Source organism: Flavobacterium sp. (assembly GCF_046153165.1).
GTDB lineage: Bacteria > Bacteroidota > Bacteroidia > Flavobacteriales > Flavobacteriaceae > Flavobacterium.
Genome location: NZ_JBJXEN010000101.1, coordinates 1 through 47,653, shown reverse-complemented (window position 1 = coordinate 47,653; position 47,653 = coordinate 1). Strand labels below are relative to the sequence as shown.

44 protein-coding genes and 1 pseudogene are annotated in these 47,653 nt (G+C 32.7%); 25 read left to right on the top strand and 20 right to left on the bottom strand.

Annotated features, from left to right (window positions below):
* From ACKVOV_RS12310 to ACKVOV_RS12295, 4 genes and pseudogenes are all read left to right on the top strand, one after another.
* Positions 1 to 126, top strand: a pseudogene (locus tag ACKVOV_RS12310) (exodeoxyribonuclease III); the annotation flags it as partial.
* Positions 127 to 132: 6 nt separating this feature from the next.
* The gene (locus tag ACKVOV_RS12305; protein WP_409207053.1) at positions 133 to 1,398 is read left to right on the top strand and encodes a hypothetical protein; all 1,266 of its coding nucleotides are present in this window, start codon (positions 133 to 135) and stop codon (positions 1,396 to 1,398) included.
* Positions 1,398 to 2,381, top strand: a complete 984-nt coding sequence (locus ACKVOV_RS12300) for an OmpA family protein (protein WP_409207052.1) — start codon at positions 1,398 to 1,400, stop codon at positions 2,379 to 2,381. Before ACKVOV_RS12305 ends, ACKVOV_RS12300 begins: the two co-directional genes overlap by 1 nt.
* A 145-nt stretch (positions 2,382 to 2,526) precedes the next feature.
* Positions 2,527 to 3,567: an aldo/keto reductase gene (locus tag ACKVOV_RS12295; protein ID WP_409207051.1), complete on the top strand. Its 1,041-nt coding sequence runs from the start codon at positions 2,527 to 2,529 to the stop codon at positions 3,565 to 3,567.
* A gap of 79 nt (positions 3,568 to 3,646) precedes the next feature.
* On the opposite strand, the gene ACKVOV_RS12290 is transcribed toward ACKVOV_RS12295, so the two are convergent.
* Entirely contained in the window at positions 3,647 to 4,006 is a 360-nt protein-coding gene (locus tag ACKVOV_RS12290; protein ID WP_409207057.1) for a YraN family protein, read from the bottom strand.
* Positions 4,007 to 4,105: 99 nt separating this feature from the next.
* On the bottom strand, positions 4,106 to 4,999 hold the full coding sequence (locus ACKVOV_RS12285; RefSeq protein WP_409207056.1) for an LD-carboxypeptidase: 894 nt from the start codon (positions 4,997 to 4,999) through the stop codon (positions 4,106 to 4,108).
* 280 nt (positions 5,000 to 5,279) lie between these two features.
* Between ACKVOV_RS12285 and metG the strand changes: the two genes are divergently transcribed.
* The 7 genes from metG (at position 5,280) to ACKVOV_RS12250 (ending at position 11,789) form a co-directional block, all read left to right on the top strand.
* The gene (gene metG / locus ACKVOV_RS12280) at positions 5,280 to 7,340 is read left to right on the top strand and encodes a methionine--tRNA ligase (RefSeq protein ID WP_409207055.1); all 2,061 of its coding nucleotides are present in this window, start codon (positions 5,280 to 5,282) and stop codon (positions 7,338 to 7,340) included.
* A gap of 52 nt (positions 7,341 to 7,392) precedes the next feature.
* The gene (locus ACKVOV_RS12275) at positions 7,393 to 8,082 is read left to right on the top strand and encodes an HAD family hydrolase (RefSeq protein ID WP_409207050.1); all 690 of its coding nucleotides are present in this window, start codon (positions 7,393 to 7,395) and stop codon (positions 8,080 to 8,082) included.
* Between the two features lie 10 nt (positions 8,083 to 8,092).
* Positions 8,093 to 8,716, top strand: a complete 624-nt coding sequence (locus tag ACKVOV_RS12270; RefSeq protein ID WP_409207049.1) for a CatA-like O-acetyltransferase — start codon at positions 8,093 to 8,095, stop codon at positions 8,714 to 8,716.
* A 97-nt stretch (positions 8,717 to 8,813) separates the two neighbouring features.
* On the top strand, positions 8,814 to 9,224 hold the full coding sequence (locus ACKVOV_RS12265) for a BrxA/BrxB family bacilliredoxin (RefSeq protein WP_409207048.1): 411 nt from the start codon (positions 8,814 to 8,816) through the stop codon (positions 9,222 to 9,224).
* Positions 9,225 to 9,306: 82 nt separating this feature from the next.
* Complete coding sequence (locus ACKVOV_RS12260; RefSeq protein ID WP_409207047.1) at positions 9,307 to 10,041, top strand: lysophospholipid acyltransferase family protein; 735 nt, start codon at positions 9,307 to 9,309, stop codon at positions 10,039 to 10,041.
* Between the two features lie 57 nt (positions 10,042 to 10,098).
* Entirely contained in the window at positions 10,099 to 11,088 is a 990-nt protein-coding gene (locus ACKVOV_RS12255; protein ID WP_409207046.1) for an acyl-ACP desaturase, read from the top strand.
* A gap of 56 nt (positions 11,089 to 11,144) precedes the next feature.
* The gene (locus ACKVOV_RS12250; protein WP_409207045.1) at positions 11,145 to 11,789 is read left to right on the top strand and encodes an HD domain-containing protein; all 645 of its coding nucleotides are present in this window, start codon (positions 11,145 to 11,147) and stop codon (positions 11,787 to 11,789) included.
* A gap of 9 nt (positions 11,790 to 11,798) precedes the next feature.
* Here ACKVOV_RS12250 and ACKVOV_RS12245 read toward each other — a convergent pair whose 3' ends face one another.
* The 5 genes from ACKVOV_RS12245 to ACKVOV_RS12225 form a co-directional block, all read right to left on the bottom strand.
* The gene (locus ACKVOV_RS12245) at positions 11,799 to 12,581 is read right to left on the bottom strand and encodes an enoyl-CoA hydratase/isomerase family protein (RefSeq protein ID WP_409207044.1); all 783 of its coding nucleotides are present in this window, start codon (positions 12,579 to 12,581) and stop codon (positions 11,799 to 11,801) included.
* 3 nt (positions 12,582 to 12,584) lie between these two features.
* Complete coding sequence (locus ACKVOV_RS12240; protein WP_409207043.1) at positions 12,585 to 14,060, bottom strand: ATP-binding protein; 1,476 nt, start codon at positions 14,058 to 14,060, stop codon at positions 12,585 to 12,587.
* Positions 14,061 to 14,603: a CopD family protein gene (locus ACKVOV_RS12235; protein WP_409207042.1), complete on the bottom strand. Its 543-nt coding sequence runs from the start codon at positions 14,601 to 14,603 to the stop codon at positions 14,061 to 14,063. It lies immediately after the preceding gene.
* A gap of 33 nt (positions 14,604 to 14,636) precedes the next feature.
* Positions 14,637 to 15,656 carry a ferrochelatase gene (gene hemH, locus ACKVOV_RS12230; RefSeq protein ID WP_409207041.1) on the bottom strand — a complete coding sequence of 340 codons (1,020 nt, stop codon included), beginning with the start codon at positions 15,654 to 15,656 and terminating at the stop codon, positions 14,637 to 14,639.
* Positions 15,657 to 15,745: 89 nt separating this feature from the next.
* Positions 15,746 to 16,618, bottom strand: coding sequence for a helix-turn-helix domain-containing protein (locus ACKVOV_RS12225; protein ID WP_409207040.1), 873 nt, complete (start codon positions 16,616 to 16,618; stop codon positions 15,746 to 15,748).
* Positions 16,619 to 16,847: 229 nt separating this feature from the next.
* Here ACKVOV_RS12225 and hemA point away from each other — a divergent pair, with 229 nt between their 5' ends.
* The 12 genes from hemA (at position 16,848) to ACKVOV_RS12165 (ending at position 27,453) form a co-directional block, all read left to right on the top strand.
* A complete protein-coding gene (gene hemA, locus ACKVOV_RS12220; RefSeq protein ID WP_409207039.1) occupies positions 16,848 to 18,101 on the top strand; it encodes a glutamyl-tRNA reductase in 1,254 nt (417 codons plus the stop codon).
* Positions 18,101 to 19,024 carry a hydroxymethylbilane synthase gene (hemC, locus tag ACKVOV_RS12215; RefSeq protein ID WP_409207038.1) on the top strand — a complete coding sequence of 308 codons (924 nt, stop codon included), beginning with the start codon at positions 18,101 to 18,103 and terminating at the stop codon, positions 19,022 to 19,024. The genes hemA and hemC overlap by 1 nt, the downstream gene beginning before the upstream one ends.
* Positions 19,024 to 19,689: a uroporphyrinogen-III synthase gene (locus tag ACKVOV_RS12210; protein ID WP_409207037.1), complete on the top strand. Its 666-nt coding sequence runs from the start codon at positions 19,024 to 19,026 to the stop codon at positions 19,687 to 19,689. Before hemC ends, ACKVOV_RS12210 begins: the two co-directional genes overlap by 1 nt.
* Positions 19,690 to 19,740: 51 nt before the next feature.
* Positions 19,741 to 20,766: a uroporphyrinogen decarboxylase gene (gene hemE / locus ACKVOV_RS12205; protein ID WP_409207036.1), complete on the top strand. Its 1,026-nt coding sequence runs from the start codon at positions 19,741 to 19,743 to the stop codon at positions 20,764 to 20,766.
* A 3-nt stretch (positions 20,767 to 20,769) separates the two neighbouring features.
* On the top strand, positions 20,770 to 21,321 hold the full coding sequence (locus tag ACKVOV_RS12200; RefSeq protein WP_409207035.1) for a GNAT family N-acetyltransferase: 552 nt from the start codon (positions 20,770 to 20,772) through the stop codon (positions 21,319 to 21,321).
* Positions 21,311 to 22,213 (top strand): oxygen-dependent coproporphyrinogen oxidase, encoded by a 903-nt coding sequence (gene hemF / locus ACKVOV_RS12195; RefSeq protein WP_409207034.1) that lies wholly within the window; start codon positions 21,311 to 21,313, stop codon positions 22,211 to 22,213. Before ACKVOV_RS12200 ends, hemF begins: the two co-directional genes overlap by 11 nt.
* Positions 22,214 to 22,246: 33 nt before the next feature.
* Positions 22,247 to 23,239 (top strand): porphobilinogen synthase, encoded by a 993-nt coding sequence (gene hemB / locus ACKVOV_RS12190; protein WP_409207033.1) that lies wholly within the window; start codon positions 22,247 to 22,249, stop codon positions 23,237 to 23,239.
* A 2-nt stretch (positions 23,240 to 23,241) separates the two neighbouring features.
* Positions 23,242 to 23,625, top strand: a complete 384-nt coding sequence (locus ACKVOV_RS12185) for a c-type cytochrome (RefSeq protein WP_409207032.1) — start codon at positions 23,242 to 23,244, stop codon at positions 23,623 to 23,625.
* 52 nt (positions 23,626 to 23,677) lie between these two features.
* Positions 23,678 to 24,148, top strand: coding sequence for a methylated-DNA--[protein]-cysteine S-methyltransferase (locus tag ACKVOV_RS12180; RefSeq protein ID WP_409207031.1), 471 nt, complete (start codon positions 23,678 to 23,680; stop codon positions 24,146 to 24,148).
* A gap of 77 nt (positions 24,149 to 24,225) precedes the next feature.
* The gene (locus ACKVOV_RS12175) at positions 24,226 to 24,939 is read left to right on the top strand and encodes a 3'-5' exonuclease (RefSeq protein WP_409207030.1); all 714 of its coding nucleotides are present in this window, start codon (positions 24,226 to 24,228) and stop codon (positions 24,937 to 24,939) included.
* Positions 24,940 to 24,993: 54 nt separating this feature from the next.
* Positions 24,994 to 26,433: a nucleoside recognition domain-containing protein gene (locus ACKVOV_RS12170; protein ID WP_409207029.1), complete on the top strand. Its 1,440-nt coding sequence runs from the start codon at positions 24,994 to 24,996 to the stop codon at positions 26,431 to 26,433.
* Positions 26,434 to 26,514: 81 nt separating this feature from the next.
* Positions 26,515 to 27,453 (top strand): leucine-rich repeat domain-containing protein, encoded by a 939-nt coding sequence (locus ACKVOV_RS12165; protein WP_409207028.1) that lies wholly within the window; start codon positions 26,515 to 26,517, stop codon positions 27,451 to 27,453.
* 56 nt (positions 27,454 to 27,509) lie between these two features.
* Here the strand turns inward: ACKVOV_RS12165 and ACKVOV_RS12160 are convergent, their stop codons facing one another.
* From ACKVOV_RS12160 to dprA, 10 genes are all read right to left on the bottom strand, one after another.
* Entirely contained in the window at positions 27,510 to 30,257 is a 2,748-nt protein-coding gene (locus ACKVOV_RS12160) for a M4 family metallopeptidase (RefSeq protein ID WP_409207027.1), read from the bottom strand.
* Between the two features lie 343 nt (positions 30,258 to 30,600).
* A complete protein-coding gene (locus tag ACKVOV_RS12155; RefSeq protein ID WP_409207026.1) occupies positions 30,601 to 31,257 on the bottom strand; it encodes a 3-oxoacid CoA-transferase subunit B in 657 nt (218 codons plus the stop codon).
* A gap of 2 nt (positions 31,258 to 31,259) precedes the next feature.
* Positions 31,260 to 31,958, bottom strand: coding sequence for a CoA transferase subunit A (locus ACKVOV_RS12150; RefSeq protein WP_409207025.1), 699 nt, complete (start codon positions 31,956 to 31,958; stop codon positions 31,260 to 31,262).
* Positions 31,959 to 32,129: 171 nt separating this feature from the next.
* Complete coding sequence (locus ACKVOV_RS12145; protein WP_409207024.1) at positions 32,130 to 34,454, bottom strand: penicillin-binding protein 1A; 2,325 nt, start codon at positions 34,452 to 34,454, stop codon at positions 32,130 to 32,132.
* Positions 34,455 to 34,458: 4 nt separating this feature from the next.
* A complete protein-coding gene (locus tag ACKVOV_RS12140) occupies positions 34,459 to 34,959 on the bottom strand; it encodes a gliding motility lipoprotein GldH (RefSeq protein WP_409207023.1) in 501 nt (166 codons plus the stop codon).
* Positions 34,934 to 36,220: a stage 0 sporulation family protein gene (locus ACKVOV_RS12135; protein ID WP_409207022.1), complete on the bottom strand. Its 1,287-nt coding sequence runs from the start codon at positions 36,218 to 36,220 to the stop codon at positions 34,934 to 34,936. Before ACKVOV_RS12135 ends, ACKVOV_RS12140 begins: the two co-directional genes overlap by 26 nt.
* A 164-nt stretch (positions 36,221 to 36,384) precedes the next feature.
* Entirely contained in the window at positions 36,385 to 36,615 is a 231-nt protein-coding gene (locus tag ACKVOV_RS12130; RefSeq protein WP_409207021.1) for a ferredoxin, read from the bottom strand.
* On the bottom strand, positions 36,615 to 37,856 hold the full coding sequence (locus ACKVOV_RS12125; RefSeq protein ID WP_409207020.1) for a peptidase U32 family protein: 1,242 nt from the start codon (positions 37,854 to 37,856) through the stop codon (positions 36,615 to 36,617). Before ACKVOV_RS12125 ends, ACKVOV_RS12130 begins: the two co-directional genes overlap by 1 nt.
* A complete protein-coding gene (locus tag ACKVOV_RS12120) occupies positions 37,856 to 39,214 on the bottom strand; it encodes a rhodanese-related sulfurtransferase (protein ID WP_409207019.1) in 1,359 nt (452 codons plus the stop codon). Before ACKVOV_RS12120 ends, ACKVOV_RS12125 begins: the two co-directional genes overlap by 1 nt.
* Before the next feature lie 72 nt (positions 39,215 to 39,286).
* Positions 39,287 to 40,387, bottom strand: coding sequence for a DNA-processing protein DprA (dprA, locus tag ACKVOV_RS12115; RefSeq protein ID WP_409207018.1), 1,101 nt, complete (start codon positions 40,385 to 40,387; stop codon positions 39,287 to 39,289).
* A gap of 117 nt (positions 40,388 to 40,504) precedes the next feature.
* On the opposite strand from dprA, the gene ACKVOV_RS12110 reads away from it, so the two are divergent.
* The gene (locus ACKVOV_RS12110; RefSeq protein ID WP_409207017.1) at positions 40,505 to 41,449 is read left to right on the top strand and encodes an SPOR domain-containing protein; all 945 of its coding nucleotides are present in this window, start codon (positions 40,505 to 40,507) and stop codon (positions 41,447 to 41,449) included.
* 107 nt (positions 41,450 to 41,556) lie between these two features.
* The gene (locus tag ACKVOV_RS12105) at positions 41,557 to 42,066 is read left to right on the top strand and encodes an acyl-CoA thioesterase (RefSeq protein WP_409207016.1); all 510 of its coding nucleotides are present in this window, start codon (positions 41,557 to 41,559) and stop codon (positions 42,064 to 42,066) included.
* Between the two features lie 16 nt (positions 42,067 to 42,082).
* Here the strand turns inward: ACKVOV_RS12105 and mfd are convergent, their stop codons facing one another.
* From mfd to ACKVOV_RS12090, 3 genes are all read right to left on the bottom strand, one after another.
* Positions 42,083 to 45,391, bottom strand: a complete 3,309-nt coding sequence (mfd, locus tag ACKVOV_RS12100) for a transcription-repair coupling factor (RefSeq protein WP_409207054.1) — start codon at positions 45,389 to 45,391, stop codon at positions 42,083 to 42,085.
* 143 nt (positions 45,392 to 45,534) lie between these two features.
* Positions 45,535 to 47,187, bottom strand: a complete 1,653-nt coding sequence (locus ACKVOV_RS12095; protein ID WP_409207015.1) for a T9SS sorting signal type C domain-containing protein — start codon at positions 47,185 to 47,187, stop codon at positions 45,535 to 45,537.
* A gap of 31 nt (positions 47,188 to 47,218) precedes the next feature.
* On the bottom strand, positions 47,219 to 47,653 hold a 435-nt coding region (locus ACKVOV_RS12090; protein ID WP_409207014.1), incomplete at its 5' end, for a hypothetical protein.

Genomic DNA, 47,653 nt, shown 5'->3' with positions numbered 1-47,653 from the left:
AACAAAGGTTGGCGTATAGATTACAATTTAGTTAGCGAATCACTAAAAGAAAGAATGAAACGAGCAATTATTTTGCCCGACGCAAAACATTCTGACCATTGTCCCGTTTTAGTAGAAATAGAATAATAAAGGATGAAAAAAAAGTTTACTACAATAATTATTTTATGTTTTAGTTTTAATTTTTATGCACAAATTAATTTTGTAAAAGGATCTTTTATAGACAATAATGATTTAAAAAAAGAGTGTTTAATTAAAGATGAAGGATGGAAAAATAACCCAACAAAGTTTAATTATAAAAACTTAGAAGGTGGAGTTACAAGTGTTAAAAACATTCAAGATGTAAAAGAGTTTGAAATTGAAAATTTTTATAAATTTAAAAGATACGATGTTTTAATAGATACATCAGCGACAAATATTGATAGATTAAGCGAGATAAATAAACCTGAATGGGCAAAAAAAACAGTTTTTCTTAAAATTATTGTTGAAGGTAATCCTATGTTATATGAATATGTAAATAATGGTATGTATAGGTATTTTTATTCAATAAATGATTCTCATGTTGAACAACTTGTCTATAAAAAATATTATGATGAAAACAATGTTGATATTAAGGAAAACAAGACTTTTCAGCGCCAATTATGGTCAAATATTGTATGTGATAAAATAACGATGGATAGGATTTTAAAATTAAGTTATGATGTAAGAGATTTATCAAAATATTTTACAGAAGCAAATAATTGCTTAGGTAATACTATTGTAACTAATTCAAAAAATAAGTTCGATAATAGCAGCTTTCTATTTAAGGTAAAAGGGAGTGGGAATTTCAACTCATTTTCTATTATTCGAGTACCAAAATCTGATCTAAATCCGGATGTGTCTTTTCAAAACTCTAAAACATATAGTTTTGGTTTTGAAATAGAATATTTCCTCCCATTTAATAAAAAAAAGTGGACTATTTATTTTGAACCAACATTACAAAGCAAATATAAAGCCGAAAAAACAGTTGTAAGACAATACCGACCAGTACCAACTGAAGAATATTGGAGTGCTTCATATAGTTCTTTAGATTTAGCTTTAGGATTAAGGCATTATTTTTTTATTAATGATAATTCTAAAATTTTTATTAATACATCATTATTATCTGCTTTTAATTTAAATTCAAATGTTAATGTTCAAAGAAATAATGAGAATTTATCCTTACATTTAAAACCAATGACTTTAAATATAAGTTTTGGTTTAGGATATAGTTATAATAAAGCCAGTGTTGAATTTAGATATAATAAGCGTAATATTTTAGAAGATTATGACGGTATATATACAAAATACAAAGCACTTTCAATTGCGCTAGGTTACAGTATATTCGAAACAAATAAAAAAACAAATAAAAACCCAGAATAATGATAAAGAAAATTTTCCTAGGATTATTGGTATTAGCCATAACAACTTCATGTGTTTCTAAAAAAATATATGCAGATTTAGAAACAAAATTTGCTGAACTAAAAAAAGAACGAAATTCACTTTCTGATGAAAATGAAAGTTTAAAAACCGCAAAAAATCAGCTCGATTTAGATAATGGAACACTAAAAACAGAATTGGATAAAGCGAAAAGTGATTTTGACAAACTAAAAGCAGAAAGAGACAAACTCGCTGCCGATTATGCTGCATCAAGTAATAATTTAAAAACATTACAAAGTTCATACAATGCTTTAGAGAAAAACAGCGACGAATCTCTAAAAGCAAATATGGAAAAGAATCGTGATTTATTGGCACAATTGGAAGCTAAGGAAAAAGCATTGGCTGATGAAAAATCACGTTTAGGTAAGTTAAGCGCCGATTTAAAAGACCGCTCTGATAGAGTAAATGAATTAGAAGGATTAATCGCAGCTAAAGAAGCTTCGATGAAAAAACTAAAAGAAACTTTGTCTAAATCGCTAAAAGCATTTGAAGGAAAAGGACTTACTGTACAACAAAAAGACGGGAAAGTATACGTGTCTATGGAAAATAAACTGCTTTTCGAATCTGGAAGCTGGGCTGTTGGTGCCGAAGGTAAAAAAGCGGTTGTAGCCGTAGGAAAAGTTCTTGGTGATAATCCAGACATTTCGGTTTTAATTGAAGGTCATACAGATAATGATAAATTTGCTGGTGCTGTAGGTCAAATAGAAAACAACTGGGATTTATCTACAAAAAGAGCTACTTCTATTGTTAATATTTTAGGTGAAAATGCCAAAATAAACAAGCAAAACCTTACTGCTGCTGGTCGTGGAGAATTTTCTCCATTAATGAGTAATGACACTCCTGAAGGGAAAGCAAAAAATAGAAGAATCGAAATTATTTTGACTCCAAAATTAGATGAAATTTCTAAAATGTTAAATGATATTTAGAGATGCAAAGGCTCTGAGACAGAAAGGTTCTAAGGTTTTCTTAGAACCTTTTCTTTTTTAAAACATTTTTGCCTAAGCAACTCAGAACCCTCAGTGCCTTTTTAAAAAAACCTTTGTACCTTTGCGCCTCAGAACCTTCGAAAAAATGAAATATACCACACTTCCAAACACAAATCTAAAAGTTAGTAATATTTGCCTTGGCACCATGACTTTTGGTAATCAAAATACCGAAAATGAAGCACATTCGCAGTTAGATTTTGCTATAGAAAAAGGAATAAATTTGATCGATACTGCCGAGATGTATCCAATAGGAGGGAACGAACATATTTTTGGAAGCACAGAAAGATATATAGGTTCGTGGATTCAAAAAATAGGTCAAAGTAAAAGAGAAGATATAGTTTTAGCTACAAAAATCGCGGGACCCAATCGCGGTATGGGTTACATACGTCAGCCGTTAGATTTTTCTAAAAAAAATATACATGACGCTGTCAATTTAAGTTTAAAAAATCTTCAAACAGATTATATCGATTTGTATCAAATGCATTGGCCAGAACGCATCATGAATATGTTTGGACAACGTGGTTTGTCTAAAATAGACGAACAATGGAAAGATTCCATTTTTGATATTTTAACCATTTTTGATGGATTAATAAAAGAAGGTAAAATAAAACACATTGGGGTTTCTAACGAAAATCCTTGGGGAGTTATGCGTTTTTTGATGGAAAGCGAGAAACATAATTTACCAAAAATTGCTACAATTCAAAATCCATATTCTTTATTAAATCGTTTATTCGAAGTAGGTTTGTCTGAGATTTGCATGCGTGAAAATGTGGGGTTATTAGCTTATTCTCCTTTAGGTTTTGGATTTTTATCAGGAAAACATTTAAACGGAATTCAAGCCAATTCAAGATTAGATTTGTTTCCACAATTTACGCGTTACACAAACGGAAATTGTTATAAAGTAACAAAAATGTATCAAGATTTAGCGCATGATTTCGGATTAACAGTAACCGAATTAGCGCTTGCGTTTGTAAATCATCAGCAATTTGTAACTTCAACAATTATAGGTGCAACAAGTATAGACCAGTTAGAAGAAAACATTAATGCTTTCGATGTGATGCTAACAGATGCTGTTTTATCAGAAATAAATAAAATTCAGGAATTAGTTCCAAATCCTGCGCCGTAAATTTTGTTGTTTTTAAACACAAAAGTCACAAAAGAAATAAAACCTGTTTCTTTTGTGACTTTTGTTTTATTTTTTTTAATTAAAAATGATAAAAAGCATCTTCTAAATGTTCGATTTTAAACTCTTTTCCTTCTTTGTAAACCGAAATAATATCAAAGCGGATTTCTAAATCTAAATCGTTCGAAATCACATATTCATTAACCGCTTTGACTAAAAGCTGAATTTTAGCAGGTTTTACAAAATCTTGTGGAGAACCAAAATCTATTGACGAACGTGTTTTTACTTCAACAATGACCAACACATTTTCTTTTTGAGCAATAATATCTATTTCCGCTTTCTGGAAAGTCCAATTGGTTTCCAAAATCGTATATCCATTCTTTTGAAGAAATTCAACCGAAAGGTCTTCGCCTAGTTTTCCGAGATCGTTGTGTTCTGCCATAATTATTATTCCTTTTGTCATTTCGACGAATGAGAAATCTCATCAAATTGTTTGCATTATGAGATTTCTCCTTCGTCGAAATGACAACTTTACCTTAAATTATTCAAAAATCACTGTACTACATTCACCATTTACATTTATATAAACTTTATTTCCCATAATCAATGCACGATTGTCTTGAATGTGTCCTGCTGGGAAATTATAAATAATAGGAATGTTGTATTTTTTAGTAACATCTTCAATGATTTGTAGTGCATCTTTTCCCCAAGGAATATCATTGTCTTTCATTTTTGTCATGGCTCCCACAATAATCCCTTTAATGCTTTCTAGACAACCATTGCGTTGCAGGTTAATCATCATTCTATCTATATGGTATAAATATTCGTCTAAATCTTCCATAAAAAGAATTTTATCATCACAGTTTATCGCCGATTTAGAACCTAACAAACTATACAAAATAGACAAGTTTCCACCTACTAATTCGCCCGATGCATTCCCTAGTTTATTCATGTAATGGTGATCTATTTCGTACCCTAATTTTTCTCCAAACATAGCTTTTCTTAGGGATTCTTTTGCTTCTTCAGTTGCCTTTGAGCTTACGGGCATAATCCCATGAATCGATTTGAAACCCATGGTATTCAAATGATTGTGCAAAACAGTTACATCGCTAAAACCAATGATCCATTTTGGATTTTGTTTAAATTTTGTAAAATCTAACAAATCAATCATTCTCACGGTTCCGTAACCACCACGAACACACCAAATGGCTTTAATATTCGTATTGTCCATTTGCTCTTGAAAATCTTTTGCTCTCTGCTCATCGGTTCCTGCGAGTTGGTCTAAATCGAGTCCTATGGTACTTCCAATTTTTACGTTTAGTCCCCAACTGGTAAGCAAATCGGTGGCGAATTTTAGATTGTCATCGATGTTTTTTCTAGCAGTAGCAACTATAGCAATGGTATCGCCTTTTTTTAAATACGGTGGTGTAATCATTTTAGTTTGAGAATGAAGGATTGAAAGGGTAAAAAGTAAAAGTATGGTAACTATTTTTTTCATTTTATTTTGAATGCTCTAATGACAAATGTATAAAAGTTATTTTTTATTGGCACGCAGATGATATGGATATTACTAATTTATACCGATTTTTTAGCCCCGATAGCAGTGAAAATCCTTTTTTGAGGCTTTTTGCCGAAAAAAAGATTGCAACGAATAGCGGGAATAGCTTCAAATAAAAATTCTATTGCTTATTTTTGCACCTTTATTACATGAAACTATGATTCAGAATCCTAAAAGATATACGATTACGGCAGCATTGCCTTATACAAATGGTCCTATTCACATCGGGCATTTAGCGGGCGTTTACGTACCTTCCGATATATATTCACGTTACTTGCGTTTGCAAGGAAGAGACGTTTTGTTTGTTTGCGGAAGCGACGAACATGGTGTTGCCATCTCGATGAAAGCCAAAAAAGAAGGCATCACGCCACAGGAAGTGATTGATAAATACGATGGAATTATCCGTAAATCATTTATCGATTTCGGAATTTCGTTCGACAATTATTCGAGAACTTCGGCTAAAATCCACCATGATACAGCATCTGATTTTTTTAAGAAATTGTACGATAAAGGTGATTTTATCGAAGAAGTAACCGAGCAATTATATGATGCAAAAGCCGATCAGTTTTTAGCCGATCGTTTTGTAGTGGGAACTTGTCCAAAATGTGGCAACGAAGAAGCGTATGGTGACCAATGCGAAAAATGTGGATCGACATTAAATGCTACGGATTTAATTAATCCGAAATCGACCATTACAGGTGAAACACCGATTATGAAATCGACAAAACACTGGTTTTTACCATTAGATCGTTATTCAGATTTCTTAACGGAATGGATTCTGGTTGGACACAAAAATGACTGGAAACCGAATGTTTACGGTCAAGTAAAATCTTGGATTGACGGCGGACTAGAACCTCGTGCGGTTACTCGTGATTTAGATTGGGGAATCGATGTTCCTGTGGCTGGTGCCGAAGGGAAAAAATTATATGTTTGGTTCGATGCGCCTATTGGATATATTTCGTCAACTAAAGAATGGGCAGCTCGTGAAGGAAAAGATTGGGAGCCGTATTGGAAAAATGAAGATACGAAACTGGTTCATTTTATAGGAAAAGACAATATTGTTTTTCACTGTATTATTTTTCCTGCGATGCTAAAAGCGGAAGGAAGTTTTATCTTACCAGATAATGTTCCTGCCAATGAATTCTTGAATTTAGAAGGAAACAAATTATCTACTTCAAAAAACTGGGCAGTTTGGCTGCACGAATATTTAGAAGATTTTCCGAACCAGCAAGATGTTTTGCGTTATGCGCTTACCGCCAATGCTCCTGAAAGTAAAGACAACGATTTTACTTGGAAAGATTTTCAGGCAAGAAATAATAATGAATTAGCAGCCATTTTTGGAAACTTCATCAATCGTGTGGTAGTTCTTACTAACAAATATTACGAAGGCGTTGTGCCAACACCTAACGAATTTTCGGAAGTAGATGAAGCGACTTTAACAGAGTTGAAAGCTTATCCAGCAGTGATTTCTAGTTCGATAGAAAGATACCGTTTCCGTGAAGCTTTGGGTGAATTAATGAATGTGGCTCGTTTAGGAAATAAATACCTAGCTGACGAAGAGCCTTGGAAAATGGTAAAAACCGATCCAGAACGTGTAAAAACGCAAATGTATGTGGCTTTACAAATTGCTACGGCGCTGCGTGTTTTGTGTGAACCTTTCTTGCCATTTACCGCTGAGAAATTAAATAAAATGCTAAAAATTGATGCTAAATTAAATTGGAATGATGTCGCAACAAATTCTGATTTGATTCTTGCTGGACACAAAATAGGCGAAGGAGAGATATTATTTGCACAAATAGAAGACGAACAAATACAAAAACAAATAGACAAATTGGAAGCTACAAAAACGGCTAATATTGCCGAAAATAAAAAAGCGGAACCACAAAAAGAACTCATACAATACGATGATTTTGCCAAAATGGATTTGCGTGTAGGAACGATTATCGAAGCCGAAAAAATGCCAAAGGCGAACAAATTGTTAGTTCTAAAAATAGATACTGGAATCGATGTTCGTACGATTGTTTCGGGAATTGCCGAAAGTTTTTCGCCAGAAGAAATCATAGGAAAACAAGTGACTGTTTTAGTAAATCTAGCGCCAAGAGCTTTGCGTGGTGTAGAAAGTCAAGGTATGATTTTGATGACCAATTTACCTGACGGAAAATTAGCATTTGTAAATCCTGATGTTGCTGGAGTTGGGAATGGAGAAGGAATTAATTAAAAATAAACCCTCTCAGGGTTCCAAACCCTGAGAGGGTTAAAATAAACAAACCATGAATCTAAAAATAATCGCTTTCGATGCTGACGACACTTTATTCGTCAATGAACCGTATTTTCAGGAAACGGAACATAAATTCTGTGCCTTGATGGAAGATTATTTGTCACATCAAGGATTATCGCAAGAATTGTTTAAAGTAGAAATCGAGAATTTAGATTTATACGGTTATGGCATAAAAGGTTATATTCTGTCGATGATTGAAGCTGCGATGAAAATTTCTAACAATACTATTTCGATAGAAATTATCGAAAAAATAATAGATCTTGGTAAAGAATTATTGCAAAAACCAATCGAGTTGTTAGACGGAGTTGAAGAAACATTGAAAGCTTTAAGCGGAAAATACAAACTCATCGTAGCAACAAAAGGAGATTTAAAAGACCAACAAAGCAAGTTGCATCGTTCGGGTTTGGGACATTATTTTCATCATATTGAAGTCATGGCCGACAAGCAAGAAATTAATTATCAGAAATTATTAACGCGTTTAGAGATAAATGCCGATGAGTTTTTTATGATAGGAAATTCTTTAAAAAGTGATGTTTTGCCTGTTTTGGGAATTGGTGGTTATGCGGTTCACATTCCTTTTCATACCACTTGGGAACACGAGAAAATTAGTCACAAAGTAGAACATCCAAACTTTAGAACATTAGAAAAAATTACAGATGTTTTGCCAATTTTATTGAAGTAATTTTCAAAAAATGAAACAAAAACTAAACCTCGATACTTGGAATCGAAAGGAGCATTTCTTGTTTTTTAAACAAATGGAAGAACCTTTTTTTGGCATTACAACCACTATCGATTGCACGAATGCTTATGACAAAGCAAAAAAGTTAAATATTTCATTTTTCACCTATTATTTACATAAAACATTAGTCGCAGTAAATACTATCGAGAATTTTCGCTATAGAATAATTGATGATGAAATTTACATTTTCGATACCATCGATGCTTCTGCAACCATCATGCGTGAAGACAAAACTTTTGGTTTTTCATTAATAGAATACTCGAATAATATAAACGATTTTGCCGAAGTTACTAAAGCCGAAATCGCTAGAATACAAACCACAACAGGTCTTTTTACTCGAGATTTTCAAGAAAATTTAATACATTTTTCAGCCTTACCTTGGATAAATTTCACTTCGTTTTCTCACGCCCGAAGTTTTACTTTTCCAGATAGTTGCCCGAAAATTTCTTTCGGAAAAATGATGATTGAAAAAGGGAAAAAGACCATGTCGATGTCAGTTCATGTTCATCACGGATTAATGGATGGCTATCATGTAGGACAATTTGTAAATTTGTTTCAAGAACTCATGAATGCTTAAATTCTTTAATCGATAGTTAAAAAACTATTAACTTCTCTATTACTTCCTTGCAAACTTTGTAACTTTGCAACTCAATAACTTTTTTAATACAAAAATTATGTATCCAGAAGAAATGGTAAAACCAATGCGTGCTGAATTATCAGATGCTGGTTTTCAAGATTTATATAGTGCCGAAGCAGTAGAAAACGCTTTAGCAAAAGAAGGAACTACACTTGTGGTTGTAAATTCAGTTTGTGGTTGTGCAGCAAGAAATGCACGTCCAGGAGCAAAAATGAGTTTAGATGGAGCAAAAAAACCTAGTCAGTTAGTTACTGTTTTTGCAGGTGTAGACAAAGAGGCAGTAGATGCAGCTCGTAAACACATGTTCCCTTTTCCTCCGTCATCACCTTGCGTGGCTCTGTTTAAAGACGGTGAATTGGTTCACATGTTAGAGCGTCACCATATTGAAGGTCGTCCGGCAGAACTAATTGCCGAAAATTTGAAAGATGCTTATGCAGAGTTTTGTTAATTAAATTACAACGAATCTAAACCACGTTTCGACGTGGTTTTTTTTATTTAAAAAAGTATCTTTGGCAAAAATTTCTAATAAAATGGAAAAATTTATATCATATCCAATATCTGTTATATACTATCTTTTTTTTATAAGTTGTTTGCTTATTTTTCATCCCATACAATGGATTTGTTTGAATGTTTTTGGATATCAAGCACATAAAGTAAGTGTCGATTATTTAAATTTTTGTTTGCTAAAATGCACCAATCTTTTAGGAACAACATATAAGTTCGAAAACAAAGATTCAATTCCTAAAAATGTTCCTATTATTTTTGTTGCCAATCACCAAAGTATGTACGATATCATTGCTATAATTTGGTATCTGCGTCGTTTCCATACAAAATTTGTGAGTAAAAAAGAGTTAGGAAAAGGAATTCCGAGCGTTTCATTCAATTTGCGACATGGAGGATCAGTTCTTATAGATAGAAAAGATCCTAAACAGGCAATTTCGACTATTGGTCAGTTGTCAAAATATATCGAAGCAAACAAACGTTCGGCTGTAATTTTCCCAGAAGGAACGAGAAGCAAAACAGGAGAACCTAAGAAATTTTCAGAAAGTGGACTCAAAATGTTGTGTAAATATGCTCCATCTGCTTATATTGTCCCAATAACTATAAATAATTCTTGGAAAATGGTTAAATTTGGAAGTTTTCCCATGGGATTAGGAAATAAATTACAATTTATAATTCATGAAGCTATTGCGGTGAAAGATTTTTCTTTTGAAGAAATTATTCAGAAAACAGAAAACGCTGTGATTCAATCAATAAAAATATAACTAGATTTAATGGTTTAGGAGAAATCTAAAATCTAAAGTCTGAAATCTATACTTAAAATGTCTATAAAAAACATCCGTCTAGAAGTAATGCAATTTCTAGAAAATAAAATTGACGGTTTTGTTGACCAATATTTAATTCCAGTGGAAAAAATATGGCAACCGTCAGATTTTTTGCCAGATTCACAAAGTGAAACATTCTTTGAAGAAGTAAAAGAATTACAAGAAATCGCTAAAGATTTACCCTATGATTTTTGGGTAGCCATGGTTGGAGATACTATTACAGAAGAAGCACTTCCAACTTATGAGTCTTGGCTTATGGAAGTGGAAGGTGTCGATAACGAAGGTAGAAATGGTTGGTCAAAATGGGTTCGTCAATGGACAGGAGAAGAAAATCGACATGGAGATTTGCTTAATAAATATTTGTATTTATCAGGTCGTGTCAATATGAAAGAAGTTGAAATTACCACACAATATTTAATCAATGATGGTTTTGATATTGGAACAGGTAAAGATCCTTATAAGAATTTTGTTTACACTAGTTTTCAGGAATTGGCTACTTATATTTCTCATAATAGAGTTTCACAAATTGCAAAACAATATGGAGATATTAAACTTTCTAAAGCTTGTAAAATGATTGCTGGAGACGAAATGCGTCATCATCATGCGTATTCAGAATTTATCAATCAAATTTTTAAAGTTGATCCAAGCGAAATGATGTTAGCGTTTCAATATATGATGAAACAAAAAATTACAATGCCAGCTCATTTCTTAAGAGAATCTGGTCAATCAATCAGTGCTGCTTTCAATCAATTTTCTGACTCTGCACAAAAATTAGGGGTTTATACGGCTAATGATTATGTAGATATCATGCAAAAACTATTAGTAAAGTGGGATATCGACAAAATTATAGGATTAACGGATGAAGCTGAAAAAGCGAGAGATTACTTAATGAAATTGCCTGCAAGAATGGCTAAAATTTCTGAAAGATTAGTATTGCCCGAAGAAAATCATATTTTTAAATGGGTACAACCTTCTTTAATTAAATAATAAAATACAAACTAAATCCTTTCCTAAATAGAAAGGATTTTTTTAATCAAAATTTTATGTCATTACTAGATAAAACAATATTTTTTGTAAAACAAAAACTAGAAAATGCCGAAGGCGGACACGATTGGTTTCATATTGAACGTGTTTATAAAAATGCAATTCTAATTGCTAAAGACGAAAAATGCGATGAAATTGTTGTAAAACTCGGTGCATTGTTACACGACATTGCGGATAGTAAATTTCATGATGGCGACGAAACTGTTGGCCCAAAAGTGGCTAGAGAATTCTTAGAATCTCAAAATGTTTCGGAAGAAATAATTAGTCATGTTATTAATATTATTGGAAATATTTCTTTCAAAGGAGGGAATTTTGACAAGAAATTTACATCAAAAGAATTAGAAATTGTACAAGATGCGGATAGGTTAGATGCTATTGGAGCGATAGGAATAGCAAGGACTTTCAATTATGGTGGTTTCAAAAATCGTCAGTTATACAATCCTGAAATCCATCCAAATCTTAAGATGAATAAACAAGAATACAAAAATTCTGAATCGCCAACATTAAATCATTTTTACGAAAAATTGCTTTTGTTGAAAGACAAAATGAATACCGAAACTGGTAAAAAAATTGCCCAAGAACGCCACCATTATATGGAAACTTTTCTTGAGCAATTTCATTTGGAATGGAATGGAGAACGATAAGTTTTTAACTTATTTCCCTGTAAATACTGCTCTTCTTTTTTCTAAAAATGCAGTAGTTCCTTCTTTAAAATCATCGGTAGCAAAACATTCTCCGAAAGATTTAATTTCTACATCAAAACCATTGGTTCCGTCTTTATAATTGGCATTTATAGCTTCAATCGCTTTAGAAATAGCTGCTGGAGAGTTTCTCATAATTTTACCGGCTAACTGATTATAGGTAGCAAACAAATCTGCTTGTGGGACAACGTGATTTACTAATCCGTATGCTTTTGCAGTTGGAGCATCAATCATTCCTGCAGTCATAATCATTTCCATGGCGCGTCCTTTACCAACTAGTTGTGGCAAACGTTGTGTTCCTCCGTAGCCAGGAATTACACCTAGCGAAGTTTCTGGCAATCCCATTTTTGCATTGTCTGACGCAATACGAAAATGACAAGCCATTGCCAATTCTAGTCCGCCTCCTAATGCAAAACCATTAATCGCTGCAATAACGGGTGTTTTCATGTTTTCGATAAAATTGAATAAAATTTCTTGCCCTTTGGCTGCTAACATTGCACCTTCTTTATCTGAGAAATGAGCAAATTCTGAAATATCGGCTCCAGCTACAAATGCTTTTTCTCCACTTCCAGTAATGATTAGCACTTTAATTTCTGGATTTTTATCTGCCAATTGTAATGTTTCGTGCAGCTCCTGAATAGTAGCTTTATTTAAAGCATTTAATTTTTCTGGGCGGTTTATAAAAATGGTTGCGATTCCCTTTTCGTGTTCTATAATAATGTTTTCTAATGCCATGATTTATTGGTTTGTTATGGGTAATGAAACGTTAAATGTTGTTCCTTTATTTATTTTAGATTCAAAAGTAATAGTTCCGTTATAATTTTCGATAATATTTTTTATAATTCCTAATCCTAATCCCATTCCACTAGATTTTGTAGTAAATTTTGGTTCAAAAATTCTATCAAAATCTGCTATTGCGATTCCTTTTCCGTTGTCTTTTACGGTAATCACAGCGTTATTGGATTCTTCATTTACAGAAACCAAAATTTTCTTGTTTTCTTGTTCTTCTGGAATGGCTTGCAAAGCATTTTTAACTAAGTTGGTAATAATTCTAATGAGTTGTGTTCTGTCTATTTTAGTAATGATTTCGTCTAAATTAGAGTGAAATTCTATAAAATCTTCATTAAAAATATCTAATGATAATTTAACTACATCAACCACATTTATCGTTTCATTTTGCTGTGCTGGCATCGATGCAAAGTTAGAAAATGCTGAAGCCACGGCACTCATCGTATCTATTTGTTGTATTAATGTTTTCGAATAATCATTCAGTTTTTGGGTGACACTTGGATCAGCGGGATCAAATTTTCGTTGATAGCTCTGTACCGTTAGTCGCATAGGAGTTAGCGGATTCTTAATTTCGTGTGCTACTTGTTTTGCCATTTCGCGCCAAGCTCCTTCACGCTCACTTTGTGCGAGTTTGTTTGCGCTTTCTTCTAATTCATCGATCATGTTGTTATATGATCTAACTAATTTATCTATTTCATAACTGTTGCTAACCAGTTCTATCTTTTTATTTTTTTCGGTTAAGCTTGTTTTTGTTAACCTGTTAGAAATAGTTTCTAATGATTTTGTAATATATCTAGATAAATAATAAGCAATCCAAATGGATATGATAAACATGGCGAGATATACAAATCCAAAAATTTTTAAAAATTCTTCTATTTGTTTTTTATAGAATGAATCATCTTCTTTATAAGGCAATCGTATGATTCCAATTGGATTTTTTTCTACATAATCCATAAGATAACTGTATGAAAACTGAAAATTATTTTCCTTGTTTTCAGCAGAGTTAATATACCTGTTTTTTGTAGATTGTTTAACTTTCTCTATAATAGAACTCGAAATGTTAGGTGAAATTTGACCTTTAATTATTGGGGCATTCGAAGTAATAAGAAGCCTTCCGTTTAGGTCATACATATCTATTTCGATATTGTGAATATCTGAAATTTCAAAGATTTTCTCTCTAAAGATAGATGGAATATTAAATGTTGTTAAAGGATGTGGAGTAATTGCCAACACATACTGAAGGTGTTGTTTTATCTCATTTTCTTTACTTATTAATAATTCCTGATTATATTCTTTGCTTTCATATTGAAAATGAATTAATGAAACTCCAGCAATTAAAATGGAAGATATTATAGTAATAAGAATCATCGACAAAAAGATTCTTACACGTAATGACCAAGTTTTAATTTTAAAAATGGAATTCATTTATTTATTTTTTTCACGTATTCGTTTGTAAAACTTAAATCCTAGCATGATTAGTATCGAAAATAAAAAGATTCCAATTACACCATAAATCCAGTTGAAAGCATTTTTTAAAATTACTAAAAAAACAACTGCAAATAGTATTAATGTTGCACCTTCATTCCACAAACGCATAAAGTTTGATGAATATTTGAATTCGCCTTTTTGTAATTGATTATATATTTGATGGCATTTTAAGTGATATAAAAATAAAATAAAAACAAAGCCAAGTTTTACATGCATCCAAGGCATTTGTAACCAAACTGGCATCAACGTTAATAACCAAACAGCAAAAATTGTCGCTAAAACTGCACTAGGCCAAGCAATAATAAACCATAATCTGTAGGTCATTATTTTGTATTGTTTAAGCAAAATTTCTTTTTCTGGCGAAGGTTTTTCGTTGGCTTCAATTTGATACACAAACAATCTAACAATATAAAATAACCCAGCAAACCAAGTGATTACAAAAATTAAGTGTAATGATTTTATGTAATTATAAATTTCCATTTTTAAATCTATTATATATCCGCTTATTATCGTTTAGTCTTTTTTCTGAAAATCCTTAATCCAATCTGTTACAACATCACACCACTCATCATCATCATTCATACAAGGAATGGCCATAAATTCTTCTCCTCCATGTTCTTTGAACTGATGATTGGCTTCCATGGCAATTTCTTCTAATGTTTCTAAACAATCAGACACAAAAGCTGGAGTTACTACTGCTAATTTTTTAATTCCTTTTTCGGGCATTTTGTTTATTTCAACATCAGTATAAGGTGTTAACCATTTGTCGCCAGCCAAACGTGACTGAAATGTCTGACTGTATTTTTCTTCAGGAATTCCCAATAATTTTACTACTTGTTTTGTGGTTTCATAACATTGATGACGATAACAAAATTCATGTGCAGGCGAAGGTGTGTTGCAACAAGAACCATCAATAGTACAATGCGATTTAGTTATATCAGTTTTGCGAATATGTCTTTTAGGGATTCCGTGATATGAAAATAATAAATGATCATAATCAAAAGTATCTAAATGTTTTTTTATCGAATTAGCTAAGGCTTTTATATAATCAGGTTTGTTGTAAAATGCAGGAACAATCGTGAATTTCATTTCAGGAAAATGTTTCTTGCGTAATTCTTCTGCAAGGACTAAAATGGTAGTTGTAGATGCCATAGCATGTTGCGGATACAAAGGAAAAAGCATCACTTCATTTACGCCTTTGTCATGTAATTCTTGTAACCCTTTTAGTATAGACATGGATCCGTATCTCATAGCTAAAGCCACGGGAATATCAATTTTTGCTTGAACTTTCTTATGCATACGCTGAGAAATAACAACCAAAGGAGATCCTTCTTCCCACCAAATTTTAGCATATGCCGCTGCTGATTTTTTAGGTCTTGTTTGTAATATTATACCACGAACCAACAAAGCACGTAATAAGAATGGAACATCTATTACGTATTTATCCATCAAAAATTCATCTAAATATGGTTTTACATCTTTTGGTGTTGGACTTTCTGGTGACCCTAGATTTACAAGTAATACTCCTTTCATTGGTGTTTTTATTTTTTTATAAAAGTAATAATTCTAACTTTTTTTAATTTATGATTAACAATTATTTATTGGTTGTTTTATATAGATAACTATGTGTTTGGATTTATAGACATTAAATATTTTTTTGGTGTTGTAGCAAATTTCTTTTTAAAAGCTGCAATGAAATGACTTCCAGTGCTATAGCCAATTTTTAGTCCAACTTCATTTACATTATATGATCCTGAATCTAGTAATTTTCTAGCAAAATCCATTTTATAATCAAACAGAAAACCATAAACTGTATCACCATATATTTGTTTGAAACCCATTTTGAGTTTTTTTAGATTTAGCCCAATTTCATCAGCTAATTCTTGTAAACCAGGTGGTTCGGCCATATTAGCAATAATAATTTCTTTGGCCTTCTTTATTTTCAAAACATTTTCTTCATCAATCAAAAAAGGGCATTGCTCAGCATTGGGATCTTCATTTCTATTAAAATACAAACTCAATAATTCATAACCTTTTCCTTTATAGTAAAGGTTTTTTATCGAAGGATTTAGATTGTAATGAAACATTTGACTCAAGACAATAGCCATAGAAGGGGAAATATTATCTTCTGTATAGTATTTTTTATCTTTATTATCATCACTTAAAAAAGTAATATAATTGGCTTCAGTAGAAAATAAAGTGTGAAATTTTTTGATAGAAATTATTACCGAAATTACCCAAGAATTTGGTGCTAATTCTAAATTTAATGGCAATTCCTTTTGGGGATTATACAACAGTAAAGATTTTTCTTCTTTAAGGTCTAAAGTATAATTCCCTTGATTAAAAATAAATTTCGCAGTTCCTTTTAGACCAAAATGAAACTGAATCAGTCCGTTGGTTACTTCTCGTTGAGCTAAAAAAGGTTTTTCTGAATCGTTTTGAAAACGAAGTAGGGTAAAATCATCCTCAATTGTTATAACATCTTGTGAACTCATAGCGATATATATATGTATTCAAGTGCATGATATTTTTAATGTTTTATTTAGAATAACTCTAAATAAAACAACTCAAACACCTTTATTCTACTGCAAAAATAGATATTTTTTTATAAAAAGAACGATTTAAAACTAAAATAACATTTAGCGATACAAAAAGAACTTTTAGCGTTGTTTTTATAAATCATATAAATATAACTTTGTTCAACTTTTAGGTAAAAGCCAATATATGGAAAACGGAAACACTTCAAAACACAATACTTTCTACGCAATAGGATTAAGTTACAAAAAAGCTGATGCCGAAATGAGGGGAAAGTTTAGTTTAGATGCCAATGCAAAAACTAATGTGTTATTTCAAGCCAAAAATGAAGGAATAGAATCGCTAATAGTTACCTCTACTTGCAATCGAACAGAAATTTATGGTTTTGCTGAGCATCCATTTCAGTTAATTAAATTACTTTGTGAGAATAGTCAAGGAACTGTCGAAGATTTTCAAAAAGTAGCTTATGTATATAAAAATCAAGAAGCGATATCTCATCTATTTAAAGTTGGAACAGGTTTAGACAGTCAGATTCTAGGTGATTTTGAAATTATAAGTCAAATAAAAATTGCGTTTATAGAAAGTAAAGCTTTAGACCTTGCCAATTCTTTTATGGAAAGGTTAGTAAATGCAGTCATTCAAGCTAGTAAAAAGATAAAAACGGATACCGAAATTTCTTCAGGAGCCACATCAGTTTCCTTTGCATCTGTCCAATACATTATGAAAAATGTAGAAAACATAAGAGAAAAAAATATTTTACTTTTTGGCACAGGAAAAATAGGAAGAAATACTTGCGAAAATTTAGTAAAACACTCTAAAAATGAGCACATCACTTTAATAAATCGAACTAAAGATAAAGCGGAAAAATTAGCTGGAAAATTAAATTTGATTGTAAAAGATTATGCCGATTTACATATCGAATTACAAAAAGCCGATGTTTTAGTCGTGGCAACTGGCGCACAAAATCCAACAATAGACAAGGCTATTTTAAATCTTAAAAAACCATTACTAATTTTAGATTTATCTATTCCAAAAAATGTAAATATTAATGTGAATGAATTAGAAAATGTAACATTAGTTCATTTAGATGATTTATCTCAAATTACTGACGAAACTCTTGAAAATAGAAAGCAACATATACCAGCTGCCGAAGCTATTATTGACGAAATAAAAGAGGAGTTTAATGCTTGGATGAATGGGAGAAAATATGCTCCAACAATTCATGCACTCAAAGCAAAATTAAACACTATTAAAGAAAAAGAGTTAACCTTTCAAAGAAAAAAATTATCAAATTTTGATGAAGAACAAGCGGAGCTTATTAGTAATCGCATTATTCAAAAAATAACCAATCATTTTGCCAATCATCTTAAAGATGAAGAAACAATGGTCGACGAAAGCATTGATTGGATTCAGAAAGTTTTTCAAATAGAAAGAGCCAAATAATGACTAAAATAATTCGTATAGGAACACGTGATAGTGAATTAGCGCTTTGGCAAGCACATCATGTTGAGAAAATATTAAATGATTTAGGCTATATAACAAAAATTGTAGCTGTAAAATCCCAAGGAGATATCATTCTCGATAAACCACTTTATGAACTCGGGATAACAGGGATTTTTACAAAAACATTAGATATTGCTATGATAAATGGTGATATAGATATTGCTGTTCATTCTATGAAAGATGTTCCAACTGCTTTGCCACAAGGAATTGTGCAAGCAGCTGTTTTAGAAAGAGCCAATGAAAAAGATATTTTAGTGTATAACAACAATTTCGACTTTTTAAATACTGATGCAACAATAGCAACTGGAAGTTTGCGAAGACAAGCACAATGGTTGCACAAATACCCAAACCATACCGTTGTTGATTTACGTGGAAATGTGAATACTAGAATGCAAAAACTAAAAGATAATGATTGGGATGGTGCTGTTTTTGCAGCTGCAGGTTTAGAAAGAATAAATATAAAACCAGAAAATTATATCAATTTAGATTGGATGATTCCTGCGCCAGCACAAGGAGCAATGATGGTTGTTGCCATGGGAAATGATACTTATTCCTTAAATGCTTTAGCTGAACTCAATCATATTGAAACTGAAATAACAACCTATATCGAACGTCAATTTTTAAGAACTTTAGAGGGTGGTTGTACTGCACCAATTGGAGCTTTGGCAAAATTTAACGAAAAAGATGAAACAATCCATTTTCAAGGAGTTTTATTTTCTATTGACGGAAAAGAAAAAATTGAAGTAAACAAAATAGTTGAAGTACAAGAATGGAAGCAATTAGGATATAATGCTGCCCAAGAAATTTTTGAAAACGGTGGTGCAAAATTGATGGAATCCATAAAAGAAAAACTAAAAAAATAATGAGCACTTCAATCAAGATATTATCTACAAAAAAACTTTCAGCTATTCAAAAAGAAGAATTAGTAAAAGCAAACTTCGATGTTATTGAGGCAGATTTTATTAAAACAGAAAATAAACCTTTTGAGTTAAAGGAAGTAAATGATAACTTAATTTTTACCAGTCAAAATGCCGTTCATAGTATTTTGCAACATTCAAAATGTGCCGAATTAAAAACAAAAAACGTTTTCTGTGTTGGATTAAAAACAAAAATATTATTGTCAGAAAATGGTTTTAATGTTGATGTTTATACAGGTTATGCTTCCGATTTGGCCGAAATTATTACGCTAATTCATCCAAACGATAGCTTTACTTTTTTCAGCGGAAACCTACGTAGAGAAACATTACCCGAAGCTTTAAAAGAAGGAAATGTTACTTTCAATGAAATTCAAGTGTATGAAACTACATTAACTCCTCAAAAAATAAAAGATTCAGTAGAAGCTATTTTGTTTTTTAGCCCATCTGGCGTAGAAAGTTATTTAAAAGACAACACAATCAAAAAAGAAACTTGTTTCTGTATTGGCGAAACCACTGCTGAAGCTTTACAAAAAATTACAAAAAATGTCATCATTGCCGAAAATCCAACTATCGAAGATGTGATTGAAGAATGTATAAATGAATATCAATAAAAAACTTTGCAACTCTGAATCTTTGTCACTTTGCAACTATAAAATAAAAAAATGATCAAAAACGACCTATTTCTAAAAGCATTAAAAGGAGAAACCGTACAACGTCCACCAGTTTGGATGATGCGTCAAGCAGGAAGATATTTACCAGAATTTATCGCTTTACGTGACAAATATGATTTTTTCACTCGTTGTCAAACACCAGAATTAGCTGCCGAAATCACCGTGCAACCCATTCGTAGAATTGCGCCTGATGCTGCCATTTTGTTTTCAGATATTTTGGTCGTGCCACAAGCTATGGGAATTGAAGTATTAATGAAAGAAAATATAGGTCCATTTTTACCTAATCCTATTCGTACGATTCAAGATGTAGAAAGAGTCATTGTTCCAGATGTTCACGAAACATTAGGTTATGTTTTTGATGCCATCAAACTAACAAAACAAATGTTAAATGATGAGGTGCCGCTAATTGGTTTTGCAGGTTCACCATGGACCATTTTCTGTTATGCTGTAGAAGGAAAAGGATCAAAAAGTTTCGATGTTGCCAAAGGATTTTGTTTTTCAAATCCTGTTGCAGCTCACGTTTTATTACAAAAAATTACAGATACAACTATTGCTTATTTAAAAGAAAAAGTAAAAGCGGGTTGCAATGCTATTCAGATTTTCGATTCTTGGGGAGGAATGTTATCTCCTTTTGATTATCAGGAATTCTCATGGAAATACATTAACCAAATTGTCGAAGCATTAGCAGATATTACACCTGTTATTGTTTTCGGAAAAGGCTGTTGGTTTGCATTAGGCGAAATGGGGAAAAGTAAAGCTTCGGCATTGGGTGTAGATTGGACTTGTTCGCCACGTAACGCAAGATATTTATCTGGTGGAAACATTACTTTACAAGGTAATTTTGATCCAAGTCGTTTGCTTTCACCAATTCCTGTTATCAAAAAAATGGTGCATGAAATGATTGACGAATTCGGAAAAGACAAATATATTGTGAATTTAGGTCACGGAATTTTACCAAATATTCCTGTAGATCATGCGAAAGCATTTATTGATGCAGTGAAAGAATATAATCAATAACTCATGAAATTTACTAACTGGAAACTTGACAAAATAGAAGATATTCTTGCCGAAGATTTTTTTTGGTTGATTGATAGAAATAGAAATCATATAGGTAAAACATTTCCAGTTACAGTTACAAATTGTCTCGATTTAGAAAAAACAACCGAATTTATTGCCAATAATATTCAGATCGAGAAACAAAGAACTGGTTACTATTTCTATATCAGAAATTTAGAAACCAATAATTTGATAGGATATATCTGTATTAAAAAAATAGATTTCAATATTTCTAAATGCGAATTAGCCTATTTTGTTGACAAAGATTTCGAAGGAAAAGGAATTATTTCAAAAGCAGTTTCAGATGTTATTGCTATTTGCTTTAAAGAATTATCGATGAATAAAATTTTCATCTGTACTTCAAAAATTAATTTTGGAAGCCAACAAATAGCATTAAAAAACGGATTTATTCAAGAAGGGATTTTGCGAGAAGAATTTAAAAATGGAGAAGGAATCTTAGAAGATATTATATATTTTGGGTTGTTGAAATCAGATTATATTAAAAATGAAAAATAAATTCTACACCTACATACAAAACCTGCAAGATCAAATCTGCAAAGGATTGGAAATTTCTGATGGTACAGCTAAATTCCGTGAAGATATTTGGGAACGTCCAGAAGGTGGCGGCGGAAGAACTCGTGTTATTGAAAATGGAAACGTAATCGAAAAAGGTGGTGTAAACATTTCCGCTGTCCATGGTAAATTACCAGATTCGATGCAGAAATTATTCAACGTTGGCGAAGCAGATTTTTTTGCTTGCGGATTAAGTCTAGTCATTCATCCAAAAAATCCAATGGTGCCAACTGTTCATGCTAATTGGCGTTATTTCGAAATGTATGACTATAACGGAAACGTAATCAATTCGTGGTTTGGCGGCGGACAAGATCTCACACCTTATTATTTATTTGAAGAAGATGCGATTCATTTTCATCAAACGTGCAAAACTGCTTGCGACAAACACAATTTGGAGTTTTATCCAAAATACAAAAAACAATGTGATGACTATTTTTGGAATGCTCACAGAAATGAAGCACGTGGATTAGGCGGATTGTTTTTTGATTATTGCAAGCAAACCGACACCATGAAAATGGAAGATTGGTACAATTTCGTAACCGAAGTTGGAAATTCTTTCCTAGAAGCGTATGTTCCAATTATAGAAAAAAGAAAAAATTTATCCTATACTCCAGCGCAAAGAACGTGGCAGGAAATTCGTCGTGGTCGTTATGTAGAATTCAATTTAGTTCATGACAAAGGCACGCTTTTTGGACTAAAAACCAACGGAAGGATAGAAAGTATTTTAATGTCTTTACCGCCACATGTGCAATGGGTTTATGATCATCACCCAGAAGCAGGAAGTGAAGAAGAAAGATTAATTCGAGTATTAGAAAAACCTATTGACTGGATTTAATTATCCATTGTTAATTATAAAATATCAATTACTATGTTCCCATTACAAAGAGGCAGAAGATTAAGAATTAACGAAAGCATTCGTTCATTAGTTCGCGAAACTACATTAAGTCCAAGTGACTTTATGTTTCCCATGTTTATCACTGAAGGCGAAAACATAAAAGTAGAAATTCCTTCTATGGTTGGCATTTATCGTCGTTCTATCGATTTAACAGTCGAAGAAGTCAAAGAAATATTCGCTTTAGGAATTCGTGCAGTAAATATTTATGTAAAAGTAAATGAATCACTAAAAGACAATACCGGAAAAGAGGCCTGGAATCCTGATGGATTGATGCAAAGAGCCATCAAAGCGATAAAAGCAGCTTGTCCAGAAATGGTTGTCATGCCAGATGTCGCTCTCGATCCATATTCTATTTACGGCCACGACGGAATTATCGAAAACGGAGATATTGATAATGATGCTACAAATGCTGCGTTAGTAAAAATGGCGGTTTCTCATGCTCAGGCTGGAGCCGATTTTGTTGCGCCAAGCGACATGATGGACGGACGTGTATTGCGTTTGCGACAAGGTTTAGACGCTGCTGGTTTTCACAATGTGGGAATTATGAGTTATTCTGCAAAATATGCTTCGGCATTTTACGGACCATTTCGTGATGCGTTAGACAGTGCCCCTGTTGACAATGCTGAAATTCCGAAAGACAAAAAAACCTATCAAATGGATTATGCTAATCGTATCGAAGCCATCAAAGAAGCCTTAATGGATGTTGAGGAAGGTGCCGATATGGTCATGGTAAAACCAGGAATTGCTTATTTAGATATTGTTCGTGAAGTGAAAAATGCAGTGAATGTTCCTGTAACAGTTTTTCACGTTTCTGGCGAATATGCGATGATAAAAGCTGCTTCCGAAAGAGGTTGGTTAGATCATGACAAAATTATGATGGAACAATTAATGTGTATAAAAAGAGCAGGAGCAAGCCTTATTTCTACATATTTTGCTAAAGAAGCAGCAATACTTTTAAATAAATAATAATGAAAAATTTATTTTTTTTGAGTTGCTTTATTGCCCTAATATCCTGCAAAAAAGAAAGTGAAGAATCTTTTGGAAAACCAACGGAATCCAACACCGAAGTTAAAGCCCCAGAAGCATTAGGAAAAGAAATTTTTGAAGGGAAAGGAAATTGTGTTGCTTGTCATCAAGCAGATCAAAAGATTATTGGTCCCAGTATTCAAGATATTGCAAAAATTTATAAAGCCAAAAACGGGAATATTGTCGATTTCTTAAAAAATGATGCTAAGCCACTTGTTGATCCAAGTCAATATGAGGTCATGAAAACAAATTTTGCGATTACAAAAACAATGTCCGATGAAGAACTCAAAGGTTTAGAAACTTACATTTTAAGTTTTTCGAAATAAAATCAAATCATCTTCGGATGATTTTTTTGTTTAAAATTATTACATTTAGAGCATGAATACAGTCTTTATAAATTCGCCATTAGGGATTACAAAAATAGAAGGTGATGAAAACGGAATAACTATTATTTCTGTTTTGTCCGAAGGCATGGTCTCCGAAGAAATTCCTGAAAATCTCAAAGAAGCTGTGAATCAACTTCGCGACTATTTCGACGGAAAAAGAACTGATTTTACTTTAAAACTCAATCCTAAAGGAACCGATTTTCAACAAACAGTTTGGAAAGAATTAAGTAATATACCTTTCGGGAAAACCATGTCTTATCTCGATTTGGCTAAAAAATTAGGCGACCCAAAAGTGATTCGTGCAGCAGCATCGGCAAACGGGAAAAATCCACTTTGGATAGTTGTTCCGTGTCATCGTGTCATTGGAACCGATGGTTCCCTTACAGGATACGCTGGTGGTTTGTGGCGTAAAAAATGGTTGTTAGAACACGAAAATCCAACAAATCAGCAAAGTTTGTTTTAAATTAGACTCCTTAGAAAGTTAGATTTATTAGATTTGTATAAAGTGTAAAAAATCTAAGCCATCTAAAAATCAAATTTATGATAGAAAAAATCAACCTCAACAACATCCTTTTCCTAGATATAGAAACCGTTCCAGAAGAAGAAAATTTCAATTCACTAGATGATGAAATGAAACAACTTTGGGAACAAAAAACACAATACCAACGCAAAGAAGATTTTTCGGGCGAAGAGTTTTATGATCGTGCAGGAATTTGGGCTGAATTTGGAAAAATTGTCTGTATTTCGGTAGGTTATTTTACAATTAAAGGAGATATTCGAAACTTTAGAGTCACTTCTTTTTTTGGAGAAGAAAAGAAAATTTTACATGACTTTATCAATCTTTTAAATAATCATTTCAACCAACCACAACATGTTTTATGTGGTCATAATGCCAAGGAATTTGACATTCCGTTTATCGCTCGTAGAATGATAATCAATCAAATTGCGATTCCAAACAAGCTGAATTTATTTGGCAAAAAACCTTGGGAAATTCCGCATTTAGATACTTTAGAATTATGGAAATTTGGTGATTATAAACATTTCACTTCATTAAAATTGATGTGTAAAGTATTAGGAATTCCATCATCAAAAGGCGATATTGATGGTTCGCAAGTAGGTCATGTTTTTTATGTAGAAAAAGATATCGACCGAATTGTAACTTATTGTGAAAAAGATACTATTGCGGTTGCTCAAATTTTTTTACGATTACGAAGAGAAGATTTGTTGATTGAAGAAGAGATTATTCATGTTTAATATTTAAATTATTGTCATTGACATTGATTTATTACATTTACAAAAAACAAAATTATGGTATTAAGTAGATTTTGGTTGGCGATTTTTATTTCTTCAATTGTATTTGTTGTGTTCAGTTTATTTTCTGGTAACAGTTACACGATCGATTTTATTTTGAATGGAAAAAAAGATGATCCCATTTTAATATCTGAAAAATACCTAAATCAAATTCCAAAATTTGTAAAAGACAGCATCCAAAAAGCACCTGACCAAACTATGGTGATAAATCGTGATACAATAAATGCCGATACAACTTATGTTTACAAAAATAAAACGGTAAAAATATATAGTGGTATTCAAAAATCGGATGGGTTATTACCAACATGCAAAAATACATTACTCGATTTAATTTTGCCTCTTATGGCCTATTTGGCTTTTTTCTGCGGATTAATGGAACTTTTAATCATTTCTGGAGCAACAGAAAAACTAGCAAAAGTTTTGAGTCCAGTATTCGTAAAAGTATTTCCAAGTATTCCAAAAAACCATCCATCGATTTCGTATATGACCTTAAATTTTGCTGCAAATTTCCTAGGATTGGATTCTGCCGCAACACCTTTTGGATTAAAAGCCATGGAAAGTTTACAGGAAATAAATCCAGAAAAAGATAAAGCTAGTGATGCTCAAATTATGTTTATGTGCCTTCATGCTTCGGGGCTTACCTTAATTGCAACTTCTATCATTGGTTATCGTGCGGCTGCCAATGCTGCTAACCCTGCCGATGTGATGTTGCCTTGTATTATCACCTCTTTTATTGGTACCATTGCTGCGTTTCTGATTGTTGGAATTAAACAAAAAATTAATTTCAAAAGTGCTTCTTTGGTAGTTGGCTTAATGACGTTAATAGCTGCAATAGTAGGTTTATTAATGTATGTAAACCATTTGGATCTAATAGGTAAAAATTATTTCACATCAAATCTTTCAGCTTTAATCTTAGTCGGAATTATTGCCTTTACATTGATTCTTTCTGTTATTAAAGAAAAGAAATTTGCAGAAGCGAATACTACTGTTTATGAGACCTTTGTGGCAGGAGCCAATAATGGTGTTAAAACAGGTGTTACCATTTTCCCTTATGTTTTGGGAATGCTGGTGGCTATTTCTTTATTCCGAAATAGTGGTTTATTTGAAATTATTAGCCAATGGATTGCTTTTGGTTTTTCTAATTTGGGCGTAAGTAAAGAAATTACCGATGCTTTACCAGTAGCATTACTTAGACCTTTTAGTTCTGCTGGATCACGTGGATTTTTAATTGATTCGATGAATACTTTTGGCGCCGATTCTTTAACCGGAAGATTAAGTAGCATTTTTCAATGCAGTGCCGAAAGTACTTTTTATGTGATTGCAGTTTACTTTGGTTCTGTTAATATAAAAAATACCCGTTACGCTTTAGGAACAATGCTTATAGTAGATTTAATTTGTGTAATAACAGCTATTTTGGTAGCAAGTTGGTTCTTCTAAATCTTTTCGTAAAATAAGTGTCCTGTTTTCATAATCTTATCTAAAGATTACTATTTTTGTTATTCCCAAATTTAGTAAAATATGAAACACCTAAAAAAAACACTTCCGTTAGTGTTGATTATTTGTGCAATTTTTTCTGTAAATGCACAAGAAGCAGAAAGTCGTTCTATGGACGAAATTATGAATGCACCAAATCCAGAAAAATACAAAGAGCTTAATTTAAACAATAGAAATCTTACGAAACTCCCTATCGAAATTAGTAGGTTTGTGAATATTGAAAAACTGTGGTTAAACTATAATAATTTACAGTCGTTACCTATTGAATTAGTAAAACTGACTAAGTTAAGGGAGTTGTATATAAATAATAACCTACTTGTTAGATTTCCAATAGAAATTGGAAAAATACCAAGCTTAGAAAAATTAGAAATACAGAAGAATAAATTAGAATATATTTCGCCTGTCATTGGCAGGTTGGTTAAACTAAGAAAGCTAAACTTGTCTTTTAACAAAATTGAAAGTATTCCCCTTGAAATTTCAACGTTAAATAGCTTAACTGAGCTAGTTCTTTTTGACAATAAAGTAAAAGAAATCCCATTAGAAATAGGGTCATTATCTAAATTGAAAGTTTTAAACTTACAAAAAAACACTATTGCTATTTTGCCTTCAGAAATAGGTAGCTTATCTAGTTTGACAACACTTAATCTTAAAGAGAATTTAATTTCTGTTATTCCAGTTGAGGTTGGAAAGCTAATTAATTTGACAAGTTTAACTTTAGATAAAAATCAAATTAGAAAATTTCCTGTCGAATTATGTACACTAACCAATTTAACATTATTAGATTTAGATGGAAATTTACTTAAAACTCTTCCGCCAGAAATTGTGAATTTCATTAATATGAAAGAACTTTATTTAGGGGTTAATCCATGGGTTAGCCTTCCTGAAACTACGTATTCTTTTTTAGAAAAGCTAGAATTTGGGCAATCTGAAAGTGTTAGGAAAATCATTAAAACAAAAATCTAATTACTAAAAAAAATGCCTCACAATTTGTGAGGCATTTTAGTTTCAATATAAAAAGATTACTTTTTAACGAATTTTTTAGTTAGTGTTTTTTCTCCATCATTTAGTTCAAAAATGTAAAGTCCAGATTCAAGATTAGAAATGTTAATTTCACCTTGATTAAGGTTTCCTGATTTTACATCTTGCCCAATCATGTTGTAAATTCTATAAGTTGTTTTTCTGTTATCAATCACAGAAACATTCAACACGTTTTCTACAGGATTAGGATATAAATTAAATGATAATCCTTCAATGTCGTTAACTGATGATATTGCAGTTACAGCAAAAGCAGCTGTGATGTTTACGGTATAATCTTCAACTTGACCATAAGTAAATGATTCACAAGAGGTAGGAATAGCGTTATACTTCATAGAAACTCTCATCCTAGTTGCTCCTAATGTTGCGGTAGCAGGAACAGTAAATGATCCAGTAGCTGGTGTTGCTGTTGAAGCTGCTTTAGAGAAAACTAATTCTCCTGCATCTGTAAACAATCCGTTTTTGTTATAATCAATCCAAACGGCATAACCTTCTGCATAAACTGTCGATGTCCAAGATGGTGTGATAGTAATTGTATTTGCAGTAGATCTAACTAGGTTAGTAGATAAAGCAGTAAAGTTTTCATAACCAGTTGTTCCAGTTGACGTATTACTTATAGATCCTAAAACAACTTTTCCTATTTTTTCATCAGCTGTATTTGTGCTTGCAGAAGTACAGTAAGTAACTGCCGAACCAGCTAAAGTTGTAACACTTACAGCATTACTTGCAGCTGAAAGATTACCCGCTGCATCTTTAGCTTTTACAGTAAATGTATAAGCAGTGGAGCCTGTAAGTCCTGATATTGTTGCAGTTGTTCCTGTTACTGTTGTTGCTAAAGTAGCTCCGTTATAAACATTATATCCTGTTACAGCAACATTATCTGTAGATGCTGTCCAAGATAAATTAGTAGAAGATGATGTTGTTCCTGAAGCGGCTAAACTAGCTGGGACAGAAGGAGCAACAGTATCTGCGGAACCTGCATAAGCAGCTCCAATTCCTACTGCGTAAAACGCATTTGTAGTTGCAATAACTTCTGCAGAACCGGCTCCATATAAATCTATTGCTGATTGAATTCCAGATGTTCTTGCACTTGCATAAGTTGAATTTGCAGTTAAATAAACACTTTCTAAACGATAGGCAATTTTAGCGGCTTTAGTAATTGTTATTCCTGTAACATTGTAGGTACTTCCAATATCATTTGTGCCAGATTTCCCAACAGATAAAATATAAAACCAATGGTTTAATACCCCAGAGTTTGTGTGTACTCCACCAGAATCTGCAGTTCCTGTATACCATTTTAATCCTTTGTAAGTATCAGGTTGGTTTTCGGTTTTTGGATTACTCATTGAACGTAATGATAAGTGACCAGATCTTCTTTCAATATCTTCACCAATTAACCAAATTGATTTTGTTGGTGCAGCATTGTTTTCTATACAAGCTCCCCAGATATCTGAAAAAGCTTCATTCATTGCTCCTGATTCATTTTGGTATGTTAAGTTTGCAGTATAAGTACATACAGCATGACCAATTTCATGACCAGCAACATCAATCGCAGTTAGGATATCAAAACCTCCTGTGCCACTTCCATCTCCGTATGTCATTACGCTCCCATTCCAAAAAGCATTATTGTTATCAGGATATCCAGCAGCTATTAGGTTGTAATGAACATAACTTTTAATTTTTGCTCCTGCATTATCATAACTATTTCTAGCGTGAACAGTAGACCAATAATCATAGGTTTTTTCAGCACCCCAATGTGCATCTAAAGCACCGTTGTCTTTATTAGTATTATTAAATTCGGTTGCAGTCCAATTGTTATCTACATCTGTAAAGTTTGTAGTAGGATAAGTTGCTGTTCTGGCTGAGTTAAATGTTTGTACTCCTAATCCTCTCGTAGCATCTGATAAGATATATGAAGAACCACTTAAAGTTGTTTGAATGCTTTGTGTTCCGCTATAGCGAGTAGCTGCATTTGCTGCTACAAAAGCCAAATTATTATTTTTTGTATTTTTCTCATCTGAAGCAACAGATTTTCCACCATGGCTATATTCGCCTAAGTGTTTGATTGTTGCGTTATAAAATAAACGTTCACCAGTATTGGCATCAATATACAAGTCACCACGACTAATAGGATTTGTTGCATATATGTCAAATTTGTAAGCTAAACGTAAATCGTCTGTAGCTCTTTTTTGACCTTGTTCTGGCATGACTGGTAATAAAACCAATTCTCCTTGTGGTTTTTTATAACCTATATTATCTGCGTCTGATTGGTTTTCCCACAAATAATGTTTTGCTCCAATATAGCTTAGCGCTTTATTAAAAGCTGATTCAGCAGACATTGATGGAACAATATTTATATCCTTGATATTATAAAATTCACCACTCATAGAGGCTACTTTGCCATTTTTTGAGTGTAATGTGTAAGTTGAAAATTCTACTTTAATTCCTTGGTGAAATAATTGAAATTTCTCGTGGGTAAATCCTTGTGGATCTGATTCATTTTTAATTTTAGAAAAGGATTCGTTTTGTTTTAGACCCAATTGATCTTTAAAGACTTGTTGAAAATCAGAACTTTTATAAGTTGATTTTTCATTAAATGTAATTAAGTTTGGCAAACCGTTTTCGCCAGAAGATTTTTGATTTACGTTTTTATCCTTTTCTTGAGCAAAACTGGATAGCGTAAATAAGGACAACGCAAACACTGAGGCAACGCCTCTGAATTGTTTTTTCATAATTAATTTGGTTTTTGGTTGGTTAGTATTATAAAAATGTAAAACTATTTTGTTTATATAAATTATTTTACGGGTTTTCCTCACATTGTGTTAAAATTTAACCGTAAAGCTATAATTTATAAAAAAATAGAATAAAATATGTTTTTATAAAATGCAGGACGAATCTATTAAATAATTGTGAATAAACTAAAATTAATTAATTTATTTTAAAATTTTCTTAATATAATCGATAAAATGAAGTCAATAATCGATAAAATGTAAAATAATAAGTTTTTAAAAACTCTTAAAAAAAATAGCAATACTAAAAAGTATTGCTATCTATAAAAAATTATTTAAGTATATTTTATATTACCATCTCGGGAATTTCTCCATCTATAATTAACGTTGCTTCGGTGGCTTTTATAATGTCATCTACTGAAACTCCTGGTGCGCGTTCTAGTAATCTAAATCCTTTTGGTGTAATTTCCAAAACGGCTAATTCTGTAACTACTTTTTTTACACAACCAACTCCGGTTAGTGGTAAAGTACATTTTTTTAGGATTTTACTTTCGCCTGCTTTATTTACATGCATCATGGCAACGATAATATTTTCGGCAGAAGCAACTAAATCCATTGCTCCTCCCATTCCTTTTACCATTTTTCCTGGAATTTCCCAGTTGGCAATATCACCATTCTCAGAAACTTCCATAGCTCCCAAAATCGTTAAATCTACTTTTTGTGCACGAATCATTCCGAAACTAAAAGCAGAATCGAAGAAACTAGCACCTGGCAATGTGGTAATGGTTTGTTTTCCTGCGTTGATAATATCAGCATCTTCTTCACCTTCGTATGGGAAAGGTCCCATTCCTAGTACTCCATTCTCACTTTGAAATTCGACTGAAATATCCTCACGAACATAATTAGCCACTAGAGTTGGAATTCCAATTCCTAAGTTTACGAAATAATTGTTTTGTACTTCTTGCGCAATGCGTTTTGCAATTTGATTTTTATCTAAAGCCATAATTATCTTGTTCTAACGGTGCGTTGTTCTATTCTTTTTTCAAATTTTTCCCCTTGAAAAATACGATTGACCATAATTCCGGGAATATGAATTTGATTTGGATCTAATGCTCCAGCTTCTACTAATTCTTCGACTTCAGCAATGGTTATTTTTGCTGCACCAGCCATGCATGAATTAAAGTTTCTGGCCGTTCCTTTAAAAATTAAGTTTCCAGCTGTGTCACCTTTCCAAGCTTTTACTATAGAAAAATCAGCTTTATAAGCAAGTTCCATAATGTGCATTTTGCCGTTAAATTCTCTAGATTCTTTTCCTTCAGCCACTTCGGTTCCGAAACCTGCTGGCGTAAAAAATGCTGGAATTCCTGCTTGTGCAGATCTGCATTTTTCGGCAAGTGTGCCTTGTGGTGTGAGTTCGACTTCAAGTTCTCCTGATAACATTTGGCGTTCGAACTCGGCATTTTCTCCTACGTAAGATGAAATCATTTTTTTGATTTGGTGTTTTTCTAAGAGTAAACCTAGTCCGAAACCATCGACTCCCGCATTGTTAGATATACAAGTTAGTTCTTTTATATCTTTTTTTACTAGTTCGGCAATGCTGTTTTCCGGGATTCCGCAAAGTCCGAAACCACCTAACATGATAGTTTGTCCGTCTTGTATATCTTGTAATGCTTCTTGTACATTACTTACTTTTTTGTATATCATTTTTATTGACTTACATTTTATTTTAGTACTTGTTTTTACCTTTTTGCCCTAGCCCTGATAGTAGTGAAATCCTTTTTCTTTAAAAAGTAAAAGATTACTTCACTTAACGTTTATTTAAATGGAGTTCAGTGAACTTCGTTTGGAACGGATAGCAGGATTAGCTCCTAATAATTAAATACCAAATTCGTCTGTGTTTTGTTCTTCTGGTTTTACTGCTGTTGAATCTCTCGCTGTAGTGTCTCGAATTACTCTTCTTTCGGTGGCACAATCGACATTTATCGTTAGGTTTTTTGGGCGTTCAAAATCTTCTTTAGAGACATGTAAATTAGGATCAGCATAACATTTTTTCATAAATAACCCCCAAATAGGCAATGCCATAGTGGCTCCTTGTCCGTTTGCGATGGTTCTAAAATGTGCAGAACGGTCTTCGTTTCCTACCCAAACACCTGTCACAAGATTGGGAACCATTCCCATAAACCAACCATCTGATTGATTTTGTGTGGTTCCTGTTTTCCCCGCAATTGGATTTGTAAATCCGTACGGATATCCTGTTACACGTTTGTAAGCATAACCTCCTGAACCTGTTCCTCTTAGTCTAGCTCCTGAACCAGATTCTGTAACTCCTTCTAATAATTTGATTACTGCATAAGCAATATCTTTACTAAGTACATCTCTAGATTCCATTTTTGGTTCGTAGATAACGTTTCCGTTTTTGTCTTCTATTTTCGAAATCACTTGTGGTTTCATGTATATTCCTTGGTTGGCAAATGTGCTATAAGCTGCTACCATATCTTTTACAGTAATATCGACAGCTCCCAATGCGATAGATGGTTGCGATGGAATTTCGGAATTTACACCTAGTTTTCTCATTAAAGCAATGACTGCATCTGGTCCTGTTTTGTCTATTAGTTTTGCCGAAACAGTATTAATAGAATTTGCTAATGCTTTTTTAAGCGTTACCATGCCTCGGTATTTTCCGTCAGAATTCCTTGGTTCCCAGTCTTCGGTTACGTTGTGTTTCCCTTTGCGAATTATAAATGGTCCGTCGATAATTGTATCACACGGTGACATTCCTAATTGTTCGATCGCAGTTGCATACACAAATGGTTTGAATGTAGATCCTACCTGACGTGCTCCTAAGCCTACGTGATCGTACTGAAAATATCTGTAATCGATACCACCAACCCAAACTTTTACTTGCCCTGTTTGTGGCTCCATAGACATTACTCCTGGTTGCAAGAAATGTTTGTAATATCTAATAGAATCCATTGGAGTCATTTCGACATCTTTGTCTCCGTCCCAAGTAAACACAGTCATTTTAGTTTTGATACTAAATGATTTTATAATTTCATCTTCGTCTTTTCCTTCTTCCGACATGATTCTCCAACGCTCTGTGTTTTTCATAGAACGCATCATCAATTTGTCTATTTCTGGTTGCGTAATTCTAATAAATGGTGCAGTTTTGTTTTGTTTGGCTTCTAAGAAAAACTCTTCTTGTAAGTTTTTTAAATGCTCTTTTACCGCTTCTTCGGCGTACAATTGCATTCTAGAATCGATAGTGGTATATATTTTTAATCCATCTGAATAAATATTATAATCGGAACCATCTTCTTTTTTGTTTTCTAAAGCCCATTTTTTCATATAATCGCGAAGATACTCACGGAAATAAGTAGCTGAACCTTCGTTATATTTTTCGGGTGTAAAAGTTAACACAATCGGTTTGCTTTGGTATTTTTCTTTATCTGATGTAGATAAACAACCATTTTTCTCCATTTGTTTTAGAACCACATTTCTGCGTTCTCTTACTTTTTCTTCTCTTCGCAAAGGATTAAATAACGATGGATTTTTTAGCATTCCTACTAACATGGCAGCCTCATCGACTGTTAGTTGTTTAGGCTCTTTAGCAAAATATACTTTTGATGCAGAACGAATTCCTACTGCAGTATTAATAAAATCGGCTTTATTAAGATACATAGCAATAATTTCATCCTTTGTATACTGACGTTCTAGACGAATAGCAATAATCCATTCTTTTACTTTTTGAATCATTCTAAAAGGCAGAAATTTAGAGCCTTCTCCGTGAAAAAGTAATTTTGCTAATTGTTGTGTTAATGTACTTGCTCCGCCTCGTCTTCCTAAGCTTAAAGTGGCGCTTAAGGTTCTTTTTCCGTCAATTCCTGAATGTTCTCTAAAACGTTCATCTTCGGTAGATATTAAAGCATCTACCAAATGTTTGGGTAAATCTTTGTATTTTATTGGTGTTCTGTTTTCGTTGTAAAACTTACCTAGTGTTACACCGTCGGCAGAAATTATTTCGGTAGCAAGATTAGATTCTGGGTTTTCTAACTCAGAAAATGAAGGCATTGAGCCAAAAAGACCCCAAGAGGCAAATAGAAAAAACAATAATATTCCGCCAAAAGCGATGAAGAAATATTTCCAAAACTTTTTCACATATTGTGAATAATCTGGTTTGCGAGTATTCAGTTTTTGTGCCATTTTTTTATTGTTTTTCTAACGATTCTATTCTAAAACCTATTTCTGTAATTCCGTCTAATTTTTCAACTCCTTTTACTTTTCCAGTTTGCCTTACAGCTTGTTGTATAGAGAGTTTATATTTTCCTTTTTTTGGAAACATCATTTTTTCTTTATACCACAATTTACTTTCTTTTATATCGGAAAATCCTTCGCCAAGAAGACTTCCGTCTGGATTTGCCATTTGATATTCTAATGTATCAATTTTTGTTAAGCCATCTGGATGTTCTAATTTAACAATCAAAAATAAATTACTAAATTCATAATCATCGTTGTCACGAATGTTAATGAACAAATTATAAGGTTTTTTTGAAACCTCTTGGTTGAAAGTAAAATTGATGATGCTGTTTTTTTTCCAACCATCTTCAAAGGTATGATACTCATCAAAAACTTGAGATTTGTCGCACGAAATAAATCCAAAAGCGACAAAAAACAATAAAAAACTATTTGTTAGAATCTTTCTTTTCATTTCTAATTTTTGGGCCGTTTGTGTTTGGTTTATTTTGGTTTTGGTTATTCTGGTTTGAATTAGGAGTAATTTTTTGAATTACCTTTGGAGCTGCATTTGTATTTTTTTCTTTACCAGCAACTTCTGGGCGACGATTTTTATTGTTTTTCTTGTTATTATTACTCTTTTTAGGCTGGTCAAAACGAGTTAAACTATCTTGCCCCATTGCATTTTGAAAAGTTTTCTCTACTGCTGGTTTTTCAATCTCGATAGCAAAGTCTTCTAATGCAGAGACTTTAATTTTTTGTTTATTTTGCTCTATGATTTCTTTAACTTGAGCAACTTTAAGAATATGCCATTGCGCAAAATTCCCTATGTAAGCAAACCACATTAATCCCTTAAAAATATCTATTTTTTGGCAAATTGCATCGCCTTTTTCGGTAGAAAGTTTGGTTTCCATGTCTGGAATATCTTTCAGAGCATCCATATAAGTATCTAACTCATAATTCAAACAACATTTTAGTTTTCCGCATTGTCCTGCTAGCTTTTGAGGATTTAATGATAATTGTTGGTAACGTGCTGCCGATGTATTTACACTTCTAAAATCGGTTAACCAAGTAGAACAACACAACTCACGACCACAAGAACCAATTCCTCCCAAACGAGCGGCTTCTTGACGAAAACCAACTTGTTTCATTTCGACTCTTGTACTAAATGCAGAGGCAAAATCACGAATTAATTGTCTGAAATCGACTCTATCTTCTGCGGTATAATAAAAAGTGGCTTTAGATCCATCACCTTGAAATTCTATATCCGAAATTTTCATTTGGAGTTTTAAACCTATTGCAATTTCTCGAGCTCTAACCTTCATAGGTTCTTCTTTATCACGAGCTGTGCTCCAAATATCGATGTCTTTCTGAGATGCTTTTCGGTATATTTTTGGTATTTCACCTTCGTGATTTACTGCTTTTTTCTTCATTTGTACTTTAACCAATTCCCCTGTTAAAGTCACAATTCCTATATCATGTCCTGGAGAAGCCTCGGTCGCCACAATATCTCCAATACTAAGAGTTAGCTTTTCTGAGTTACGATAAAATTCCTTTCTTCCGTTTTTAAAACGAATTTCCACACAATCGAAAGGTGCTTGTCCTCCTGGTAAAGTCATGTTAGAAAGCCAATCGAAAACAGTTAATTTGTTGCAGCTATCGGTGCCGCAAGTCCCATTATTTTTACACCCCTTTGGTGCACCACCATCGGAAGTTGAACAACTTGTACATGCCATAATTTTGAATATATATTGGTCATTCCGATTTTGAATCGGAACTACTTTTAGTAAAACGTTTTGAGTGTAAAGATAGTATTTTTTAGTTTGAAGATTTTGTTAAACAAAAAAAAACCTTTTGTTCGTTTATTTACAAAAGGTTTATTTACAAAAGACTTCTTTTTTTATGTTTCTTTAATAGTAATAATATTGACTGGGCATGCCTTTACAGCTAATTCACAATTTTCTACAATGGTATGATCAGATGATTTTAAAGTGTAAAAACCTTTGGCATTTTGCGAATGAATAAGTACCGATTTTCCGTCTTTTTTAGACATCTGAAATTGTATTGGTGCCATTTCTACACAATAATTACAGCCAATACATTTGTCTCTTTGTAGCGTAACAATGACCATTAGTTTTCTACGATTTTGTACATTTTATCCGACAATCTGATTCTAAAAGGCACTCTTAATGTACAACTATCTCCTTTAGTTGCTTTTTCAGCATCTATATCATTAACAAACATTTCTTCAATTATTAATTCTTGAGCTCCAGTACTTGAGCCTGTAATTAAAATTTTATCTCCTTTTTTGATATCGTATGCTTCGATTTTAAATTCAGCAATATTTGCTTTCGGAAAATAATGAACTCCTTTGCCTACATATACTTTCTTTTGCGTTGCGTTAGATCCAGAAGTATTACTCCATTCTCCTAATTTTTGTCCTAGATAATACCCGCTCCAAAAACTACGATTGTAAACAGTAGCAAGTTCTTCCATCCAAATACTGATTTTTTCTTTGGTGAAAGTACCTTCATAATAAGCATCGATAGCTTCTCGGTATGTTTTAATTACAGTAGCTACATATTCTGGGGCGCGACCACGACCTTCAATTTTGAGAACTTGAATTCTAGCATCAATCACTTGATCAAGAAAATCGATGGTACACAAATCTTTAGGAGACATTAAATATTCGTTATCCACTTCGATTTCAAATCCAGTTTCCTGATCGATAACCGTATATTTTTTTCGACAATTTTGTTTGCAAGCACCACGATTTGCAGAGGAATTATTTGAATGTAAACTCAAGTAACATTTTCCAGAAACTGCCATACACAAAGCACCATGACCGAAGATTTCAATTTCTACTAAATTCCCACTTGGTCCTTTGATTTGGTCTTTTATAATATCGTCGGTAATTTTTTTAACTTGACGCAAACTCAACTCCCGAGAAAGGACAATTGTGTCGGCAAATAAACTGTAAAACTTTACAGTTTCTATATTAGTAACATTCAATTGGGTTGAAATATGAACTTCGATTCCCATCGTTTTTGCAGTCATAATTACCGCTTGATCGGAAGCGATTACTGCTGTAATTCCAACTTCTTTAGCCTTAGTTAATAATGTTTTTACGACAGATAAATCATGATCGTAAATAATGGTGTTTAAAGTCAGATAGGTTCTAACATTTTTTTCTTTGCATCGGCGAGCAATTTCTGGTAAATCGTCTAAAACGAAATTTACTGTTGCTCGGGCTCGCATATTTAATTGTTCTACACCAAAATAAATAGAATCACAACCGTTATCTAAAGCTGCTTGCATCGATTCGAAATTTCCGGCTGGAGCCATTAGCTCAATTCTTCCAGAGGTTGTCATTAGCTAATGATTTTAAATAATGTATCTGACAAACGCACTCTAAAAGGAATTTCAAAAGTTACTTTATCGCCTAGTTTTGCTTTTGTACTTTCAATTCCATTAACAAACATTTTTTCTAGAATTAATTCTTCATTTCCAGTAGTTGGCCCAGAAATTAATATTTTATCGCCAATGGTTAATTCTTTATTTTCAATAATAAAAAGCCCGACTTGTGCTTTTGCGTAATAATGTTCTACTTTTCCAATTAAGACTTTTTTCGTTTTAATTTTTTGACGAATATCGACCGAATTATTTGCGACAGCCAATGGTTTGTCTGACAACTCTCCAGAATGTTTGAACAATAATTTCTCGGATTTTCCTTTTCGGAAAACTTTATTTCCTACTTGAATTCCTCTTCTTAGTTTTACTTGTTCCACTAATGGCAAATGAATGGTATCTAAACATTCGGTAGAACAACAATTTTCCATAGCTATTTTACATTCTTCACATTGAATGAATAATAAATGACAACCGTCGTTCTCACAATTCGTATGATTGTCACACGGTTTTCCACATTGATGACATTGTGAAACAATATCATTAGTAATTCTTTCTCCTAAACGATGGTCGAAAACGAAATTTTTCCCAATGAATTTACTTTCAAGATTTTCTTCCTTAATCTGCTTAGCATAATTGATAATTCCGCCTTCTAATTGGAATACATTTTTAAATCCTTGATGTTTAAAATAAGCCGAAGCTTTCTCGCAACGAATACCACCTGTGCAGTACATGACTAGGTTTTTATCTTCTTTAAAATCTTTTAATTGTTCATTGATGATGGGTAATGATTCTCGAAAAGTCTCCACATCGGGAGTAATAGCGCCTTTAAAATGACCAATTTCGCTTTCATAGTGATTTCTAAAATCGACCACAATCGTATTGGGATCGTCTAATATTTGATTAAATTCATTGGCTTTCAAATGAACTCCGATATTCGTTACATCGAAAGTTTCGTCGTTTAATCCATCAGCTACAATTTTGTCACGGACTTTTACAGTCAGTTTCAAAAATGAATGATCATCATGTTCAACAGCGACATTTAATCGAATGTTTTTCATAAAGTCATACGCTTCTAATGTTTCGCGGAAAGCTTCAAAGTTTTCGGCAGGAACGCTCATCTGAGCATTAATTCCTTCTTTGGCTACATACGTTCGACCAAGAGCGTCGAGCTTGTTCCAAGCTATAAATAAATCGTCGCGAAATTGTTGTGGGTTTTCGATTTTGGCATACGCATAGAAAGACAACGTAAGGCGTTGTTTGCCAGCTTGATCTATCAGCTCGGCTCTTTCTTCTGCGCTTAAGGTGTTATACAGTTGCATGCTATAAACGTTTAAGTGAGAAATATGTTGTGAGTTCTAAATGGAAGAATTCGAGTGCAAATTTATAACTTTTTATATAACTTCAAACAATTTTCCAGGCAAAGGTCTCATCACACCTTTTAGTTCCATATTTAATAATAATGAAGATAATTTAAAAACAGGGAAATTACATTCAATGGCGATGGTATCCATGAGTTCTTTGCCGTTTTTTTGAAGGAAATCATAAATTAACTGTTCCTCGGGTTCGAGGGTAACAAATAATTGTTTTTGTACTGATTTCTCTTTCCTTTCTAATTCCCAATTAAGAATATAAACTAAATCGGCAGCACTGGAAAGTAAATGTGCTCGTTGGGTTTTTATCAAATTATTACAACCTTGACTGTACTTATCGGAAATTCTTCCTGGAACAGCAAAAACATCTCGATTGTAATCATTTGCCATGTTTGCTGTGATGAGCGATCCGCCAGAGTCGGCACTTTCTATCACAATAGTTGCTTCCGATATTCCTGCCACAATACGATTTCTTCTTACAAAATTTTCTCTTTCGGGGCTAGAATTACTCCAAAATTCAGTCATAAAGCCGCCATTTTCTTCGACTTTAGACATGTGTTTTTTATGTGTTTTCGGGTATATTTGATTTAATCCGTGGGCAAGAACGCCAATAGTCTGCAAGTTATTTTCTAAAGCGGCTTGGTGTGCTACAATATCTACTCCGTAAGCAAAACCGCTAACAATTATTGGGTCGAGTGGTGCTAAATCGGCGATGAGTTTTTTACAAAAATCAATTCCGTAAGAGGTAATTTGTCTTGTGCCAACTATACTAATAATTCTTTTTTGTTTCAAGTTGATATTTCCCGCAGTAAATAGTAGTACAGGACCATCAATACAATGTTTTAATTTTTCGGGATAATTCTCCTCTTTAAAATAAGAAACAGTAATATTATTGTTTTGGATATATTTTAGTTCTATTTCGGCTTGTGCAAAAATAGTTTTGTCTTTTAGATTGTTTAATAAAGTTCTGCCTATTCCATCTACGGTGGCAAGTTGACTATTTTTAGCAGAAAAAATAGCTTCCGCAGAACCAAAGTGATTCAGTAACTTCTTAGCTATAATATCGCCAACTCCATCTACTTTTTGTAATGCTAATAAATAATGTAACTCAGTTTCTGTCATAAATTCTTTAAATATTTTTTCAAAGCACCAAATAAATGCAAAATTGTTAATAACATTTGTTAATAACATTTGTTAATAACATTATTTTTTTCGCTTGCGTTTTATAATTTTGCTTTAATGAATATAGCCGATCACATATCTCAATTATTATATCGTTTCCAGTGTGTTACCGTTCCTGGTTTTGGAGCTTTTTTAGCCGAAACTATTCCTGCAAACATACAAGAAAGTAATCAAACTTTTTATGCACCAAGGAAAGTAATTTCTTTTAATTCTCATTTAAAAAATAATGATGGATTATTAGCTAATCACATTTCGGTTTCAGAAAAAATGAGTTACGAGCAAGCTGTATTTGCTATTGAAAAAACTATTTTATTGTGGAAAAGTGAGCTAGAAAGTAATCGTTTTTTATTACTTAAAAACATTGGTGAACTAAGATTAAACCAAGAAAATAATTTGGTTTTTGAACCTTCAAATCATTTAAATTATTTGACGGCTTCTTTTGGATTAAGCTCATTTGTTTCTCCATTAATAAAAAGAGAGTTTTCGATTGCTAAAGCAGAAGAATTTGAAGAAAAAGAAGTTATTTATCAAATCTCAACTACTGAAAACAGAAGGTATTTAAATCCGTATTTAAAATATGCTGCTATTTTTATATTATCATTAGGTACAACAGGTTTTGGTTATAAAGCTTATATAAATCAGGCTGAACAACAGGAAACGCTTATCGTACAAGCCGATGTTCAGAAAGAAGTAAATGCTAAAATTCAAGAAGCTACTTTTTTTATAGATAATCCTGCAGTTACAATTTCTGAAATTGAAACTAAAAAAACATTGCCTTTTCATATAATGGCTGGCGCTTTTAGAAATGAAAGAAACGCTAATAAAGAATTAGAATTTTTAGTCTCTAAAGGTTATAATGCTAGAATTCTTGATAGGAATTCTAATGGTTTAATTCCTGTAGTTTACGGTAGTTTTGCTACTTATACCGAAGCGCAATACAAGATGACTCAAATACAAGATTCGATCAATCCTGCCGCTTGGCTTCTCATTCAGGAGTTATAATAAAATAAAAAGACTTATTTATATTTTAGCCACAAGTTTTCTAATTTGTGGCAATTTTTTTTCTGTAACATATACTTTCCGTTTATCTTTGCAAAAAAAATAATCTCATGCAAGCAAAATTTCCTTCAGAATCATTGACAATTCTTACAGATATGGTTTTACCAGGCGAAACCAACCCATTGAACAATCTTTTTGGAGGTGAATTATTAGCCAGAATGGATCGTGCGGCAAGTATATCTGCTAGAAGACATTCTCGTAGAATTACTGTAACAGCATCTGTAAATCATGTTGCTTTTAATAAAGCTATTCCTTTAGGAAGTGTAGTCACTGTTGAAGCAAAGGTGTCTAGAAGTTTTAGAACTTCGATGGAAATTTTTATTGACGTTTGGGTTGAAGATCGTGAATCTGGGAATAGAAGCAAAGCCAATGAAGCAATTTATACGTTTGTAGCTGTTGATGAAACTGGACATCCTGTCGAAGTTCCTGCAATTGATCCTCAAACCGACGAAGAAAAATCTAGATTTGATGCTGCTTTGCGAAGAAAACAATTAAGTTTAGTTCTAGCTGGAAAAATGAAACCGAGTGATGCAACTGAATTGAAAGCTTTGTTTTTGTAATAGATAAATTATTTTATTAAATCATCTCCATCAATTCTAGCGCCTTTTTAATACTTTTTACATTTTCGAAAGTTAATAGTAACCTCAACCCATTTTTGGTTTCTTTTTCTTTCATTTTGCACAATTGCGGTTGTTTTTGTACAAATTGTAATACTTGATGAAAACGTTTCGATTGGTAATAATCACTTTGCTGGTCTGACACAAAATAGCAAACCATTTTGCCTTGTTTTAGGATTAGTTTTTCAACCCCAATTTGGGTAGCAATCCATTTTATACGCAAACTATTTAATAAAGCAATGGCTTGTTTTGGCAAAGGACCAAAACGATCAATAAGTTGTTTTTCATATTCTAGTAATCCTTTTTCGTCTTTAATAATTGCTAATGCATTATACAAAGCCAAACGTTCGGTCACACTATTAATGTAATCGTCTGGGAACAATAATTCGAAATCAGAATCAATTTGTAAATCTTTTACATATTCCTTTTCTACCGTTTCGTCGTCGTTTTCATACAAATCCTTAAATTCATTTTCTTTAAGTTCTTCGATAGCTTCATTCATAATTTTCTGATAGGTATCAAAACCTATTTCGTTTATGAAACCGCTTTGTTCACCACCTAATAAATCTCCTGCACCACGAATTTCGAGATCTTTCATGGCAATATTTAAACCACTTCCCAGTTCCGAAAATTGCTCTAAAGCTTGAATTCGCTTTCTAGCATCTTCGGTCATGACAGAATAAGGAGGCGTAATAAAATAGCAAAAAGCTTTCTTATTGCTTCGACCCACTCGACCTCGCATTTGATGCAAATCGGATAATCCAAAATTATTTGCATTGTTAATAAAAATCGTATTCGCATTCGGTACATCTAATCCGCTTTCGATGATTGTTGTAGCGACCAGAACATCAAACTCACCTTCCATAAACGCCAACATGAGCTCTTCGAGTTTTTTACCGTCCATTTGTCCGTGACCAATACCCACTTTGGCATCAGGAACCAATCGCTGGATCATACCTGCGACTTCCTTAATATTTTCAATTCGATTATTAATGAAAAACACTTGTCCGCCACGTTCAATTTCGAAAGAAATAGCATCACGAATCGTTTCTTCATTAAAACCAACCACATTGGTTTCGATAGGATAACGATTGGGTGGTGGCGTGGTAATTACAGATAAATCTCTTGCTGCCATGAGCGAAAACTGTAAAGTTCTCGGGATTGGTGTTGCCGTTAGTGTTAATGTATCGACATTTTGAGTAATGGTTTTGAGTTTGTCTTTTACATTAACCCCAAATTTTTGTTCTTCGTCAACGATAAGTAATCCTAAATCTTTAAAAATTACATTTTTACTTACTAATTGATGCGTTCCTATAATAATATCAAGTCTTCCCGATTCTAAATCTTTTAGTGTTTCGGCTTTTTGTTTGGCAGTTCTAAATCGATTTACATAATTAATAGTCACTGGCATATCTTTTAACCTTTCGCTAAATGTGCGATAATGTTGGTATGCTAAAATGGTTGTTGGTACTAATATAGCAACTTGTTTTCCGTTATCTACCGCTTTAAATGCTGCGCGAATAGCGACTTCTGTTTTTCCGAAACCTACATCACCGCAAACCAATCTGTCCATTGGGCGATCACTTTCCATGTCGGCTTTTACTTCTTGTGTCGATTTTAACTGGTCTGGTGTATCTTCGTAAATAAAAGAACTTTCTAACTCGTGTTGCAAATAACTATCGGGTGCAAAAGCAAATCCTTTGTCTAATCTTCGTTTGGCATACAATTGAATTAAATTGAATGCAATATGTTTTACTCGGGCTTTGGTTTTTTGTTTTAAAGCTTTCCAAGCGCCAGAACCAAGTTTATAAATCTTGGGAGGTGAGCCATCTTTACCTGTATATTTTGAGATTTTGTGCAGCGAATGAATACTTACATATACAATATCATTATCAGCATACGCTAGTTTTATAGCTTCTTGTGTTTTGCCTTCAACTTGTATTTTTTGCAAGCCTCCAAATTTTCCAATTCCGTGGTCAATGTGCGTTACATAATCGCCAACTACCAGTGAAGTCAGTTCTTTTAGCGTTATGGTTTGTTTTTTTGAATAACCATTTTTGATGCTAAATTTATGATAACGCTCAAAAATTTGATGGTCAGTATAACAAGCAATTTGATTTTCTTCATCAATAAAACCTTGATACAATGGCAAAACAATAGTTTCGTATTGCTTGGTTATGGTTTCGTGATTTTGTTCATCAAGACTCTCAAAAATATCATGAAAACGTTTGGCTTGTTGCTGATTCGAACAAAACAAATAATTTTTGTAATTGTGTTCTTGGTTGTCTTTCAAATTATTTAACAACAAATCGAATTGTTTATTGAAAGAAGGTTGTGGTTTGATATGAAACTCGAAAGTTTCCGATGTTCTAAAAGTAGGTTTCGAAGCCGTTTCGACCACACAAAAATTTAAGGCTTGCTTGATGAATGCCTTCTGATTTAGAAATAATTGTTCTGGCGAAGCGTGCTTAATATCTTTGTTTAACTTCTCGAAAGTTTCTTCAGCTTTGCTAAATAATTTGTCAAGATGAGTTAATAATAAATCTGTATTTTGAATAAAAATAGTTGTTCTAGCATTTATATATTCTAGAAAACTTTCTCTATTTTCTTGTAAAAATTTATTTTCGAAATTGGGTATAATCGCAATTTTGTTTTTCTTTTCGATTGATAGTTGTGTGGCCACATCGAAAGTTCGAATGCTATCTACTTCGTTACCAAAAAACTCGATTCGGTACGGATTATCATTGGAAAAAGAAAATACATCTAAAATTCCGCCACGAACAGAAAATTCGCCAGGTTCTGTAATAAAATCGACTCTTTTGAATTCGTATTCAAATAAAACTTCATTTATAAAATCGATAGACACTTGGTCTCCAACCGAAATTTTTAAAGTATTTTTTTCTAATTCTTTCTTAGTTACCACTTTCTCAAAAATAGCTTCCGGATAAGAAACAATAATAGCTGGTTTTTTGCGAGAGTTTATTCTGTTTAAAACCTCTGATCGGAGTAAAATATTTGCATTGTCCGTATCCTCAATTTGATAAGGTCTTCTGTAAGAGCTCGGATAAAATAACACATCCTGATCGCCAACGAGCTGTTCTAAATCATTCAATATATAAGCAGCTTCTTCTTTTTCGTTACACAATAACAAAAAGGAATTTTCGCTTTTTGCAAACAAAGCTTGAATGACAAATGAAAATGAGGAACCAACCAATCCTTTAATATGAATTTTGTTGTCGCCAGTAATTGCTTTAGATAGATTAACAATTTTGGCTTGTTCGCTGTATTTTTTAGAGATGATTTCGGTGCTCAATGGAAATTATTTTATGCAAATATACTTTGACTTTTTATGCAAAAAAAATCCTGTCTCATTTCTACGATAAGACAGGATTTTTTATTGTACAAATGAAATTAAAAAATCACTTTTTTAGTTACTATTTGATTGTTTTCTAATTCGATTTTAATGATCAAAGCTTGGTTTTGTTTTCTGATACTTGCAATTGAAAATTTATTTTCTTTTACATTTTTTTCATCAAAAATTAAACGACCTAAAACATCATAAACTTGAATAGTTTTTATTTTTTCAGAAATAGAATTAATTTCAATTTCGTTATTACTTGTATTTACCAAAACTGAATTTGCAATTATAGTAAAACCATTGTTACTCAATAATGGGTTTTGGTAATGAATTTTAAGCCTAGAATTAAATATGCCAACTGCAGTATTAAAATTATATGGAGCAGTTTTTAAATTGTGATATGTTCCCAAGGCTGTATCTTCAATAAAAATATCTTGGGTATCAAAAAAAGGATTCACATGATCGATAGCAATGGTGTAATCGCCAGCAATTGTAGCATTGAATCCCAAGTCTATGACATCATTTATATCCCAAGGGTAAGAACGACCTTGTATTCCAAAACCAAAAGTATAAGGACTAATTAAAGAATAAAATGTAATGGCTCCTTCTGTAGAAGCCAATGCATCAGTTCCAAAATCGTAACCATTTGTTGCTAACTCTTCATATCCAAAAGCAATTTGTTTAAATGCGCCAGAAGTATTCGTTAGGTTAAGGTGAATGTAGTAATTTAGAGGAACTACTTGTGAGTTTTTGTAAAACTGAGAATTACTATTGGCAACTCTCATAATGTTTTTAAATGTTAAAGTTGTGGTGGTAGCTGCCGATGCGAAAAAACCTTGCCCTGCCGCTATAAATAATCCAGGCGCTGCTCCGCCAGATATAGCAGCTGTTCCCGTTGTTCTCGTTCTAATTGCATAATCATTAGTTGTAAATGAATTACCCGCAATTGCTGTATTATGTGTCCAAAAATACATAGTTCCTAGGTTAGAATTATCTAACAAACTAATTACACTAATTGCTGAAGGATAAGGATTTCCAATAAAATTATAATTTAACAAACCAGGATTAAACGCAATTACGGTTGTTGGAATATCGCCATTATTGGGCACACCAATAAATTCTCCGTTAAAAGTTTGAGGTGTCGTTGTGTAATCGTCTGGAGATCTAATAGCGTAGCCTCTTCCGGATTGCATCGTGTTTGTTGGGGATTCATTTACCCAATTGTTTATCGTCGAATCATAAGAGTGAAACCTACTAGGACTTGTTAGTGGAGAAAAACCTACTAGAGTTTCCCCTGCAACTGGTGTTGACCAATAGGTATATTCGAAAAATTTCATGGGAGACGAATCTCTTTTGTAATTTATATTTCCAGTGTTTATTGCAGTAGGATTTATTTGTAATAAACTAGCATTGGTTTCAAAAATTAAATTTGAACCAACAGCAACTGTAATATTGTTTTCAATAGTAAAAGTATGATTGCTAGCAATTGTTACTTGAGCACCTCCAGAAACTAAAACAGATTTTGCTGAAATATTTGAAGGCGATGTGTAATTTGCAGTAAAAATCACATCTTTTGTAATGTCTGGATCACCATTATCCCAAGAACCCGTCCAGGTGGTGGTTTGTGCTTGACTCATATTTGATAACAGAAGCATTATCAGAAATGAAAAAGCATAAAAATAGTTTGTATTGTAATTTTTAGTCATGTCTTTAATTTTTTACAAATATAAATATAATCTACTGAAAATCAGTAGATTTAACATTTTTATTTGGGTTATTTACTGGCTGTGAACCATTTAATGAGTTTAACATTTCTTGCTCTCCTTCTTCTTTCTGAATATGGCTACGACGCACAATTTCTTCTATTTGATCTTGAAAAGCAATTACCTCAATATTCAAGTCAGTAATCAAAGTAACTACTTTTTTTTCTGGAATTCTATCTAAATTTATAAAAGTATGTAGCGCTTTCACTTTTGTAATTATCGCCATCAGCCTACTTTTTATTTGTGGCTTGTTTATTCTTTCAGGGATAGTATTGTTTAAAACCTCAACTTTTTGAGTTAGATTTTTTGTTTTTCGTTGAAAAGCGCCAATTGTACCTTTTGGCTTTTGATATAATTCCGAAGTAAATAATCTCCATTCACTCCAGTTATTTGTGATGGCTTGCGCTTC

What these genes read in the sequence shown, in the direction of transcription:
- ACKVOV_RS12275 (WP_409207050.1), top strand. Translation starts at nt 7,393, where the DNA reads ATGAATCTAAAAATAATCGCTTTCGATGCTGACGACACTTTATTCGTC.
- ACKVOV_RS12175 (WP_409207030.1), top strand. Translation starts at nt 24,226, where the DNA reads ATGATAGAAAAAATCAACCTCAACAACATCCTTTTCCTAGATATAGAA.
- hemA (WP_409207039.1), top strand. Translation starts at nt 16,848, where the DNA reads ATGGAAAACGGAAACACTTCAAAACACAATACTTTCTACGCAATAGGA.
- ACKVOV_RS12300 (WP_409207052.1), top strand. Translation starts at nt 1,398, where the DNA reads ATGATAAAGAAAATTTTCCTAGGATTATTGGTATTAGCCATAACAACT.
- ACKVOV_RS12185 (WP_409207032.1), top strand. Translation starts at nt 23,242, where the DNA reads ATGAAAAATTTATTTTTTTTGAGTTGCTTTATTGCCCTAATATCCTGC.
- ACKVOV_RS12120 (WP_409207019.1), bottom strand. Translation starts at nt 39,214, where the DNA reads ATGCAACTGTATAACACCTTAAGCGCAGAAGAAAGAGCCGAGCTGATA.
- ACKVOV_RS12155 (WP_409207026.1), bottom strand. Translation starts at nt 31,257, where the DNA reads ATGGCTTTAGATAAAAATCAAATTGCAAAACGCATTGCGCAAGAAGTA.
- ACKVOV_RS12160 (WP_409207027.1), bottom strand. Translation starts at nt 30,257, where the DNA reads ATGAAAAAACAATTCAGAGGCGTTGCCTCAGTGTTTGCGTTGTCCTTA.
- ACKVOV_RS12135 (WP_409207022.1), bottom strand. Translation starts at nt 36,220, where the DNA reads ATGGCATGTACAAGTTGTTCAACTTCCGATGGTGGTGCACCAAAGGGG.
- ACKVOV_RS12240 (WP_409207043.1), bottom strand. Translation starts at nt 14,060, where the DNA reads ATGAATTCCATTTTTAAAATTAAAACTTGGTCATTACGTGTAAGAATC.
- ACKVOV_RS12250 (WP_409207045.1), top strand. Translation starts at nt 11,145, where the DNA reads ATGTCATTACTAGATAAAACAATATTTTTTGTAAAACAAAAACTAGAA.
- hemC (WP_409207038.1), top strand. Translation starts at nt 18,101, where the DNA reads ATGACTAAAATAATTCGTATAGGAACACGTGATAGTGAATTAGCGCTT.
- ACKVOV_RS12165 (WP_409207028.1), top strand. Translation starts at nt 26,515, where the DNA reads ATGAAACACCTAAAAAAAACACTTCCGTTAGTGTTGATTATTTGTGCA.
- ACKVOV_RS12200 (WP_409207035.1), top strand. Translation starts at nt 20,770, where the DNA reads ATGAAATTTACTAACTGGAAACTTGACAAAATAGAAGATATTCTTGCC.
- ACKVOV_RS12245 (WP_409207044.1), bottom strand. Translation starts at nt 12,581, where the DNA reads ATGGCATTAGAAAACATTATTATAGAACACGAAAAGGGAATCGCAACC.
- ACKVOV_RS12130 (WP_409207021.1), bottom strand. Translation starts at nt 36,615, where the DNA reads ATGGTCATTGTTACGCTACAAAGAGACAAATGTATTGGCTGTAATTAT.
- ACKVOV_RS12290 (WP_409207057.1), bottom strand. Translation starts at nt 4,006, where the DNA reads ATGGCAGAACACAACGATCTCGGAAAACTAGGCGAAGACCTTTCGGTT.
- ACKVOV_RS12260 (WP_409207047.1), top strand. Translation starts at nt 9,307, where the DNA reads ATGGAAAAATTTATATCATATCCAATATCTGTTATATACTATCTTTTT.
- ACKVOV_RS12180 (WP_409207031.1), top strand. Translation starts at nt 23,678, where the DNA reads ATGAATACAGTCTTTATAAATTCGCCATTAGGGATTACAAAAATAGAA.
- ACKVOV_RS12095 (WP_409207015.1), bottom strand. Translation starts at nt 47,187, where the DNA reads ATGACTAAAAATTACAATACAAACTATTTTTATGCTTTTTCATTTCTG.
- ACKVOV_RS12225 (WP_409207040.1), bottom strand. Translation starts at nt 16,618, where the DNA reads ATGAGTTCACAAGATGTTATAACAATTGAGGATGATTTTACCCTACTT.
- ACKVOV_RS12295 (WP_409207051.1), top strand. Translation starts at nt 2,527, where the DNA reads ATGAAATATACCACACTTCCAAACACAAATCTAAAAGTTAGTAATATT.
- ACKVOV_RS12105 (WP_409207016.1), top strand. Translation starts at nt 41,557, where the DNA reads ATGCAAGCAAAATTTCCTTCAGAATCATTGACAATTCTTACAGATATG.
- hemH (WP_409207041.1), bottom strand. Translation starts at nt 15,656, where the DNA reads ATGAAAGGAGTATTACTTGTAAATCTAGGGTCACCAGAAAGTCCAACA.
- ACKVOV_RS12140 (WP_409207023.1), bottom strand. Translation starts at nt 34,959, where the DNA reads ATGAAAAGAAAGATTCTAACAAATAGTTTTTTATTGTTTTTTGTCGCT.
- hemB (WP_409207033.1), top strand. Translation starts at nt 22,247, where the DNA reads ATGTTCCCATTACAAAGAGGCAGAAGATTAAGAATTAACGAAAGCATT.
- metG (WP_409207055.1), top strand. Translation starts at nt 5,280, where the DNA reads ATGATTCAGAATCCTAAAAGATATACGATTACGGCAGCATTGCCTTAT.
- ACKVOV_RS12210 (WP_409207037.1), top strand. Translation starts at nt 19,024, where the DNA reads ATGAGCACTTCAATCAAGATATTATCTACAAAAAAACTTTCAGCTATT.
- dprA (WP_409207018.1), bottom strand. Translation starts at nt 40,387, where the DNA reads ATGACAGAAACTGAGTTACATTATTTATTAGCATTACAAAAAGTAGAT.
- ACKVOV_RS12150 (WP_409207025.1), bottom strand. Translation starts at nt 31,958, where the DNA reads ATGATATACAAAAAAGTAAGTAATGTACAAGAAGCATTACAAGATATA.
- ACKVOV_RS12170 (WP_409207029.1), top strand. Translation starts at nt 24,994, where the DNA reads ATGGTATTAAGTAGATTTTGGTTGGCGATTTTTATTTCTTCAATTGTA.
- hemF (WP_409207034.1), top strand. Translation starts at nt 21,311, where the DNA reads ATGAAAAATAAATTCTACACCTACATACAAAACCTGCAAGATCAAATC.
- ACKVOV_RS12235 (WP_409207042.1), bottom strand. Translation starts at nt 14,603, where the DNA reads ATGGAAATTTATAATTACATAAAATCATTACACTTAATTTTTGTAATC.
- ACKVOV_RS12265 (WP_409207048.1), top strand. Translation starts at nt 8,814, where the DNA reads ATGTATCCAGAAGAAATGGTAAAACCAATGCGTGCTGAATTATCAGAT.
- ACKVOV_RS12285 (WP_409207056.1), bottom strand. Translation starts at nt 4,999, where the DNA reads ATGATTACACCACCGTATTTAAAAAAAGGCGATACCATTGCTATAGTT.
- ACKVOV_RS12110 (WP_409207017.1), top strand. Translation starts at nt 40,505, where the DNA reads ATGAATATAGCCGATCACATATCTCAATTATTATATCGTTTCCAGTGT.
- ACKVOV_RS12145 (WP_409207024.1), bottom strand. Translation starts at nt 34,454, where the DNA reads ATGGCACAAAAACTGAATACTCGCAAACCAGATTATTCACAATATGTG.
- ACKVOV_RS12270 (WP_409207049.1), top strand. Translation starts at nt 8,093, where the DNA reads ATGAAACAAAAACTAAACCTCGATACTTGGAATCGAAAGGAGCATTTC.
- ACKVOV_RS12125 (WP_409207020.1), bottom strand. Translation starts at nt 37,856, where the DNA reads ATGACAACCTCTGGAAGAATTGAGCTAATGGCTCCAGCCGGAAATTTC.
- hemE (WP_409207036.1), top strand. Translation starts at nt 19,741, where the DNA reads ATGATCAAAAACGACCTATTTCTAAAAGCATTAAAAGGAGAAACCGTA.
- ACKVOV_RS12255 (WP_409207046.1), top strand. Translation starts at nt 10,099, where the DNA reads ATGTCTATAAAAAACATCCGTCTAGAAGTAATGCAATTTCTAGAAAAT.
- ACKVOV_RS12305 (WP_409207053.1), top strand. Translation starts at nt 133, where the DNA reads ATGAAAAAAAAGTTTACTACAATAATTATTTTATGTTTTAGTTTTAAT.